Origin of the sequence: Streptomyces sp. NPDC086519 (genome assembly GCF_040686075.1) — a bacterium.
Lineage (GTDB): Bacteria > Actinomycetota > Actinomycetes > Streptomycetales > Streptomycetaceae > Streptomyces > Streptomyces shenzhenensis.
Genome location: NZ_JBFBJL010000024.1, coordinates 56,868 through 114,538, shown reverse-complemented (window position 1 = coordinate 114,538; position 57,671 = coordinate 56,868). Strand labels below are relative to the sequence as shown.

General features: G+C 70.5%; 46 protein-coding genes and 3 pseudogenes (2 of these 49 cut by a window edge). 18 read left to right on the top strand and 31 right to left on the bottom strand.

What is annotated here, in order from left to right; all coding sequences use genetic code 11:
- The 4 genes from AB0P24_RS23525 to AB0P24_RS23510 all read right to left on the bottom strand — a co-directional run.
- A protein-coding gene (locus tag AB0P24_RS23525; RefSeq protein ID WP_365797026.1) for a hypothetical protein crosses the window boundary here: on the bottom strand, positions 1-804 show its 5' portion. The gene continues 1,539 nt to the left of window position 1, outside the view; the window shows 804 of its 2,343 coding nt (coding positions 1-804); the start codon lies at positions 802-804; the stop codon falls past the left edge of the window.
- A gap of 156 nt (positions 805-960) precedes the next feature.
- Positions 961-1,377, bottom strand: coding sequence for a DUF6113 family protein (locus AB0P24_RS23520; protein ID WP_365797024.1), 417 nt, complete (start codon positions 1,375-1,377; stop codon positions 961-963).
- Positions 1,374-2,252 carry an N-acetyl-1-D-myo-inositol-2-amino-2-deoxy-alpha-D-glucopyranoside deacetylase gene (gene mshB / locus AB0P24_RS23515; RefSeq protein ID WP_365797022.1) on the bottom strand — a complete coding sequence of 293 codons (879 nt, stop codon included), beginning with the start codon at positions 2,250-2,252 and terminating at the stop codon, positions 1,374-1,376. The genes AB0P24_RS23520 and mshB overlap by 4 nt, the downstream gene beginning before the upstream one ends.
- 71 nt (positions 2,253-2,323) lie before the next feature.
- The gene (locus tag AB0P24_RS23510; protein WP_365797020.1) at positions 2,324-2,518 is read right to left on the bottom strand and encodes a hypothetical protein; all 195 of its coding nucleotides are present in this window, start codon (positions 2,516-2,518) and stop codon (positions 2,324-2,326) included.
- 190 nt (positions 2,519-2,708) lie between these two features.
- Here AB0P24_RS23510 and AB0P24_RS23505 point away from each other — a divergent pair, with 190 nt between their 5' ends.
- Positions 2,709-4,835 carry a prolyl oligopeptidase family serine peptidase gene (locus AB0P24_RS23505; protein WP_365797018.1) on the top strand — a complete coding sequence of 709 codons (2,127 nt, stop codon included), beginning with the start codon at positions 2,709-2,711 and terminating at the stop codon, positions 4,833-4,835.
- A gap of 217 nt (positions 4,836-5,052) precedes the next feature.
- Here AB0P24_RS23505 and AB0P24_RS23500 read toward each other — a convergent pair whose 3' ends face one another.
- Genes AB0P24_RS23500 through AB0P24_RS23480 form a run of 5 tightly spaced genes read right to left on the bottom strand, consistent with a single transcriptional unit; the run spans position 5,053 to position 10,649 of the window.
- Positions 5,053-6,138: a dipeptide ABC transporter ATP-binding protein gene (locus AB0P24_RS23500; protein ID WP_365797016.1), complete on the bottom strand. Its 1,086-nt coding sequence runs from the start codon at positions 6,136-6,138 to the stop codon at positions 5,053-5,055.
- Positions 6,131-7,105, bottom strand: coding sequence for an ABC transporter ATP-binding protein (locus AB0P24_RS23495; RefSeq protein ID WP_365797014.1), 975 nt, complete (start codon positions 7,103-7,105; stop codon positions 6,131-6,133). The genes AB0P24_RS23500 and AB0P24_RS23495 overlap by 8 nt, the downstream gene beginning before the upstream one ends.
- A gap of 9 nt (positions 7,106-7,114) precedes the next feature.
- Positions 7,115-8,095, bottom strand: coding sequence for an ABC transporter permease (locus tag AB0P24_RS23490; RefSeq protein WP_365797011.1), 981 nt, complete (start codon positions 8,093-8,095; stop codon positions 7,115-7,117).
- Complete coding sequence (locus AB0P24_RS23485) at positions 8,088-9,011, bottom strand: ABC transporter permease (protein ID WP_365797009.1); 924 nt, start codon at positions 9,009-9,011, stop codon at positions 8,088-8,090. The genes AB0P24_RS23490 and AB0P24_RS23485 overlap by 8 nt, the downstream gene beginning before the upstream one ends.
- A 6-nt stretch (positions 9,012-9,017) precedes the next feature.
- Entirely contained in the window at positions 9,018-10,649 is a 1,632-nt protein-coding gene (locus AB0P24_RS23480; RefSeq protein ID WP_365797007.1) for an ABC transporter substrate-binding protein, read from the bottom strand.
- 559 nt (positions 10,650-11,208) lie between these two features.
- On the opposite strand from AB0P24_RS23480, the gene AB0P24_RS23475 reads away from it, so the two are divergent.
- The 5 genes from AB0P24_RS23475 (at position 11,209) to AB0P24_RS23455 (ending at position 17,304) form a co-directional block, all read left to right on the top strand.
- Positions 11,209-12,198 carry an ABC transporter permease gene (locus AB0P24_RS23475; RefSeq protein WP_365797005.1) on the top strand — a complete coding sequence of 330 codons (990 nt, stop codon included), beginning with the start codon at positions 11,209-11,211 and terminating at the stop codon, positions 12,196-12,198.
- A gap of 78 nt (positions 12,199-12,276) precedes the next feature.
- Positions 12,277-14,043 carry an ABC transporter substrate-binding protein gene (locus AB0P24_RS23470; protein ID WP_365797003.1) on the top strand — a complete coding sequence of 589 codons (1,767 nt, stop codon included), beginning with the start codon at positions 12,277-12,279 and terminating at the stop codon, positions 14,041-14,043.
- A gap of 121 nt (positions 14,044-14,164) precedes the next feature.
- On the top strand, positions 14,165-15,145 hold the full coding sequence (locus AB0P24_RS23465; protein WP_365797001.1) for an ABC transporter permease: 981 nt from the start codon (positions 14,165-14,167) through the stop codon (positions 15,143-15,145).
- Positions 15,146-15,196: 51 nt separating this feature from the next.
- Positions 15,197-16,234 (top strand): ABC transporter ATP-binding protein, encoded by a 1,038-nt coding sequence (locus AB0P24_RS23460; protein ID WP_365796999.1) that lies wholly within the window; start codon positions 15,197-15,199, stop codon positions 16,232-16,234.
- A gap of 26 nt (positions 16,235-16,260) precedes the next feature.
- Entirely contained in the window at positions 16,261-17,304 is a 1,044-nt protein-coding gene (locus tag AB0P24_RS23455; protein ID WP_365796997.1) for a dipeptide ABC transporter ATP-binding protein, read from the top strand.
- 283 nt (positions 17,305-17,587) lie between these two features.
- Here AB0P24_RS23455 and AB0P24_RS23450 read toward each other — a convergent pair.
- Together AB0P24_RS23450 and AB0P24_RS23445 are read right to left on the bottom strand one after the other, a co-directional pair.
- A pseudogene (locus AB0P24_RS23450) lies at positions 17,588-18,092 on the bottom strand (hypothetical protein).
- Positions 18,092-18,490 carry an ATP-binding protein gene (locus AB0P24_RS23445; RefSeq protein ID WP_365796995.1) on the bottom strand — a complete coding sequence of 133 codons (399 nt, stop codon included), beginning with the start codon at positions 18,488-18,490 and terminating at the stop codon, positions 18,092-18,094. Before AB0P24_RS23445 ends, AB0P24_RS23450 begins: the two are co-directional and overlap by 1 nt.
- 197 nt (positions 18,491-18,687) lie before the next feature.
- Between AB0P24_RS23445 and AB0P24_RS23440 the strand changes: the two genes are divergently transcribed.
- The 3 genes from AB0P24_RS23440 to AB0P24_RS23430 all read left to right on the top strand — a co-directional run bounded on the left by AB0P24_RS23440 (position 18,688) and on the right by AB0P24_RS23430 (position 20,563).
- Complete coding sequence (locus tag AB0P24_RS23440) at positions 18,688-19,539, top strand: helix-turn-helix transcriptional regulator (protein ID WP_365796993.1); 852 nt, start codon at positions 18,688-18,690, stop codon at positions 19,537-19,539.
- Positions 19,540-19,546: 7 nt separating this feature from the next.
- Positions 19,547-19,747 (top strand): DUF397 domain-containing protein, encoded by a 201-nt coding sequence (locus AB0P24_RS23435; RefSeq protein WP_365796991.1) that lies wholly within the window; start codon positions 19,547-19,549, stop codon positions 19,745-19,747.
- 63 nt (positions 19,748-19,810) lie between these two features.
- Entirely contained in the window at positions 19,811-20,563 is a 753-nt protein-coding gene (locus AB0P24_RS23430) for a methyltransferase domain-containing protein (protein WP_365796989.1), read from the top strand.
- A 5-nt stretch (positions 20,564-20,568) separates the two neighbouring features.
- Here AB0P24_RS23430 and AB0P24_RS23425 read toward each other — a convergent pair whose 3' ends face one another.
- Complete coding sequence (locus AB0P24_RS23425) at positions 20,569-21,534, bottom strand: WYL domain-containing protein (protein WP_365796987.1); 966 nt, start codon at positions 21,532-21,534, stop codon at positions 20,569-20,571.
- 176 nt (positions 21,535-21,710) lie between these two features.
- On the opposite strand from AB0P24_RS23425, the gene AB0P24_RS23420 reads away from it, so the two are divergent.
- Both AB0P24_RS23420 and AB0P24_RS23415 read left to right on the top strand, forming a co-directional pair.
- Positions 21,711-22,409 (top strand): alpha/beta fold hydrolase, encoded by a 699-nt coding sequence (locus AB0P24_RS23420; protein WP_365796985.1) that lies wholly within the window; start codon positions 21,711-21,713, stop codon positions 22,407-22,409.
- A 268-nt stretch (positions 22,410-22,677) separates the two neighbouring features.
- Positions 22,678-23,325, top strand: coding sequence for a tetratricopeptide repeat protein (locus tag AB0P24_RS23415; RefSeq protein WP_365796983.1), 648 nt, complete (start codon positions 22,678-22,680; stop codon positions 23,323-23,325).
- A gap of 221 nt (positions 23,326-23,546) precedes the next feature.
- Here AB0P24_RS23415 and AB0P24_RS23410 read toward each other — a convergent pair.
- The 8 genes and pseudogenes from AB0P24_RS23410 to AB0P24_RS23375 all read right to left on the bottom strand — a co-directional run.
- A pseudogene (locus AB0P24_RS23410) lies at positions 23,547-23,645 on the bottom strand (IS5/IS1182 family transposase); the annotation flags it as partial.
- A 97-nt stretch (positions 23,646-23,742) separates the two neighbouring features.
- The gene (locus tag AB0P24_RS23405; RefSeq protein ID WP_365796981.1) at positions 23,743-24,852 is read right to left on the bottom strand and encodes a dipeptide ABC transporter ATP-binding protein; all 1,110 of its coding nucleotides are present in this window, start codon (positions 24,850-24,852) and stop codon (positions 23,743-23,745) included.
- Between the two features lie 13 nt (positions 24,853-24,865).
- Positions 24,866-25,927 (bottom strand): ABC transporter ATP-binding protein, encoded by a 1,062-nt coding sequence (locus AB0P24_RS23400; RefSeq protein ID WP_365796979.1) that lies wholly within the window; start codon positions 25,925-25,927, stop codon positions 24,866-24,868.
- 22 nt (positions 25,928-25,949) lie between these two features.
- Entirely contained in the window at positions 25,950-26,930 is a 981-nt protein-coding gene (locus AB0P24_RS23395) for an ABC transporter permease (protein WP_365796977.1), read from the bottom strand.
- Positions 26,931-27,023: 93 nt separating this feature from the next.
- Positions 27,024-28,835, bottom strand: a complete 1,812-nt coding sequence (locus tag AB0P24_RS23390; RefSeq protein ID WP_365796975.1) for an ABC transporter substrate-binding protein — start codon at positions 28,833-28,835, stop codon at positions 27,024-27,026.
- Positions 28,836-28,922: 87 nt separating this feature from the next.
- On the bottom strand, positions 28,923-29,957 hold the full coding sequence (locus tag AB0P24_RS23385; protein ID WP_365796973.1) for an ABC transporter permease: 1,035 nt from the start codon (positions 29,955-29,957) through the stop codon (positions 28,923-28,925).
- Positions 29,958-30,656: 699 nt separating this feature from the next.
- Positions 30,657-32,564 (bottom strand): translational GTPase TypA, encoded by a 1,908-nt coding sequence (gene typA / locus AB0P24_RS23380; protein WP_365796971.1) that lies wholly within the window; start codon positions 32,562-32,564, stop codon positions 30,657-30,659.
- A gap of 218 nt (positions 32,565-32,782) precedes the next feature.
- Positions 32,783-35,038, bottom strand: coding sequence for an ABC transporter family substrate-binding protein (locus AB0P24_RS23375; protein WP_365796969.1), 2,256 nt, complete (start codon positions 35,036-35,038; stop codon positions 32,783-32,785).
- 342 nt (positions 35,039-35,380) lie between these two features.
- Between AB0P24_RS23375 and AB0P24_RS23370 the strand changes: the two genes are divergently transcribed.
- From AB0P24_RS23370 to AB0P24_RS23355, 4 genes are read left to right on the top strand one after another with little or no spacing between them, the layout of a single operon-like run.
- The gene (locus AB0P24_RS23370) at positions 35,381-35,671 is read left to right on the top strand and encodes a hypothetical protein (protein WP_365796967.1); all 291 of its coding nucleotides are present in this window, start codon (positions 35,381-35,383) and stop codon (positions 35,669-35,671) included.
- Positions 35,672-35,719: 48 nt separating this feature from the next.
- A complete protein-coding gene (locus AB0P24_RS23365; RefSeq protein ID WP_365796965.1) occupies positions 35,720-36,541 on the top strand; it encodes a hypothetical protein in 822 nt (273 codons plus the stop codon).
- A gap of 15 nt (positions 36,542-36,556) precedes the next feature.
- The gene (locus AB0P24_RS23360; RefSeq protein ID WP_365796963.1) at positions 36,557-38,512 is read left to right on the top strand and encodes a fumarate reductase/succinate dehydrogenase flavoprotein subunit; all 1,956 of its coding nucleotides are present in this window, start codon (positions 36,557-36,559) and stop codon (positions 38,510-38,512) included.
- A complete protein-coding gene (locus AB0P24_RS23355) occupies positions 38,509-39,285 on the top strand; it encodes a succinate dehydrogenase/fumarate reductase iron-sulfur subunit (RefSeq protein ID WP_365796961.1) in 777 nt (258 codons plus the stop codon). Before AB0P24_RS23360 ends, AB0P24_RS23355 begins: the two co-directional genes overlap by 4 nt.
- On the opposite strand, the gene AB0P24_RS23350 is transcribed toward AB0P24_RS23355, so the two are convergent.
- Positions 39,260-40,249: a phosphotransferase gene (locus tag AB0P24_RS23350; protein ID WP_365796959.1), complete on the bottom strand. Its 990-nt coding sequence runs from the start codon at positions 40,247-40,249 to the stop codon at positions 39,260-39,262. The genes AB0P24_RS23355 and AB0P24_RS23350 overlap by 26 nt on opposite strands.
- The gene (locus AB0P24_RS23345; protein WP_365796957.1) at positions 40,246-41,352 is read right to left on the bottom strand and encodes a glycosyl hydrolase family 18 protein; all 1,107 of its coding nucleotides are present in this window, start codon (positions 41,350-41,352) and stop codon (positions 40,246-40,248) included. The genes AB0P24_RS23350 and AB0P24_RS23345 overlap by 4 nt, the downstream gene beginning before the upstream one ends.
- A gap of 82 nt (positions 41,353-41,434) precedes the next feature.
- Between AB0P24_RS23345 and AB0P24_RS23340 the strand changes: the two genes are divergently transcribed.
- Positions 41,435-42,916: a hypothetical protein gene (locus tag AB0P24_RS23340; protein ID WP_365796955.1), complete on the top strand. Its 1,482-nt coding sequence runs from the start codon at positions 41,435-41,437 to the stop codon at positions 42,914-42,916.
- 376 nt (positions 42,917-43,292) lie between these two features.
- On the opposite strand, the gene AB0P24_RS23335 is transcribed toward AB0P24_RS23340, so the two are convergent.
- From AB0P24_RS23335 to AB0P24_RS23310, 6 genes are all read right to left on the bottom strand, one after another.
- Complete coding sequence (locus AB0P24_RS23335) at positions 43,293-45,881, bottom strand: SpoIIE family protein phosphatase (protein ID WP_365796953.1); 2,589 nt, start codon at positions 45,879-45,881, stop codon at positions 43,293-43,295.
- Positions 45,882-46,140: 259 nt separating this feature from the next.
- Entirely contained in the window at positions 46,141-46,548 is a 408-nt protein-coding gene (locus tag AB0P24_RS23330; RefSeq protein WP_365796951.1) for an ATP-binding protein, read from the bottom strand.
- Between the two features lie 488 nt (positions 46,549-47,036).
- The gene (locus AB0P24_RS23325; protein WP_365796949.1) at positions 47,037-47,444 is read right to left on the bottom strand and encodes an NUDIX domain-containing protein; all 408 of its coding nucleotides are present in this window, start codon (positions 47,442-47,444) and stop codon (positions 47,037-47,039) included.
- Positions 47,445-47,465: 21 nt separating this feature from the next.
- Positions 47,466-47,663 carry an SPOR domain-containing protein gene (locus AB0P24_RS23320; RefSeq protein WP_365796947.1) on the bottom strand — a complete coding sequence of 66 codons (198 nt, stop codon included), beginning with the start codon at positions 47,661-47,663 and terminating at the stop codon, positions 47,466-47,468.
- Between the two features lie 328 nt (positions 47,664-47,991).
- Complete coding sequence (locus tag AB0P24_RS23315) at positions 47,992-48,744, bottom strand: GntR family transcriptional regulator (protein ID WP_365796945.1); 753 nt, start codon at positions 48,742-48,744, stop codon at positions 47,992-47,994.
- A 147-nt stretch (positions 48,745-48,891) separates the two neighbouring features.
- The gene (locus tag AB0P24_RS23310) at positions 48,892-50,115 is read right to left on the bottom strand and encodes a DUF4190 domain-containing protein (RefSeq protein ID WP_365796943.1); all 1,224 of its coding nucleotides are present in this window, start codon (positions 50,113-50,115) and stop codon (positions 48,892-48,894) included.
- A 100-nt stretch (positions 50,116-50,215) separates the two neighbouring features.
- Between AB0P24_RS23310 and AB0P24_RS23305 the strand changes: the two genes are divergently transcribed.
- Entirely contained in the window at positions 50,216-50,569 is a 354-nt protein-coding gene (locus tag AB0P24_RS23305) for a hypothetical protein (RefSeq protein WP_365796941.1), read from the top strand.
- Between the two features lie 43 nt (positions 50,570-50,612).
- Complete coding sequence (locus tag AB0P24_RS23300; protein ID WP_365796939.1) at positions 50,613-51,785, top strand: serpin family protein; 1,173 nt, start codon at positions 50,613-50,615, stop codon at positions 51,783-51,785.
- A 120-nt stretch (positions 51,786-51,905) separates the two neighbouring features.
- Here the strand turns inward: AB0P24_RS23300 and AB0P24_RS23295 are convergent.
- The 3 genes and pseudogenes from AB0P24_RS23295 to AB0P24_RS23285 form a co-directional block, all read right to left on the bottom strand.
- Positions 51,906-52,361: pseudogene (locus tag AB0P24_RS23295) on the bottom strand (SDR family NAD(P)-dependent oxidoreductase); the annotation flags it as partial.
- Between the two features lie 5 nt (positions 52,362-52,366).
- The gene (locus tag AB0P24_RS23290; protein WP_365796937.1) at positions 52,367-55,345 is read right to left on the bottom strand and encodes a glycoside hydrolase family 2 TIM barrel-domain containing protein; all 2,979 of its coding nucleotides are present in this window, start codon (positions 55,343-55,345) and stop codon (positions 52,367-52,369) included.
- 39 nt (positions 55,346-55,384) lie between these two features.
- Positions 55,385-57,671, bottom strand: partial view of an alpha-mannosidase gene (locus tag AB0P24_RS23285; protein ID WP_365797098.1) — the 3' portion only. Its footprint extends 440 nt past the window's final position; 2,287 of the gene's 2,727 nt are visible here — the last part of the coding sequence; its start codon lies off the right edge, out of view; it ends in the stop codon at positions 55,385-55,387.

Here is a 57,671-nt window from a genome sequence, read left to right as displayed (position 1 = left end):
GAAGTAGGGCAGGTCGTCGCGACGGTTGTCGCCGCCGCCCTTCGCGCCGCCCCGGGAGCCGCCGAGCGGGCCCGCGGCGAGCGCCTCGGTCACGTCGAAGGAGCCGGTGCCGCCACCGTGGCCGGGAGCCACCGGGCCGCCGGTCGCGCCCGCGGGCAGTCCCGCGCCGTTGGTCGCGCCGGGACGGGGCGCGCCGGGCACGCTCATGGAGCCGACCACACCGCCCGGTCGGCCGCCGCCCGCACGCGCACCGCCCTGGGCCGCCGGGCCGCCGGGCGCCTGGCTGGTCGGCGTCGGACCGTTCGGCGCCGCGCCGGGCGAACCGGCGGGCGCCGCCGCGCCGTTGGCGGCGCCGCCGCGGGGACCGCCCTTGGCCGGGCCGGACTTGCGTGGCGCGAACCAGTCGTTGCCCTTCCCCTCGGCGGCCGGCGCGGGCGCCGGCTCGGCGGCGGGCAGGTCGACGGTGCCGGTGGACATGGTGGTACCCGCCGGTCGCGCGTGCGCGCCCGTCTCCTCGCCCGAGCCGCCGACGCCGGCCGCGGCATTGGCCGCGGCGCCCTCGGCGTCCGCGACGGGGGTACGGACGACCACGGGCGGAATCGGCCGGGAGCCGGGGATGTTGATCCGGATCCGGGTGGTCAGCGTGGTCTCGGTCTTGCGTTCCTCCGGCTGCGCGGCCGAACGGGCCGCGTCCGTAGCGTCGTCGGAAGCCATGGGGGTCCCGTACGGCGGCGTGCCCGAGGGGTATGCGGATCCACCGCGCCCGTTGGGCCCGGAGGACGGAGTGTCAGTTTCACGACTCAAGGCAGGTTCTCCCGGTTGGCTCCACCGCCCGTGACGACCTTGCTCGGGCGGTTCGGCGGCGCGCACCACCATACTGGCCACTTCTGACGCTTATCCCATGACCGCTGGGGAAACCCACACCGGACTCGCACGGGCGCCCCACGGCGAAGTGGTACGTCACTTGCCAAGTCGGGCGTCGTCCGCCTGAGGTTGCCGCCCCAAACCCATTGTGGCGCAGATCACAGCCAGCGCCATGCCGCCGAGCAGGAAGAGGTACGAGCCGCCTCCCGCGCCGAACAGGAAGTCACCTTCCGCCCTGCTGGCGGTGAGGAAGATGACGGCGACGACCCAGCCGAACGCGGGTGCGACGGCCCCGGAGCGGCTCGCCACGGCCCGGGCCCCGCCGAGGAAGAGTCCGGCGGCGCCGGCCAGGGCGAGCAGCAGCCCGCCCGGGAACCAGCCGGCCTGGACGAGGGCACCGGCGAGGCCGACCACGGCCCCGAGCACGACCAGTCCGAGGAGGGCCGCGGCCCGTCCGGCCGAGGGCGCCTGCAACGGTTGCGCGAGCACAGACCCGCGGCCGTCGGAACTCATGACGCCTCCCCGAGGCCCGCGAAGAGATCGGTCTCGCGCGCGGCGCCGTGCTCGCCGCCCGCCAGGCCGCCCGCCAACTCGTAGTACTCCGTGGTGAACACGGGCTGCGCCAGCTCGTTGGAGAGCGCGAAGTAGCGGGCGCCGTGCGGTGCCACCTCGATCTGGGTGGCGTGGGCGGCCATCGCGGCGGTCTTCGCGTCGGCGTACGCGGCGCCGTCGATCTCGGTGGTGACCCGGCGGTCCTCGACCACGCCCGGCACGTCGTCGAGGGCGGCGGACTTGGCGAAGGGCAGCCCCGGCAGGTCGTCCTGGAGGCGGGCGAAAGCGGCCTCGGCGACCGTGCGCGGGACGCGGTTCCAGTAGACCTTGGGGACGCGGTGGCCGGCCTCGGCGGCGAGTTCGACGGCTCTCATGGCGACACGGTGGGCCTGGATGTGGTCCGGGTGGCCGTATCCGCCGTTGTCGTCGTAGGTGACGAGGACCTGGGGGCGCAGCTCCAGGATCACCTCGGCCAGATGCCCGGCCGCCTCGTCGACGTCGGCCTGCCAGAAGCAGCCGGGCACGCCGTTGTCGGGCAGGCCCATCATTCCGGAGTCGCGGTAGCGGCCGGGGCCGCCGAGCAGCCGGAAGTCATCGACGCCGAGCGCGCGCATGGCGGACGCGAGCTCGCCGAACCGGTACTCCCCCAGCGCTGGGCCGGTGAGATGCCGCAGCTCGGGCGGGATGACCTCGCCGCCCTCGCCGAGGGTGCACGTGACCAGCGTCACATGGGCACCCTGGGCCGCGTAGCGGGCCATGGTGGCGCCGTTGTTGATCGACTCGTCGTCCGGGTGCGCGTGCACGAGCAGGAGACGCCGGGAGGGCAGTTCCGTCATGTGCCCACCCTACGAAACGGCACCGGCAGTACCGCGCAGCCCGGGTCGACCGGTGTGAAGAGTGACCGGTGTCAGAACTTGATGCTGCCGATCATGCTGGCGACGTTGGTCGTCAGGTCGCTGATCGTCGGTGCGACGGTGGAGGAGGCGAGATAGAACCCGAGCAGCATGCACACCACGGCATGGCCGCCCTTCAGACCCGACTTCTTGATCAACAAGAAGACGACGATCGCCAGCAGCACCACCGCCGAAATCGAGAGTGCCACGGCGGCTCACCTCCAAAGATCCCAGGGACGCGGGGGGTTCGGACTATGGGGGTTGTAGATCGGTACGGCAATTCCCTGCGCAAGACAGCAGGTTCATACCCACCTAGCGGTAGTGATCATAACTATGCGTGCTCGCGCATCGCTCGGCGCACGGCCGCACAAGGGGGCGCATGGCCAATATGGTCGGGGCATGACGACCGAGGCTGTCTCATTCCCCCGCCGGCACGCCCGCACGCTGCGTTTCACGCTCGGCGCGCCGCGCGCGTTCACCGTGGCCCCCGATGGCTCCCGCGTGGCGTTTCTGCGCTCCGGCTCCGGCACCGACCGCGCCAACTCCCTGTGGGTTCTCGATCTGCCGAGCGGCGAGGAGCGCCTCGCGGCGGACCCGCGCACCCTGCTCGGCGGAGCCGAGGAGAACCTCTCGCCCGAGGAGCGGGCCCGTCGCGAACGCAGCCGTGAGGGCGGTGCCGGCATCGTCGGCTACGCCACCGACACGGCCCTGGAGCTGGCGTCTTTCGCCTTGTCAGGGCGGCTTTTCACGGCCGAGCTCAGGGCCGGCACGGCACGCGAACTCACCGTCCCCGGGCCGGTGATCGACCCTCGCCCGTCCCCCGACGGCCGCCATGTCGCGTACGTCGCGGAGGGCGCCCTGCGCGTGGTGGGCGCCGAGGGCGAGGGCGACCGGGCGCTCGCGGAGCCGGAGTCGGAACAGGTCACCTACGGATTGGCCGAGTTCATCGCGGCCGAGGAGATGGGGCGCACCCGCGGCTTCTGGTGGTCGCCGGACTCCGACCGGCTGCTCGTCGCGCGCGTGGACGACACGCCGGTACGGCGGTGGTGGATCGCCGACCCCGCCCACCCGGAGCGTGAGCCACATCATGTCGCCTACCCGGCGGCCGGCACCGAGAACGCGGACGTACGCCTGTTCGTCCACGGCCTCGACGGGGAGCGCACCGAGGTCTCCTGGGACCGGGAGCGCTATCCGTACCTGGCACATGTGCACTGGTCAGAGGCGGGTGCCCCGCTCCTGCTCGTCCAGGCGCGCGACCAGCGCAGCCAGCTGTTCCTGGCCGTGGACCCGGGGTCGGGGGCGACCCGGATGGTGCATGCCGACGAAGATCCAACATGGCTTGAACTGTTTGCTGGAGTGCCTTGCTGGAGCCCCTCCGGACAGCTGGTCCGGATCGCCGACGAGGGCGGCGCCCGGGTCCTCGCGGTGGGTGAACGACCGCTCACGGGACCCCAGTTGCACATCCGTGCGGTGCTCGACGTGACCGCCGATGACGTGCTGGTTTCCGCGTCCGCCGGCGAGGAGGCCGAGTCCCCCGAGATCGGCGAGGTGCACGTCTACCGGGTGAACGAGCTCGGCGTGGAGCGCGTGTCGCAGGAGCCCGGCGTGCACACGGCGGTGCGCGCCGGAGGCGTGACCGTACTGGTCTCCGCCACGCTGGACCGGCCCGGCACCCGCACCCAGGTACTGCGCGACGGGAAGCGCCTGGCGACTGTCACCTCGTACGCCGAAGACCCCGGTTTGTCCCCGCGCGTGACGCTCATCGAGGGGGGCGCACGCCGAATTCCGTGCGCCGTGCTTATGCCACGGGACTACCACGGGGACACTCTCCTTCCGGTTCTGCTCGACCCCTACGGTGGTCCGCACGGCCAGCGGGTGGTGTCCGCGCACAACGCCCACCTGACCTCGCAGTGGTTCGCCGACCAGGGCTTCGCGGTGATCGTCGCCGACGGCCGCGGCACCCCGGGCCGCTCCCCCGCCTGGGAGAAGTCCCTCAAGGACGACATCGCGGCGATCGTCCTCCAGGACCAGGTCGACGCCCTCCAGGCGCTCGCCGCCGACTTCCCCCTCGACCTGACCAAGGTGGCCGTCCGCGGCTGGTCCTTCGGCGGCTACCTCGCCGCCCTCGCGGCCCTGCGCCGCCCGGACGTCTTCCACGCGGCGGTGGTCGGCGCCCCGGTGACCGACCTGCGCCTGTACGACACCCACTACCAGGAGCGCTACCTCGGCCACCCCGGCGAGCAGCCGGAGGTCTACCGCCGCAACTCGGTGATCGACGACGCGGGCCTGGTCGACGCGCTCGAACCCCACCGCCCGATGATGATCATCCACGGCCTGGCGGACGACAACGTGGTGGTCGCCCACTCCCTGCGCCTGTCCAGCGCCCTCCTGGCCGCCGGCCGCCCCCACGAGGTCCTCCCGCTGTCGGGTGTGACCCACATGACCCCACAGGAACAGGTGGCGGAGAACCTGCTGCTGCTCCAGCTGGACTTCCTGAAGCGGACGCTGGGTCTGGCGCCCCTTTAGGGGCGCGGGGAACTGCGCGCCAAGCCCCCACCGGCCCGCAGATCCCTTCGGCCGCACCCAGCGGAGCGAACGGCAACGGGCCGGGGCGACATGGCGCGCCCCGGCCCGTTTACGGCACCCGCACGGCCGTACGCTGTTAAGCGTGCCGCGTCCGTATATCGGCGCCGGGTCGCCGAAGTTGCTTGCGTGTTAACGCGATTGGCCCCCGTATGCCCCGCTATGAACCCCCGTTGCCAAGATCGTCCACCGCTTCCCCGGCCGCCTCCTGCGGCGGAACCACCCGCTTCTCCTCCGCGAAGTGGCAGGCGGAGTCATGGGCGGCCGGCCCCCGCGCGGACCGGAAGACCGCGGGCACCGCGAGCAACGGCACCTCCAGCGCGCACCGCTCCTCGGCCTTCCAGCACCGCGTGCGGAACCGGCACCCCGACGGAATGTTCGTGGGCGACGGGACGTCCCCGCTCAGGATGATCCGCTCCCGGTGCTCCCGCGCCCGAGGGTCCGGTACCGGCACCGCGGAGAGCAGGGCCTGGGTGTAGGGGTGGGTGGCGTGTTCGTAGATCTCCTCGTCCCTGCCGGTCTCCACGATCCGCCCGAGGTACATCACCCCGACCCGGTCCGAGATGTGCCGCACGATCGACAGGTCGTGGGCGATGAAGACGTACGACAGGTCGAACTCGTTCTGGAGCCGGTCGAGCAGGTTGATCACCTGGGCCTGTACGGAGACGTCGAGCGCGGACACCGGCTCGTCGGCGACGATCACCTCGGGACGCAGCGCCAGCCCCCGTGCGATGCCGATGCGCTGCCGCTGACCGCCGGAGAACTGGTGCGGATAGCGGTTGATGTACTCCGGGTTGAGCCCCACGACGTCCAGCAGCTCCCGCACCCGCTTGCGCCGCTCCCCCTTGGGAGCCGCCTCGGGGTGGATCTCGTACGGCTCCCCGATGATGTCGCCGACGGTCATCCGGGGGTTGAGGGAGGTGTACGGGTCCTGGAAGACCATCTGGATGTTGCGGCGGACCGCCTTGAGCGCGCGGCCGCCCAGCTTGGTGATGTCCTCGCCCTTGTACTTGATCGACCCCGCGGTCGGCCGCTCAAGATTGACGAGCATCTTGGCAACGGTTGACTTCCCGCAGCCGGATTCCCCGACGATGCCGAGGGTCTCTCCCTTGTTGAGCACGAAGTCAACGCCGTCAACAGCCTTGACGGCACCGATCTGTTTCTTGATCAAGATCCCCCGGGTCAAGGGGTAGTACTTGACCAGTCCACTCACTTCCAGGATCGGCTCAACCACCCTGTCAACCATTGAGGCATTCCCTCCAGAAGTGACAGGCGCTGCCCCGGTGCCGGTCCACCTCGTACAGCGGCGGTTCGTCGGTACGGCACACGTCCTGGGCCATCGGGCAGCGCGGGTTGAAGGCGCAGCCCGGAGGGATGTTCATGAGGTTGGGCGGCAGGCCCTTGATGGCGTAGAGCTCCTGGCCCTTCTGGTCGAGGCGCGGGATGGAGTCGAGGAGCCCGCGCGTATAGGGGTGGGCCGGCGCCTTGTAGATGTCGTGCACGGGCGCGGACTCGACGATCCGCCCCGCGTACATCACGGCGATGCGGTCCGCCACGTCCGCGACCACGCCCAGGTCGTGGGTGATGAGGATCAGCCCCATGTGGTACTCGCGCTGCAACTCCGCGAGCAGGTCCATGACCTGGGCCTGCACGGTCACGTCCAGGGCGGTCGTCGGCTCGTCGGCGATGACGAGCGCCGGTTCCAGGGCCAGCGCCATGGCGATCATGATGCGCTGGCGCATGCCCCCGGAGAACTGGTGCGGATAGTCCCGCACCCGCTGGGCGGCGCCCGGGATCCGCACCCGGTCCATCAGCTCGACGGCCCTCGCCCGCGCGTCCTTCCTGGACATCCCCCGGTGCACGACGAACATCTCGCCGAGCTGGTCGCCCACGCTCAGCACCGGGTTGAGCGCCGACAGCGCGTCCTGGAAGATCATCGCCATCTCGGCGCCCCGGACCTTCCTGCGCTCCTCTTCTTTCAGTTTCAGCAGGTCGCGCCCCCTGAAGAGGATCTCGCCCCCGCTGATCCGCCCGGGCGGCGTGTCGAGGATCCCCATCACGGCCTGGGCGGTCACCGACTTCCCGGACCCCGACTCGCCCAGCACTGCCAGCGTCTCGCCGGCGTCGACGGCGTACGAGACGCCGTTGACCGCCTTCGCCACTCCGTCCCGGGTGCGGAACTCCACCCGCAGATCGCGTACTTCGAGCAGCATGGCGCCGGCTCACCTCAGCTTCGGGTCGAGGGCGTCGCGCACCGCGTCGCCGAGCATGATGAAGGCCAGGACGGTCAGCGCGAGCGCCCCGGAGGGCCACAGCAGCGCGTGCGGGGCGTTGCGGATGTAGGGCGAGGCGGCGGAGATGTCGATGCCCCAGGAGACGCTGGGCGGCTTCAGGCCGACGCCGAGGTACGACAGGGTCGCCTCCAGGGCGATGTAGGTGCCGAGCGCGATGGTCGCCACGACGATCACGGGGGCGACGGCGTTCGGCGCGATGTGCCGCAGCAGGATGCGGGAGTTGGAGGCGCCGAGGGCGCGGGCGGCCTGGACGTAGTCGTTCTGCCTGGCGGTGATCACCGAGCCGCGGGCGATCCGGGAGATCTGGGGCCAGCCGAGCAGCACCATGAACCCGATGACCGGCCAGACCGTATTGCTCGTCACCACCGAGAGGAGGACGAGACCGCCGAGGACGACCGGGATCGCGAAGAAGACGTCGGTGATCCGGGACAGCACCGAGTCCCAGAACCCGCCGAAGAACCCGGCGAGCCCGCCGAGCACCGACCCAAGCAGCGCGACCCCGAGCGTGGCGCAGACACCCACCGTGACGGACGTACGGGCGCCGTACACGGTCCGTGTGTAGACGTTGCAGCCCTGGCCGTCGTATCCGAACGGAGCGCCCGGCTGGGAGCCCTCCTGGGCCTTGGCGAGGTCGCATGCGAGGGGGCTGCCGGAGGCGATCAGGGACGGCCACAGGGAGATGACGACGAGGAAGAGGATGACGAGGGCGGAGACGATGAAGACCGGGTTGCGGCGCAGGTCCCGCCAGGCGTCGGACCACAGGGAGCGGGGCCTGGCCGCAGGGCCGGTGCCGAGCGGGCCGCCCGGTGTCCGCTCCAGCGTCTCGGCCTCGGTCGTCGCGAGGTCCATCGCCCCGCCCATGCCCGTCCCGGCGATGGCCCGGTCCTGGTCGAACGGCCGCTCAGGCATAGCGGATCCTCGGGTCGAGTACGGCGTAGAGCAGGTCCACCAGGAGGTTGGCCACCAGGAACACCAGGACCAGCACGGTCACGAACCCGACCACCGTCTGGGTGTTCTGCCGCAGGATCCCCTGGTAGAGCTGGTAGCCGACACCGTGGATGTTGAAGATCCGTTCGGTGACGATCGCGCCGCCCATGAGCGCGCCGATGTCGGTGCCGATGAAGGTGACGACGGGGATGAGGGAGTTGCGCAGCAGGTGCCGGGTGATGACCCGGCCGCGGGGCAGGCCCTTGGCGACGGCCGTACGGACGTAGTCGCTCCGTTTGTTCTCGGCGATGGAGGTGCGGGTCAGCCGCGTGACATAGGCGAGCGACACGGAGGCGAGCACCAGCCCGGGAACGATCAGCTCGCCGAAGGCGGCGTCCGGGGAGACGGAGGGTCTGATCCAGCCCCATTCCACTCCCAGGAGGAGCTGGAGCAGCAGGCCGGTGACGAAGGTCGGTACGGAGATGACGACCAGGGTGGCGAGCAGGACTCCCGTGTCGACGGGCCGCCCGCGCCGCAGTCCGGTCACCACGCCCAGCGTGATGCCGATGACGACCTCGAAGACGACGGCCACGACGGTCAGCCGGATGGTGACGGGGAACGCGGTGGACATCAGCTCGGTGACCGGCTGCCCGTTGAACGCCGTACCGAAGTCCCCGGTGAAGACGTTCCCCATGTAGGTGAGGTATTGCTGCCACACCGGCTTGTCGAGGCCGAACTCCTTCTTCAGCTGGGCGGCGGTCGCCGGGTCGCAGGCCCGCTCACCGCACAGGCCGGCGATCGGGTCGCCCATCACATTGACCATGAGGAAGATCAGCAGCGTGGCCCCGACGAACACCGGGATCATCTGGAGCAGCCGCCGGACGACGTAGCGCCCCATGCCGGGTCAGCTGACCTTGATCTCGTTGTAGACGGGGACGCTGAACGGGTTGAGGGCCACGTTCGACAGCCGCTCGGAGTAGCCGGCGCTGCCGTTCTGGTACCAGAGCGGAATGGCGGCCATGTTGTCGCGGACGACTTCCTCGGCCTGCTGGAAGGTGGAGACGGCCTTGGCGGTGTCGGTCTGGGCGTTCGCCTGGTCGACGAGTTTGTCGAAGTCCTGGTTGGACCACTTGCCGTCGTTGGAGGAGGCGTCCGTGTAGTAGAGCGGCTGGAGGAAGTTCTGGATGAGGGGGTAGTCCATCTGCCAGCCCGCGCGGAACGGCCCGGTCATCTTGTGCTGCCCGATCTGGTTGCGGAAGTCGGCGAACGTACCGACCGGGTTCCCCACGCACGCCTTGTCGTTGCCCAGTGCGTTGTTGATGGAGTTGCACACGGCGTCCACCCACATCCTGTGCGAGCCGGTGTCGGCGTTGTACGTGATCCTGAGCTGTCCGCCGGGCAGCCCGCCGCCCTCCTGGACCAGCCGTTTGGCCTCGGCGGGGTTGTAGTCACAGGCGCTCCCGCACAGCCCCTCCTTGAAGCCGCCGTCCGCGCCGAGCACCGGCGAGGTCCAGTCGGTGGCCGGGGTGCGGGTGTTCTGGAAGATGGTGTCGGTGATCTGCTTGCGGTTGATGGCCATGGACAGGCCGGTGCGGACCTTCTGCGCGCCGCTCTTGTTCCAGGCGCCGTCGTAGTAGGGGAAGGCGAGCGTCTGGATGATGCCGGCCGGGGTGTTGATGTAGCGGTCGCCGAGGTCGCTCTTGACGTTCTTGAGCTGGGACGCGGGAACGTCGTCGACCAGGTCGAGGTTGCCGGCGATGAGGTCGGTGTAGGCGGTGTCGCTGTCCGTGTAGACCTTGAGGGTCACTCCGGCGTTCTGCGCCTTGTCGCCGCCGGGATAGCCGCCCCACTTCTTCAGGGACATCTGCGAGCCCTTGGTGTAGGACGCGATGCGGTACGGCCCGTCGCCGACCGGTTGCGCCAGCCAGCCGGCGTGGTCGGTGAAGAACGACTGCGGGAGCGGGGCGAAGGCCGCGTAGCCGAGGGTGTCGGGGAAGCCGGAGAACTTCTGGTTCAGCTGGACGGTGAAGGTCCGGTCGTCGACCACCTTCAGACCGGAGAGCGTGTCGGCGCTCTGTGAGCCGCCGGCCGGGTGGACCTTGTCGTAGCCCTGGATGTAGCCGAAGAAGTAGGCGTTCTTCTGGTTGTTCTTGAGGCTCGCTCCGTAGTTCCAGGCGTCGACGAACGACTTGGCGGTCACCTTCTCGCCGTTGCTGAACGTCCACCCGTCCTTGACCGTGATCGTGAAGTTCTGCGAGTCGCTCGTGTCGATCTTCTGGGCGAGCATGTCCGTCGCCCTGCCGGTCTTCGGGTCGTACTTCTTCAGACCCCGGAAGATCATGTCGAGGACCTTGCCGCCCTGGACCTCGTTGGTGTTGGCCGGCTCCAGGGGGTTCTGCGGGTCGCCCCAGGACGAGCTGAGCACGCCGCTCTCACCTCCGCCGCCCCCGCTGCCGCCGCCACCCCCACAGGCCGTGGCGGCGAGCGCCACCACCACCGCGCAGACCGCCCCTCGGGCGTGCGTGGCTGAACGCATGGCGTGCCTCCTCCGTGAAGGTGATCGGTGCCGACGGATCCACAGATGATCCGCTATCGGTCAATATCGACCAAACAGGTCGATATTGCTCACCTACTGCCCCGAACGGAGGCCCTCCGAGGACCCCATGGGGACCTTTAGAGGGACACGTCACCCGATTGCGGGCGACCCTCCGGAGAGCTCTTGAGGATCTTGCAACGACCACGCAATGGATCTCCGCGCAACGATGCCGAAACGTTGGATTACGCCGCGCCGATGTACGCATTTCGGCACCCTCGCGTCCGCATAACGAACTCCTTGCCCGTTTTGCGCAATTAGTCCGAACTAAAGCACGATGCGATTACAACGCGCTACCCGCGTAGCTACGGAACGATCAAGCCCAGGCAAAGAAGGTAAAGAGAAAGCCAAGCCGCCCGAGAATTTATTGACCTTGAATGAATTGCGTTGAAAAAGTCCGGCGTAGCCCGTAGGGGAGTGTGCCCTGCGGAGTCATCAGACCCTCCCTTGGGCCAGGAGCACCATGACCCCCCCAACTCCATCCGCGGCTGCCCCGCTCGAGGTGACCGACGAGACCGAGAAGAAGTCGATCACTTCGGACGGCTCGAAAGGCAGCGAGAGCAGGTCCCCGGGACAGCTCGCGTGGCGCCGCTTCAAGCGGGACCGCACGGGCGTCATATCGGCGATCATCGTGATCTTCTTCTTCGTGATCGCGCTGGGCGCTCCGCTCATCGCCAAGCTGTACGGGAAGGATCCGTACACGACGTACGGGCTGAACACGCCCGGGCTGCTCGGGGACAACGGCTTCCCGGTCAAGCCCAACGGCGGCATCAGCCCGGACTTCTGGTTCGGCATCGACCCGCAGCTCGGCCGCGACGTCTTCACCTTCCTGCTCTACGCGATCCGCAACTCGCTGCTGATCTCCACCGGCATCACGCTCTTCGTGGTGGTACTCGGTGTGATCATCGGTGTGACCGCCGGCTACCTGGGCGGCAAGACGGACTGGTTCCTCGGCCGGGTCATCGACATCCTGCTCGCCTTCCCGCAGCAGCTGTTCTTCGTGGCCTTCACCCCCGTGGTGGTCTCCTTGTTCGTACCGGACAACGAGAACACCCCGACCTGGCTCACGGTCACCTGTCTCATCGGCCTGCTGACGGCCTTCGGCTGGGCCTCCATCGCCCGACTGCTGCGCGGCCAGGTGCTGGCCCTGCGCGAACGGGAGTTCGTCGAGGCGGCCAAGGTCACGGGAGCGTCTCCCGCGCGCATCATCTTCAAGGAACTGCTGCCCAACCTGTGGACACCGATCCTCATCCAGGGAACTCTCACGCTCCCGGCGATGGTCACCACGGAGGCGGGTCTCGCGTTCCTGGGTGTGGGCCTTCAGGACCCGACCCCCGACTGGGGTGTCATGATCGGATACGCCGCCAAGTTCTACCAGGACGACATCACCTTCCTGCTCTTCCCGGGCGTGGCCATGGTGGTCTTCGTGCTGGCGTTCAACCTTCTCGGTGACTCGATGCGTGACGCACTCGACCCGAAGACCAAGCGCTGATCTCCGGCTTCTTCAGGACCACGGCAAAGACGCCGGGTGCCGGATTTCTCTCATCAACTCACATCAAGGCAGGATGCGATGTCCTTCTCGCGCAGAAACTTCCTGATAGCCACCGGTGTCGCGGCCGCGGCGGGCTCCGTGCTGACCGCGTGCAGCAGCGGTGACTCCTCCAGCGGCGGCAGCAGCGGCGGCAAGCAGGAGGCCGCGAAGGCCCAGACCACCACGGTCAAGATCGGCACGGCGGAGGACTCCAAGGGCCCGGCTCCCGAGGTCTCCGGCGCGAAGAAGGGCGGCAAGGTCTACCTTCTGAACGACGACGACTTCTCGCACCTCGACCCGCAGCGCGTCTACTACGCCTGGAACTCGCTCGCGGTCATCGTCATCAACCGCACGCTGACCGGTTACAAGATCGCGGACGACGGCTCGATGACCCTCGTCGGTGACCTCGCCACCGACACGGGCACCATGAAGGACAAGGGCAAGACCTGGTCCTTCACCCTGAAGGACGGCGTCAAGTGGGAGGACGGCTCCGACGTCACCGTCGACGACGTCCGTCACGGTTTCGAGCGCGCCTTCGCCAGCTACATCACCGAGGGCGCCATGTACGTCCAGTCGTGGCTGACGGGCTCCCAGGACTACCGCAAGTCGTACTCGGGTCCCTACTCGGGCAAGCACCTGAAGTCGATCACGACGAGCGGGAAGACCATCACCTTCCACCTCTCCGAGCCCCGCCCGGACTTCAACTACGTCCTCGCGATGCAGTCGTACGCGCCGACCCCGGTGAAGCACGACACCAAGCAGAACTACGACAAGAAGCCGTTCTCGAACGGTCCCTACAAGGTCAAGTCGCACGACACGGACAAGTCGATGGTGCTCGTCCGCAACGAGCACTGGGACCCGAACACGGACCCGATCCGCAACGCCTACCCGGACGAGTTCGACTTCTCCTTCGGCATCGAGCAGCTCACGGCGATCGACCGGCTGCTGGCCGACTCCGGCAACGACCAGTACGCCGTGTCCTGGCGCACCATCCCGCAGGAGCGTGTCCAGAAGGCGCAGACCGACGCCAAGGACCGCATCTTCCAGGGTCTGAGCAGCGGCGTCAGCGTGTACTGGATCAACACCACGCGGATTGCCGACAAGGACGTCCGCGAGGCCATCATCAAGGCCTGGCCGACCGCCGCGATCCGCCAGTTGCAGGGTGGCTCGGTCCGCGGTGACTACGCGACCGGCATCATGAGCCCGCTCGTCGCCGGCTACAAGTCGCAGGACGTCTGGGGCAAGCTGAAGAACCCGGCGGGCGACACGGCGGCCGCGAAGAAGATCCTGGAGAAGGCCGGCAAGACCGGCACCAAGATCGTCTACGCGTACCAGCAGGACCCGACCCAGGCGAAGATCAAGGTCGTCGTGGAGAACGCCCTCAAGGCGGCCGGCTTCGAGGTCGTCTCCAAGGGCATCGACTCCACCACGTGGTACGACCAGACCGGCAAGGTCGCCAACCCGTTCGACATCTACTGGGGTGGCTGGTCCTCCGACTGGCCGACCGGTTACTCGGTCTTCCAGCCGCTGTTCGACAGCAAGGCGATCGCCGACGGCGGCTCGAACTACTCGCACCTGAAGGACCCGGCCGTCGACGCCGCCATCAAGGCCGCCACCGCCGAGACCGACAACGACAAGGCGAACGCCATGTGGGCCGCCCTGGACAAGCAGGTCACCGAGACCGGCGCGTTCATCCCGGACGTCTACATGCGCCGTCTGTACCTGCACGGCTCCAAGCTCGGCAACGTGAAGATGGACCCGAACTTCGACGGCTGCATGCTCTACAAGATGTACGTCAAGGCCTGATCCATCACCTGAGAGGTGGGGCGGCTACCGGCCGCCCCACCCTCGGCTCGTCCACCGGACCTCCGGTCACCCCGGCACGGCCCGATCCGCACGACGGCCCTCCCAGGAAAGCCACCTCCCCATGTTTCGCTTCCTCGTCCGCCGCATCCTCGGCGCCGTCATCACGCTGTTCATCATCAGCGCGATCACTTTCATGCTCTTCTACGCGGTGCCTCGCGACCCGGCGCGGATGGCCTGCGGCAAGCTCTGCACGCCGGAGACGCTCCAGCTGATCCGCCACAACATGGGAATCGACGAGTCGCTGCCGGTCCAGTACTGGCACTGGCTGACGGGCATCTTCCTGGGCCGCGACTACCCGGGCTTCGGCCACTGCAACGCCCCGTGCCTGGGCTACTCCTTCGTCAACCGCGAGCCCGTGCTCTCCACGATCGCGGACCGCTTCCCGACGACGGTCTCCCTCGCCCTCGGCTCCGCCGTGGTGTTCCTCATCTTCGGTATCGGCGCCGGCATGCTCGCCGCGGTCAAGCAGGGCAAGGCCCTCGACAAGATCGCCAGCAGCGCGTCCCTGGTCGCCTCGTCGATGCAGATCTACTTCGTCGGCCCGCTGGCGCTGTACTTCCTCGTGTACCAGTTCCACATCCTCGACCAGCCGTCGTACAACAGCTTCCTCGACGACCCGCTCTCCTGGGCCAATGGCCTTCTGGTGCCGTGGCTGGTGCTGGCCCTGATCTGGACCGCCAACTACACGCGTATGACGCGCTCCCAGCTGGTCGAGACGCTCACCGAGGACTACGTGCGCACGGCCCGGGCCAAGGGCATGTCGCGGCGCAACGTGTTCTTCCGCTTCGCCTGGCGTGGCGCGATGGCCCCCATCATCACGATCTTCGGTATCGACCTGGGGACCCTCCTCGGCGGCGCGATGATCACCGAGTTCACCTTCAGCCTCCAGGGCATCGGCCTGCTGTCCGTGAAGTCGGTGCAGACCAACGACCTGCCCATGCTGCTCGGCATCATGGTGATCACGTCATCGTTCGTGGTGATCGCCAACATCGTCGTCGACGCCGTCTACGGCCTCATCGACCCGCGTATCCGGCTCGCCTGACGCCGCCCGCCCCTACCAGCTACCCCGCATCACCCCCTCTGGAGCGTCCCCGTGACGAGCACCGATCAGCAGCCCTTCCTGTCCGTCAAGGACCTGAAGGTGCACTTCTCGACCGAGGACGGCGTCGTCAAGGCCGTCGACGGCCTCTCCTTCGACCTCATGCGCGGCAAGACGCTGGGCATCGTGGGTGAGTCGGGGTCCGGCAAGTCGGTCACCAACCTGACCATCCTGGGCCTGCACAACCCGGACAGCACCAAGGTCGAGGGCTCCATCGAGCTGGACGGCCAGGAGCTGAACGGCGCCCCGGAGAAGACGCTGGAGCACCTCCGCGGCAACAAGATGGCGATGATCTTCCAGGACGCCCTGGCCTCGCTGTCGCCGTACCACACCATCGGCGCGCAGATCGGCGAGGTGTACCGCAAGCACAAGGGTGTCTCCAAGAAGGAGGCCCGCGAGCGGGCGATCGAGATGCTCAAGCGGGTCGGGATCCCCCAGCCCGAGATGCGCGTCGACGACTACCCGCACCAGTTCTCCGGCGGTATGCGCCAGCGCGCGATGATCGCCATGGCCCTGGTCTGCGACCCCGAGCTGCTGATCGCCGACGAGCCGACCACCGCGCTCGACGTGACGGTCCAGGCCCAGATCATGGACCTGCTCAAGGACCTCCAGAAGGAGTTCGGCACCGCGATCATCTTCATCACCCACGACCTGGGGGTGATCGCCGACATCGCCGACGAGGTCCTGGTCATGTACGGCGGCCGGTGCGTGGAGCGCGGCACGAAGGAGGAGGTGCTGCGCAGCCCGCAGCACCCGTACACGTGGGGTCTGCTGGGCTCCATGCCGAGCCTGGACGGCCCGGTGGACGTCCCGCTGAACCCGATCCCGGGTTCCCCGCCGTCCCTGCTCAACCCGCCCTCCGGCTGCCGCTTCCACCCGCGCTGCGCCTTCGCCGAGAAGGTCGGCGGCAACCGGTGCGCCACGGAGAGCCCGGTCCTTCAGATCACGGACGGCCGGGGCAGTGCCTGTCACCTGACCGCCGAACAGCGGGCCGAGTACCTCGCCGACCTGACCGCGGCCAAGCACCACTGACGTACAAGAGACGGGATTTCACCACCATGAGCAGCACCACTCCCCTCCTGGACGTCTCCGGGCTGACCAAGCACTTCCCGATCAAGGGCGGCTTCCCGATCCGGCGCACGGTCGGCGCGGTCCAGGCCGTGGACGGCGTCGACTTCCAGGTCGCCGAGGGCGAGAGCCTGGGCCTGGTCGGTGAGTCCGGCTGCGGCAAGTCCACCACCGGCCGGCTGATCACCCGCCTGCTGGAGCCGACCGGCGGCAAGGTCAGCTACCGGGGCCAGGACATCACGCACGCCAGCCGCAAGGAACTGGCGCCGATCCGGTCCGAGATCCAGATGATCTTCCAGGACCCGTACGCCTCGCTGAACCCCCGCCAGACGGTCGGCAAGATCGTCGCGGGCCCCATGGAGATCAACGGCATCAACCCGGCGGGCGGCCGCGAGAACCGCGTACGGGAACTGCTGGAGATCGTCGGCCTGAACCCGGAGCACTACAACCGCTTCCCGCACGAGTTCTCCGGCGGCCAGCGCCAGCGCATCGGCGTGGCCCGCGCCCTGGCCCTGGAACCGAAGCTGATCGTCGCGGACGAGCCGGTCTCCGCCCTCGACGTCTCCATCCAGGCGCAGGTGGTCAACCTCCTTCAGAAGGTCCAGAAGGAACTGGGCATCGCGTTCGTCTTCATCGCCCACGACCTCGCGATCGTGCGGCACTTCTCACAGCGCGTCGCGGTGATGTACCTCGGTAAGATCGTGGAGATCGCCGACCGCGAGGACCTGTACGAGAACCCGCGCCACCCCTACACGCGGGCCCTGCTGTCCGCCGTGCCCGAGGCGACGGTCGAGGCGGAGCCGCGCGAGCGGATCCGCCTGGTCGGAGACGTCCCGTCGCCGATCAACCCGCCGTCCGGCTGCCGCTTCCGCACCCGTTGCTGGAAGGCGACGGAGAAGTGCGCGACGGAGGCGCCGCCGCTGGTCCAGGCCGACGGCAACAAGCCCGGCCACCTGACCGCCTGCCACTACCCTGAGGTGCGCGACACGGTTCCCGCCCCGCGCCTTACCAAGGACCCCGAGGCAGCGGCCTGACACACCCCTTTCCGTCAGCCGCCGCCTACGGACGGACTTTCACCGGCCCATTGACCCGAGCCCTGAACGTCCGCTCCAGGGGAGCAAGGGCCCGCGCCTCCCCAGGTGCGGGCCCTTCTCGTCGCCGTTCGGCGCCCTCAGGAAGCGGCACCGGCTTCGAGGAGCTCCCTGAAGCACAGCGAGAGCGCAGGTCGAAGGCCGCTGTCAGGTCGTACCGGAGACGCCTCCTGGCCTCCGGCCCGACCAGAGGCTCACCCACTCGGCCCCGTGCCGGGCCCGACGTTCACTCCTCGGCGAAGAGATCCACGGCGTCGGTGACGTGCACCGCCCGCTGCGCCCAGAGTTCAAGCTGATCCAGGTCCGTACAGGTCTTCACCCGCTCACGGACGGCGAAGCTCACCGGAATGCCGCGCCACTGCAAGATCTGGAGAACCGTCTCGGCCTTGGCCTCGGCCCAACCTTGCTCACGCCCTTCCTGACGGCCCTCCTCGCGGCCCTCCTCGCGGCCTTCCTCGCGCACCTGCTCGGCCAGCTCGTGCCGCCAGAAGTACTGGATATCCGTCATCAGGTCCCTCCACATCTGTTTCGCCCGGGAGTCAGCCAGGCACGAGTCGACGAACTGCACGAGGACCGCGGCACTGTCACGGTCGATGGTTTTCAAGGCGGCTGCCGGCGAAACTCCGAGGCTCCGGAAACGGCAGAGACAAGACCTGCCGTAAGGCCTTGGTCAGCAACCCCGGCTCCTTCTGGAAGATCCGGTGCAACGCCTCATGCGTCGACCCCACCATCACGCCACCCCCAAGGTGCACCACACGTACTTGCCGCGCTCCCCGAACCGGGACGACGGCTGCCAGCCCCAGCAGTCCGCACACGCGACCACCAGCCCCAGCCCCCGCCCCGCCTCGTCGAGCTCGGTGCCCGTCCCCGGCGGCCTGGGCGGCACGGGATCCGCGTCCCACGCCCCGATCCACACGACGCCCTCCGGGGAACGCCGCACCCGCAGCGCGGCCGGCCCCTTCGTGTGCCGCACGGCATTGGAGACCAGCTCAGCGGCGAGAAGCTCCGCGGTGTCGGCGAGGCCGATCAACCCGTGCATCGTCAGGATCAGACGCAGGGTGCGACGGCAGATCGTCACCGCTCTCAGATCGTTGGGAATGGAGAGCGTGTAGTCCCAGGCTTCGGACATGCGTCATCAACTCCGGTCGGATGAAGGGGTTTTACGCAGGGTGGCATCGCCGCACGGCAATCGTGCGGTGCACTTCCGCAGCGTGCGCGTTACGTCACCGACAGTAGGGGTCAATTTTGGCACCACGCAAGTCGTTGCCATAATCTGACGCTCGAACGAGTCACTGCCTCTGGGCAGTTGGGGTGGAGGAGGAAGCCATGCCACGCAGGCAGCAGGCCACCGCACGTCAGCAGCGGCTGGGCGCTGAACTGCGGAAACTACGTGAGGCAGCGGGGCTCAAAGGACGCGCCGCCGCCGAACTACTGGGAACCGACTCCGCCCAGGTGAGCCAGTTCGAGGCCGGCCTGGCGGGCGTAAGCGAGGCGCGCGTGCGCAGGATCGCGGCCCACTACGCCTGCACGGACCAGGAACTGGTCGACGCCCTGGCAGCGATGGCCGCCGACCGGACACGCGGGTGGTGGGAGGAATACCGCGGGCGCCTGCCCTCGTCGTTCCTCGACCTGTCGGAACTGGAGTACCACGCCACCTACCAGTGGGACGTGGAGTTCCTGTTCGTTCCCGGGCTTCTCCAGACCGAGGACTACGCGCGGGCGCTCTTCTCGTCACGGGTTCCCGAACTACCCGAAGAGGAGAGGGAGCTGCGCGTCCGGCACCGTATGCAGCGGCGCGTCATCCTGGAGAAGGCACCGCCCGTGCCGTACGAGGCCGTGATCCACGAGGCGGCGCTCCGGATGATGGTGGGCAGCCGCGCCGCCGCACGGGCTCAACTCGCCCGAGTACTGGAGCTTTCCGAGGCAGAGGGCACCTCGGTCCGCGTGATCCCCTTCGACCTGGAGCACTTCATCGATGTGGGTGCCGCCATGGTGTACGCAGGAGGCGCCGTCCCCAAGTTGGACACCGTCGTACGCGACGGCCCTCATGGCACGGGCTTCGTCGACTCCGAGGCGCAGTTGAGTGTGTTCCGAACGCACTTCCGTAGATTGGAGTCGGCATCACTCGACCCACGCCGGTCGCGTGACTTCATCCACAGGCTGACGAAGGAGCTATGAGTCGCCCATGACCGACCTCGACAACTGGCGCAAGTCGTCCTACTCCGGCGGCGGTGACGGCAACGCCTGCGTCGAGGTAGCCCCCCACCCCACCCACATATCCGTCCGCGACTCCAAAGCCCCCACCAGAGCCGTCCTCACCTTTCCCGCCGCCGCCTTCGCCGGCTTTCTCTCCGGGATGAAATCCCCGGCCTGGACACGAAGTTGATAGAAGCTCAAGAAGAAAGCCGTTCCTGACCCTCCGTTCAACGTCGTGTGGCACACTGCCGCGGTGGTCGATCATTCGTACGGGGATCTTTCGCTCGCCGCGCTCTACGAGAGCCTCAACCCGTGGGGACCGGGTGACGACTTCTACCTGGACCTGGTGATGTCCGCCGGGTCCGTGCTCGATGTCGGCTGCGGGACCGGGCGGTTGCTGCGCGGGGCGCGGGCCGCCGGCCACGGCGGGCGGCTGACGGGGCTTGAGCCGGCCGCGGCGATGCTCGTGCAGGCGCGTCGAGCCGAACCCGGTGTCGAGTGGGTGCTCGGCGATCTGCGTACCCGCCGCTGGGAGGACCACGGCTTCGATCTCGTCGTGATGACCGGTCACGCCTTCCAGGAGCTGCTCGGCGACGAGGAGGTGCGCGCCGCGCTGGCCGCCGTACGCACCGCCCTGTGCCCCACCGGTCGGTTCGTGTTCGAAACCCGGAACCCCGCCGCCCGCGCCTGGGAGAGCTGGACGCCGGACCGGGTGCGCCTGCTCGCCGACGCGGACGGGCGTCAGGTCCGGGTCTGGCACGAGGTCGAGGGATCACCGGTGGGAGACCGGGTGACCTTCACGGAGACGTACGAGGGCGAGGCCTGGGCGCGGCCTCAGGTGTGCCGCTCCACCCTGCGCTTTCTCGGCCCCGACGGCCTGTCCCGATTCCTGGGCGGTGCCGGCCTGGAGGTCGCCGAGCAGTACGGTGACTGGGCGCGCGAGCCGGTCACCTCGGGCAGCCCAGAGATCATCACCGTCGCGCGGCAGGTCCAGCGGCACGTCTAGGGCCGTTACGGCACTCCCGCCACCGCGGCGGTGAACCGCGCCCCGAGCGCCGCCACCGCGGCACGCAGTTCCTCCCCGCCCTCGACGCGGAAGGCGAACGGGACCCTCGCCAGCCATTCCTGCGCGTACATGTCGGGGTTGCGGGTGCTGCCGACCAGCACGCACCGGTTCTCCCCGAGGGGCTCGACCCGTCCCATGGGCGGCCGGATCCACGGGGCCACCTCGGCCAGGGGGGCGTCGAACGTGACGCGGGTGGCGAACTGCCAGCCGAGGCCCAGGTTGTCCTCCAGCACGGCGACCGGGTCGAGGCCCTGGGGCGGATCGAACCCGTGGCCGGTCGGCCGGACCTCGCGGACCCGGTCGACCCGGTAGGTGCGGATCGCGTCCGCGCGATGGGAATGGCACAGCAGGTACCAGCGGCCGTAGCGGACGACGAGGGACCAGGGGTCCACCTCCCCCTCCCACTCGTCGCCGGCCTCGCTGCGGTAGCTGACCGAGACCCGGCGCCGGGCCGCGACGGCGTCGACGAGTTCGCTGGTGACCGCCGGATCCGGGCGCGTCGAGTACGGGTCGGGCGCCGCCGACGCGTGCTCCCGCAGCATGGCCGCCTGGCGGCCGACGCTCTCCGGCAGTGCCTTGACGACCTTGTCCAGGGCGGTGCCGACCAGGTCGTCGGCGTCGGTCGCGGCCGGCCGGCGGCCGAGCACCGCCATCACCAGGCCGAGCGCCTCGGCCTGCGTGAAGTGCACCGGCGGCAGCCGGGTCCCGCGTCCCAGCCGGTACCCGCCGTGCGGCCCACGGGCCGACTCCACCGGGATGCCGGCCTCGCGCAGGATCCCGACGTACCGGCGTGCGGCCCGCTCGGTGACGCCCAGCCGCTCGGCGAGTTCACCGGCTGTCGTACCGGGGCGGGCCTGGAGGATCTCCAGGGTGCGTATCGCGCGCGCGGTGGGGCTGAGGTCGTTCGGCACGGAGGCAGGCCAATCCGCTAGCAGGCTGATCCGAGAGCAGGCTAGTGGGCTCCGCCGGGTATCCGGCCAGTCGGCTCCGCCGATTTCCCGTGGCCGGACGCCGGACAATCCGGCAGTGGATCGTCCGGATCTCCTTCTACGGTGAGGCCCTCGAAGACGGAGAAGGGAAACTGACCATGGACATTCTGCTCATCGGCGGCCTGTGGCTGGACGGATCCGTGTGGCGTGACGTCACGTCAGCGCTGGAGTCGCTGGGTCATCGCCCCGTGGCGATCACCCTCCCCGGTCAGGGGGACGGCTCCGCGTCCGCCACGCTCGACGACCAGGTGACGGCGGTGCTCGCCGCGCTCGACGCGGCGCCCGGCGAGGCTGTGGTGGTGGGGCACTCCGCCGCCTGCACGCTGGCCTGGCTGGCCGCCGACCGGCGGCCGGAACGGGTGGCCAAGGTCGTCCTCGTCGGCGGCTTCCCGACCGCCGACGGTCAGCCTTATGCCGACTTCTTCGAGGTACGGGACGGGGTCATGCCCTTCCCTGGCTGGGAACCGTTCGAGGGGCCGGACGCCGCGGACCTCGACGAGGGCGCCCGGCAGGCACTGGCTTCTGCCGCGATCCCGGTGCCCGCGGGCGTGGCCAAGGGCGTGGTGCGGCTGGCCGACGAGCGGCGGTTCGACGTCCCGGTGGTCGTCGTGTGCCCCGAGTTCACCCCCGCACAGGCCCAGGAGTGGATCAAGGGCGGCGACGTCCCGGAGCTCGCACGGGCCAAGCACGTCGGCTTCGCCGACATCGACTCCGGCCACTGGCCCATGGTGACCCGGCCCGCCGAGCTGGCCCGGATCCTGGCCGCGGTGGCGGTCACGGCGACGGGCACGGCCTGACCGGCCCGCCACCGTCCGGCAGGAGGGGGCTGGCTGGGGCCTCGTTCGGATCTTGGATGGCCCTGAGGCCTACGGAGCAGGTGTGCGATGCGGGCCGGTCCCCACCGGCGCAGGACGCGGAGCTTGCTGATCCGGCGCACTCCCCGGTCGCAGGCGGCTGAGGTGTTCGGAGCCGCCGTCCCAGAATTCCCGCGTTCCGCCGGGAGTGCGGAGATAGCCTCGGCGCTGTCATCGTCCGACGGGGAGGGGCAGGGGTATGGGCAGGGGTATGCAAGGGCAGGACTGGATCGAACGTGCGGGAGAGCTGTTCGAAGCGGCGATGTTCCGCGGGGACGCGTCCGCGCTGAACCAGTCGGATGAGGTGCTGGACTCGGTCGAGGCGCCGCTTGCCATGGCGCGGGGCAAGGTGCTGCACGTCCGCTTCCTGAACAACCGCGAGGAGAACACCCAGGAACTGGCGCTGTTCGAGCGTGCGGCCGAGTTGTACGAGCGTCTGGGGGATGCGTCGGGCGAGGCGGACGCGTTGTTCTGGGTCGGCTGCTGGCACCAGGTGGTCAAGGGCGACGGCGTTGCCGGCAGGCCGTACTTCGAGCGGTCGTACGCGCTGGCGAAATCCGTCGACGACCGGATGACGATGTCCTATGCGATTCGGCATCTGGGTTTCACCGACAAGGATGCAGGCCGCTTCGATCAGGCCCGCGAGCGGTTGACCGAGTCGGTGACACTGCGCCGTGAGATCGGTTTCAGGCCCGGGGAAGCGGCCGGCCTGGTGGCACTGGCCTACCTCGCGGCTGAAACCGGCGCCCCAGCGGCGGCGTTCCACCACCTTGAGGAGGCGCAGTCGGTCGCCGAGAGCTGCGGTGCCAAGGCCGTGCTGGGGTGGATCGAGCAAGCCCGCACGCACATCGGCTCCTAGGTGCTGACTGAGAAGTGCTGGTCGCAGCCATTCATTGAGGACTGCGACCAGCACGGTCGCCCCGTAGCGGACGGCGAGCTTCTCGTACCTCGTGGGCCCGGCAGACGGTGGAGTCGACGTTCACGTCCCAGGCGATCAGGCCCTTGGCGTCGGCCTGGGCCCGGAGCTGGGAGACGAGCCTGGCCCAGGTGCCGTCACGCTGCCGACGCCGGAACACAGGGTCCGTGGCGTTCCGGCACATCACGCCGGGGAGCGCCGGTCCGGGTCCGCCACCGTATGCCGTCCGTCAACTGCCGCCGAGTCCACACCGGCGGACGACCTGGCTTGATCCCCTGCAAAAGCACCGGCTCCAGCCAGGCCCACCGGCCGTTCGTCAGATCCCCACGCCCCACGGAGCGCGATCATCCGCGACAGCCCCTAGCCCTCCTCCTCCAGCGCCGCCAGCGCCGGGTCCAGCACGATGTCCTCGTCGCGGGCCTCCGTCGTCGGGTCCTCCGGGAAGTGGCAGGCCGTGAGGTGGCCCTCGTGGTTGCCGGAGAGCTGGATCAGCGGGGGTTCCTCCGTCGCGCACTTGTCCTGGGCCTTCCAGCAGCGCGTGCGGAAGCGGCAGCCGGAGGGCGGGGAGATGGGGGACGGGACGTCGCCGGCCAGGCGGATGCGTTCGCGGCCGGCCGCGTCCGGCTCGTCCGTGAGGCTGACCTCGGGGACGGCCGACAGCAGGGCGTGGGTGTAGGGGTGGCGGGGGCGGGTGTAGATCGCCTCGCGGTCGCCGACCTCGATGATCTTGCCGAGGTACATGACCGCGACGCGCTGCGAGAAGTGCCGTACCACCGCGAGGTCGTGGGCGATGAAGAGGAACGCGATGCCCAGTTCCTTCTGGACCTTCTGAAGGAGGTTGACCACCTGGGCCTGGATGGAGACGTCGAGGGCGGAGACCGGCTCGTCGGCGACGATCAGCTTCGGTTCCAGGGCCAGGGCGCGGGCCACGCCGATGCGCTGCCGCTGGCCGCCGGAGAACTCGTGCGGGAAGCGGTTGTAGTGCTCCGGGTTCAGGCCGACGATCTCCAGCAGTTCCCGTACGCGCTTCTCGCGGCCGCCCTCCGGTTCGATCCCGTTGATCTCCATCGGACCCGAGATGATCTTGCCGACCGTCTGCCGCGGGTTCAGCGACGAGTACGGGTCCTGGAAGATCATCTGGATCTCGGAGCGGATCGGGGCCAGCTCCCGACGCGACGCGTGGGTGATGTCCTGGCCTCGGTAGCTGATCGTGCCGGCCGTCGGTTCCAGCAGGCGGGTGATCAGCCGGCCGGTGGTGGACTTGCCGCAGCCCGACTCGCCGACCAGGCCGAAGCTCTCTCCCACCCGTACCGTCAGGTCGATGCCGTCCACGGCCTGGACCGCGCCGATCGTCCGCCGGATCGGGAAGCCGCCCTTGACCGGGAAGTACTTGGTCAGGCCGGATACCTCCAGCAGCGGTTCGCCGGCAGTCGCCTCGCGCGGGGCGGGAAGGACCATGTCCTGGGTCATGACGTGTCGTCTCCTAGCCCAGACGGGGCTTGATCTCTTCGATGAAGATGGTGTGCTTCTGGTCCGCCGTGAGGTGGCAGGCCGAGGCCCGGTCGGGGCCGAGCAGCGGGCGTTCGGTGACACAGCGGTTGCCGCCGACCCGGTCCTGGAAGGTGCAGCGGGGGTGGAAGCGGCAGCCGGAGGGCGGGGTCAGCAGGGAGGGCGGGGCGCCGGGGATCGGGGTCAGCGGCGTGGCCAGGTCCGAGTCCAGGCGTGGCATCGAGTTCAGCAGGCCCCAGGTGTACGGGTGCTGGGGCGCGCGCAGGACCTCGTCCGTCGTGCCGCGCTCCACCGCGCCGCCCGCGTACATCACCATGATGTCGTCGGCCATGTCGGCGATCACCCCCAGGTCGTGGGTGATGAAGATGATGCCCGATCCGAACTCCTGTTGCAGGTCCTTGAGCAGGTCCAGGATCTGCGCCTGGACGGTCACGTCCAGGGCGGTGGTCGGCTCGTCGGCGATGAGCAGGTCGGGGTCGCAGACCAGGGCCATGGCGATCATCGCGCGCTGGCGCATACCGCCGGAGAACTGGTGCGGGTAGTCCTTCGCCCGTTCCTTCGGGTTGGGGATGCCGACCTTGGCGAGCATCTCGACCGCCCGGTCCCAGGCCGCCCGCTTGGAGGCGCCCCGGTGTTTCATGAACGGCTCGGCGATCTGCCGGCCCACCGTGTAGTACGGCGACAGCGCGGTGAGCGGGTCCTGGAAGATCATGGCGGCCTTGTTGCCGCGCACCTTCTCCAGCTCGGACTCGCGGGCGGTGATCAACTCCTGGCCGTCCAGCAGGATCTCGCCCTCGACCGTGGTGAACTGGGGATTGTGCAGGCCGAGGATGGTCAGGTTGGTGACCGACTTCCCGGACCCCGACTCGCCGACGATCCCGAGGGTCTTGCCCCGCTCCACGTCGAACGACAACCCGTCCACGGCGCGGACCACGCCGTCCTCGGTCTTGAAGCTGACATGCAGGTCCCGCACCGAGAGGAGGGCACCCGCGTCGGCCGGTGCCGGGGTGCCGGCGTCCTTGGTCAGAGTGGTCACGACAGTTCTCCTCCTGCCCGGCCTAGGCCAGCCGAACGCGCGGGTCGATGAACGCGTAGGCCGCGTCGACGATGATGTTGAACAGCAGGATCATGGAGGCGGAGAACAGCATGACGCCCAGCAGCAGCGGCAGATCACTGAACTGCACGGATTCCACCGCGAGTCGCCCGAGGCCGGGCAGTGAGAAGGTGTACTCCGTGATGATGGCGCCGCCGAGCAGCGAGCCGAGGTCGATGCCGAAGATGGTGACGATCGGGATGAGCGAGCCGCGCCAGGCGTAGCGGAAGAAGACGTATCTGCGGGACATGCCCTTGGCGCGGGCGGTGCGCACGTGTTCCTCCTGGAGCTGTTCGATCATCGAGGAGCGCGCCATACGGGTGTACTGCGAGGCGAAGATCGTGGACAGCACCACCCAGGGGATGATCAGTCCGGTGAACCAGGTGATCGGGTCCGCGGTGAAGTTGTGGTAGCCGGGCTTGTCGAAGATGTGGGACTGGTAGACCAGCGCGGCGAGCGCCAGCGGGCCCAGGAAGTAGATCTGCATCGAACTGATCACCATGGAGCCGGCGGTGACCGTCTTGTCGAGCAGGGTGCCCCGCCGCCACGCGGCGAGCATCCCGGTGCCCAGACCCACGATCAGGAACACCACCGCGGCGCCCAGGGTGAGCGAGATGGTGGTGGGCAGCCGGTCCATCATGGTCGCCCAGACCAGGTCGTTGGTGTGGTACGAGTACCCGAAGCAGGGGGCGGGGCACGGGCCCTGGGCGAACTTGTCGCTGCCCAGGATCAGGTTGTGCAGGAAGATCCAGTACTGCTCGGGGATCGGTTTGTCGAGGCCGAGCACATGGTGGATGTTGGCGAGACTCGTCGGGTTGCACGTCTTGCCGCACATCAGCAGCGCCGGGTCGCGTGGCATCCCGAAGAACAGCAAGAACGTCACGATGCTCAACAAGAAGAGGATGACGACGGCACCGAGGATCCGGCGGACGAGGAAGCGCAGCATGCGAGGGGCTTTCTGACGTCGGCGGGCCGGGCGGTACCCGGTGCGGTGTCGCCCCGAGGGGCTCACGCACCGGGCACCGGCGGGCGGATGGGATTACTTGATGTACAGGCGACGCGGGTCGATGCCGCCGATCACGTCGTCGTAGACCAGGCCGCCGACCTTGGAACCGGCGATCTGCACCTGCTTGTAGTCGATGGTCGGGACGGCGTTGATGACGTCCTTGACCAGGTACTGGTCGAGCTTCTCCCACGCGGCGGCCGACTTGACCGGGTCGCTGATCTTGTTCGCCGCGTCGATGTCGGCGTTGACCTTGGCGTCGTTGACGTGCGAGTAGTTCGGCGAGCCGTCGGCGATCGCGCGGCCGTCGAACAGCGGCGGGATCACGGTCGAGGCGGACGGCCAGTCGGCGCCCCAGGCGGAGGCGTAGATGTCGTAGTTGTTGTCGACCTTGCCGACCTGGTCGTAGTACGTCTCGGCGGGGATGTCCTGGCGCTGCACGTTGAAGCCGGCCTTCTCCAGGGCCGCGGCGATGGCGGTGGAGTACTGCTGGCCCTCGGGCGTGTTCTGGTAGCCGTAGGTCAGCTTCAGACCGAGCTTGCCGGCCTTCTTCAGCAGCGCCTTGGCCTTGGCCGCGTCACCGCCCGGGTTCTTCTTCTTGCCCCACGGGTCGAAGGAGGCGTCGTAGCCGCTGACGGTCGGGCTGATGTAGCCGCCGGCGACCTCCGCGGCCGAACTGCCGCCGAAGGCGCGGATGATCGGGGTGATCGGCAGGGCGTAGGCGATGGCCTCGCGGACCGTCTTGTCCTGTAGCGCCGCGTGCTTCATGTTGATGTTGATCTGGCCGACGTAGGGCTGGTAGCCGGAGACCGTACGGGCCTTGACGGCCGCGTCGCCGCCGAGGACCTGGGAGATGTTGCCCGCGTCCACCGAGTTGTTGAAGCTGATGCCGGCCTGGTCGGCGCCGCTGTTGGCGAGCAGTTGCTTCGTGGAGTCCTCGTACTGGACGTTGAACGTGAAGTCCATCTGGTCCACGTACTGGTTGCGGATCGGGTCCGTCTTCGGGTCCCAGTTGGTGTTCTTCACCAGCACCATCGACTTGCCGGACTTGAACGACTGGATCTTGTACGGGCCGGTCGTCACCGGGACCTTGTCGTACTTCTCCTTCGTGTCGCCCTTCTTGGAGACGACGGCGTAGCCCGCCATGGCGAGCGCGTACGGCAGGTCCGGGTGCGGGGTCTTGAAGTGGAAGACGATGGTCTTGCTGTCGGGCGTCTCCAGGACGCTGTCCGGCAGGTGCTTGCCCTTGTAGGGGCCGTCCGGGAGCAGCTTGCGGTAGTCGGCGCCGTTGGTGTCGGCCATCCACTGCTGGAGGTACGTCGGGCCCTGGTTGATGAAGGACGCGAAGAGCCGCTCGAAGGTCTGGCGGAAGTCCGCGGACGTGATCGGCGTCCCGTCCGAGAACTTGATGCCGTCCTTCAGCGTGTACTTCCAGGTCTTGCCGCCGTCCGTGGTGGTACCGGAGTCGGTGGCCAGGTCGCCGACGACCTCGTGCTTGCTGCCGTCGTTGCTGGTGGACTTGTAGCCCGTGAGGCCTCGGTGGATCAGCGTGGCGAGCGAGCCCTCGTCGGAGACGTAGATCTGCCCCGGGTCGAGGTGCGCGTAGGAGTCGCGCTGCAACACTTCCAGGGTGCCGCCGGTCTTCGCGCCAGGAACGGCGGCAGCCGGACCCTGCGAGTCAGCCGCGTTACCGAACTTGATCGACGCCTGCTGCCGTTTGGCGTTCTGCTGGTCCTTCTTCTCGTTGTCGCTGGCGTTGCTGCCGCCTTTGCTGCAGCCGGTGAGCACGAGTGCTCCCGCCGCGAACACTGACAAAGCGGCGTATGCATGGCGTCCGCCCCTACTCATCACTGAAGTCTCCACCCATCTGTGTGTACGCCGGTGCGAAGGAAATGGCCGTGCGGTATCCGGGCGAGGACGCCCACAAACTGTCGGTCAGCGCGCCGTCTTGGGATCGAAGGCGTCCCGGACCGAGTCCCCGAGCAGGTTGAAGGCGACGATGAAGACGACCATCGAGACGCCGGGGAAGAACATGTACGTGATGTCGTTCTGCAGGACGAGCTCGGTCGAGGCCTTGGAGAACATCTGACCCCAGTCGGGGGTGGGCTCGACGATGCCGACGCCGAGGAACGACAGGCCCGCCTCGCTGGTGACGAGGTAGGGAAGCGTGTACGTGGTCTGCACCAGCAGCGGTGTCACCACGTTCGGCAGGATCTCCCTGCGGATGATCCGCCAGGGCGAGGCGCCGCTCACCTTGGCCGCTTCGATGAACTCCCGTTCACGCAGGGCGAGTGTCGTGCCGCGCAGGATGCGGGCGAGGCTCATCCAGCCGAGCACCCACTGGACGGCGATCAGCGCGACGACGCGCACATAGGTCGGCGTCTGGTCGCGCGGGCTGACGAACAGCGAGACCACGACCGGCATGCTGGCGATGAAGAACAGTTGCGCGGGGAAGGCGAGCAGGAAGTCGGTGAGCCGCCCGATGAAGAAGTCGGTCTTGCCGCCGAGGTAGCCGGCCGTGACACCGAGGAGGATTCCGGTGAGGACGACCGCGACGGTGACCGCCACAGAGATCATCAACGAGGTCCGGATGCCGTAGATCAGCTTGGTGAACACGTCGTAGCCGTTGCCGGGTTCCAGCCCGAACCAGAACTCGCTGCTGATGCCGCCGTTGGGCTGCACCGGCACACCCGCGCTGTCGAAGAGTTCCGGGCGTTCGTCGGCGTAGATGGTGTACGGGTTCTTGCCGTACAGCTTCGAGATCAGCGGCGCCGCCGCCGCGACCACGAAGAAGAAGAGCACGACGAACGCCGAGATGACGCCGGTGCGGTCGCGCTTGAAGCGTATCCACATCAGCCGGCCGGGTGAGCGGCCTTCGAGTTTCACCGTCCCGGCGTTCGGGTCGGGCTCCGGTCCGCCGTCCACGACGACCGACGGGCCGCCACCCTCAATGTCCGTAGGACTTGTCACAGTTCGTCCAATTCACAGGTGTGGGTGTGCCGAACCGGCGGCCGGCACGGGTGCGCGACCGCTGTGGCATGATCCAATGAGGCGTGATCCGATGAAGCGTCAGGGCGTCCCCGCGGTGAGCGGGAATGCCGCAGCCGGACGCGCGTAGGCGGGCGACGACGCTACGCGGCCGGCCGCCGCTTCAGGACCAACCGCCGGACGAACAAGGGCAGTCGGACGCGACGGACGGCGTGGCCGACGATGGAACCCACCTAGTGCCTGTGACACTGCACATGGGACTTCTCCTCATGACTTCACGTGTTCACCAACAGGAGGTTTCCGTCCATACCCTCCGACACCCCTGACGGAGGGTCAGACACCCCCTGGTGCTCGTGAGTCGAGCGCTGTCCCCACAGCGCGAGACCCATTGACCCGAGCGCTACGCGGCTAACTATCTGCCATGAGCCAGGTGCCGACCACTGTCTTTAAATCTCAATTCAGTCACAGCTAGCGCGTAGTTCTTCCGAAAAATGGACAAAGCGTTCGACGGGAGAAGGCCGCGAAACGGACTTGTTACATAGGTATCGGGCGCGGATCTCCGCATGTCGGACACCGGCCCCAGGATGGCCGACTCTCGCCCACCCGAAAACGGGTTGCAAAAAGCCCGGGCACCCCCATCATGGGGGCACCCGGGCTCGGCTGTCCTGCGGTCAGGCCCGATCAGCCGTGCTTGGCACGGCTGGCGGCGCGCGCCCGCTCGCGGGCGTCCAGGTTCACCTTGCGGATGCGAACGGCCTCCGGGGTCACCTCGACGCACTCGTCGTCACGGCAGAACTCCAGCGACTGCTCCAGCGAGAGCTTGCGCGGCGGCACGATCGCCTCGAACGAGTCGGCCGAGGACGACCGCATGTTCGTGAGCTTCTTCTCCTTGGTGATGTTGACGTCCATGTCGTCGGAGCGGGAGTTCTCCCCGACGATCATGCCCTCGTACACCTCGGTGCCCGGCTCGGTGAAGAGCACGCCGCGCTCCTGGAGGTTCGTCATCGCGAACGCGGTGACGGCACCGGCGCGGTCGGCGACCAGCGAGCCGTTGTTACGGGTCTGAAGGGGGCCGAACCAGGGCTCGTGGCCCTCGTGGATGGAGTGCCCGATGCCCGTGCCGCGCGTCTGCGTCAGGAACTCGGTACGGAAGCCGATGAGACCGCGGGAGGGCACCACGAACTCCATGCGCACCCAGCCGGAGCCGTGGTTGGACATGTTGTCCATCCGGCCCTTGCGGACGCCCATGAGCTGCGTGACCGCGCCCATGTGCTCCTCGGGCACGTCGATCGTCATGCGCTCGACCGGCTCGTAGACCTTGCCGTCGACGACCTTGGTGACGACCTGCGGCTTGCCGATGGTCAGCTCGAAGCCCTCGCGGCGCATCTGCTCGACCAGGATGGCGAGCGCCAGCTCACCACGGCCCTGGACCTCCCACGCGTCCGGACGCTCGGTGTCGAGCACCCGGAGGGAGACGTTACCGATCAGCTCGCGGTCGAGGCGGTCCTTGACCTGGCGGGCGGTGACCTTGCGGTCCTTGACGGCGGCCTTGTTGTCGGCGCCCTTGCCGGTACCGCCACGGCCGACCAGCGGCGAGGTGTTGGTGCCGATGGTCATCGAGATGGCCGGCTCGTCGACCGTGATCAGCGGCAGCGGGATCGGGTTCTCGGTGTCGGCGAGGGTCTCACCGATCATGATGTCCGAGATGCCGGCGACGGCGCAGATGTCACCCGGGCCGGCCACCTCGGCGGGCTTGCGGGTGAGCGCCTCGGTCATCAGGAGCTCGGTGATGCGCACGTTGGACATCGTGCCGTCACGCCTGATCCACGTGACGGTCTGGCCCTTGCGCAGCTCGCCCTGCTCGACGCGGAGCAGCGCGATACGGCCGAGGAAGTTGTCGGCGTCCAGGTTGGTGACGTGCGCCTGGAGCGGGGCCTCCTCGTCGTATTCCGGAGCCGGGACGTGGGAGAGGATCGTGGAGAAGAACGGCTCCAGGTTGTCGCTGTCGGCCGGAACCGTGCCGTCCTCCGGCTTGGTCAGCGAGGCCACACCGTCACGCGCACACGCGTAGACGATCGGGAACTCGATCTGGTCCTCGTCCGCGTCCAGGTCGAGGAAGAGGTCGTAGGTCTCGTTGACGACCTCGTCGATCCGGGAGTCCGGGCGGTCCGTCTTGTTGATGCACAGGATGACGGGCAGGCGCTGCTGGAGGGCCTTGCGCAGCACGAAGCGGGTCTGCGGCAGCGGGCCCTCGGAGGCGTCGACCAGCAGGACCACCGCGTCCACCATCGACAGACCGCGCTCGACCTCGCCGCCGAAGTCGGCGTGGCCCGGGGTGTCGATGATGTTGATGGTGATGACGTCGCCGCCATCCTTCGGGTGGTACTTCACGGCCGTGTTCTTGGCCAGGATCGTGATGCCCTTCTCACGCTCCAGATCGTTCGAGTCCATCATTCGGTCGTCGAGCGACTCGGCGGCGTGCGCCGCGAAGGCACCGGCCTGCTTCAGCATGGCGTCGACGAGGGTCGTCTTGCCGTGGTCGACGTGGGCGACGATGGCGACGTTGCGGATGTCGTGGCGCGTGGCCATAGTGCGGCGTACTCCCGGGGTGTTGAGAAGGCCCTCTGCGTACGTCCGTGACGCGGGCCTGCCGGGCTGAACACGCCACGGCCTCACCCCATGGTACGGGGCCGCTGCCACTAGGGCGCGCCGGGATACGTCAGTGCACTTCAGCTTGGCTTCTGCGTACCCGGCGCTGCGGGCCGCGCCCACCCTCCATCGCCTTGCGGAACGCCTGCCCACGGCGGTCATTTACCGGGGCTCGGCGACGCCTTCGCCCCCTTCTTCAGGAACCCCATGTCCTGGTAGACCGGCGTCTGGAAGCCGAAGGCGCCGACGTTCACCAGTCCCTTCCGGGCGCCCACGATCTGCGGCCGCTGGTACAGCGGCAGCGACCCCGCCGACGCCCAGATCCTGGAGTCCGCCTTGCGCAGCAGCCCGTCCGCCTCGTCCTCGTCCAGCGTGCTCAGCGCCTGGTCGAAGAGCTGGTCCACCTGGTCGGTGCCGACCCGCGTGTAGTTCTGCTCGATGTTCAGCGACCCGTCGGCCGCCACCGCCGGCTTCGCGTAGATCGGCCGCGCGTCCGTCGCCGGGAACGCGGACGACGGCCACGAGTACAGCGCGAGGTCGTACTGCCCGGACGCGATGTGGTCCTTGAAGTAGCTGTCGTCCGACACCTTGTGGATCTCGGTCGCGATCCCCACCCGGTCCAGCATCTTCGAGATCTGGCCGGCGACCGACTGGAGCGTCTCCGAGCCCGGCCCCGAGGGCAGCACGAACCGCAGCGAGAGCGCCTTCCCGTCCTTGGCCAGCGGCCCGGCCGGCGCCCCGGCGCCCCTGGGCGCCGCCGTGCCCTTCGGCGCGTACGCCCCCGGCGCCCCGTGCGCGTGGTCCTTCTGGTGGTCGCGGGTGTCCTTGTCGTACGAGTCCTTGTCGTCCTCCCCGACGATGAACTGCCCGTCGTGCCCGCCGTCCGACTCGTCGCCCTGCTCGCCGTCGTCCTTCTTCTTGTCGCCCTTCTTCTCGTCCTCCGCGCCGGCCGCCTTGCCCGGGTTCCTGACCGGCCCGCCGGCCACCCAGCCCGCGTCGGCGAGCAGCGCCTGCGCCTCGTGGGTGTCGAGGCCGCCGATCGCCCCGCTGCCGTCGGTGTAGGCGGCCTGCCCGGACAGGGCGACGTGGCTGCCGACCGGGACGGCGGGCAGCCCGAGCGGGGTGAGGACCAGTCTGGCGAGCTCCTGGCGGTCGAGGGCGCGGGCGACGGCCCGGCGCACCCGCTCGTCGGCGAGCGGGCCCTCGGAGCCGTTGAGGGCCAGCTGGGTGTAGGCGGGCTCCAGCGACTTGCGGACATCGAAGTCGCGCAGCTCGTGCTGCTGCTCCAGCCACTTCGCGATGCTCCTGCGGAGCTTCTTCGGCCCCTCGGGCAGCTTCTCCTGGTCCATGCCGAGGGTCAGCGCCCAGGACCGCAGCTTCCTGGCGGAGGTCTTTCCGGCGCCCTGCAACGGCAGCTCGGTGCCCTTCTCACGGCCTGCGACGGTGATCCGCTCGGCCTCGGCGGCGTCGATGTCGGCGACGTCGACCGTGCCGGCGGCGAGCGCGGACGCCCGCTTCGCGCGGTCCACGGCGTGCAGGTCGATCTCGTCGAGCTTGGCCGGGCGGCCCCACCAGCGCGGGTTGCGGGTGAGGATCACGTCCTTCTTGGCGGTGTCGACCTTGTCGACCCGGAAGGGACCGGCGGTGACGGTGAGCTTGCGGCGGGCGCCGTCGTTGAAGGTGTCCGGGGTGCCCATGACGTCCTTCGGGTACAGCGGCGAGAACAGCGACTTCCAGTCGGCGTACGGCCTCTCGAAGGTGACCCGGACCTCCAGGTCGTTGGCGCCGCGCTCGATCTGGGCGATGCGGTCGTAGCCGGCGTTGCGGGCGGTCCAGTAGGCGGAGTCCTTGCCGGACAGGGCGCGCCACTGGGCGGCGAAGTCGGCGGCGCCGATCTCCCGGCCGTCGCTCCAGACGGCCTGCTGGTTGAGCTTGTAGAGGACGACCTGGCGGGGCTCGGTCTCGATGACCTTCGCGGACTCCAGGTAGTCCGGGTTGCGGACCGGCCTCCCGCCGGCGTCGATGGTGAACATCGACGGCAGGACGGCCTGCGCGACCCGGGTGGTGCCCGCGTCGGCGTCGGCCTGGAACGTGTTCAGGGTCTCCGGTACCGCGTCCACGGCCATCTTCAGGGTGCCGCCCTCGGCGACCGCGTCCCGGGCGACCGGCACGATGTCCTGGCCGGCCAGCGGCTTGCTGCCCTCGTCGTCGGAGCCGCAGCCGGCGAGGAGGGGGACGGCGAGGGCGCCCGCGGCGAGAAGGGCGACGGCGCTTCGCTGGTGGCGCCGCGACGGGCCGCCCTTCGGCTGCGGCTCCGACGTGGTTGCTCGCGCCCGCGCGGCGGCAGCCGCAGATCCGAGGGCGCCCCGCGCCCCTGCGGGGCGCTGCCCCGCGCCGACGCCGTGGTGAGACATCTCTGCTTACCTCCGGAGGCCCCGTGACACGGGTGCGGTCTGTTCACGTTTGGGGGTATTTTGGAGTTGATCACATGTACGTCAGAAGTACGGACCCCACTGAAATGGACGAGGTCCGTCGGCCCGGGACGACACGGCGGCGGGGGCTCCCAAACGCCACCCGTGCGGCGCAAAGTCGTGCTCTTCCCGGCGCACACAGAGCGCGTGCGGGCGTGCGGCGGAGGCATGCAATCCGCCAATCGCTGCACATGCCTTCACATCAGTAGGTGTGACGCGCAACACTCGCAGGCGCATGAACGTTGCCGCCTTGGACCGCCAAGTCCGCGGAAGTGAGGTCACGTCATGTCCGTGCACGACGACCTGACGTCAGTCCAGCGTTGCCTAGAAGATCTGAACCGGTCCGTCAGCCGCCTGGAGCAGCAGCTCGGGGGCGGTGGACTGGAGATGCGCCGCGTCCGTGCCGACGCCGATCACCTGCGCGAGAGCGTGGCCCTGCTGCGGGAGGCGGCCAGCACCGGCGCCCCGAGCAAGCGCCCCGAGCTCGTGACCATCTCCGACGATCCGTACGACATCAACCTGTGGACGGACACGGACGACGAGGGCCTCGGCGCCCGCGACCGGCACGCCCCCTAGGAGCGCTGACCGCAGGCCCCCCACCCCGACCCCGACCGGAGTCATCCATTGGCCACTGGTACGGAACCACATCAGAACAGCGGCGGCGTACGCACCCGTACGCGCGCCGCGATCTCCGCCCCGCACCTGCGGACCGACCGCTGGTGGCTGGCGCCCGCCGTCACCGCGGCCGGTCTGTTCGCCTTCGTCGTCTACTCGACCTGGCGGGCCTTCGCGAACGCGCACTACTACTCGGCGCCGTACGTCTCGCCGTTCTACTCGCCGTGTCTGGCCGAGAACTGCAAGGCCATGCCGTCCGGCCCGAACGCCGACGTCTTCGGCAGCTGGTGGGCGATCTCCCCGGCGATCATCATCCTGGTCTTCCCGCTGGGCTTCCGCCTGACCTGCTACTACTACCGCAAGGCGTACTACCGCAGCTTCTGGGCCTCCCCGCCCGCCTGCGCGGTGGCCGAACCGCACGCGAAGTACACCGGTGAGACCCGCTTCCCGCTGATCCTCCAGAACGTCCACCGGTACTTCTTCTACTTCGCCCTGCTGGTCGCCTGCGTGCTGACCTACGACACGGTGCTCTCCTTCCGGGACCCGCACGAGCACTGGGGCCACATGGGCCTCGGCACCCTGGTCTTCCTGGTCAACATCGTGCTGATCTGGACGTACACGCTGTCCTGCCACTCCTGCCGGCACATCGTCGGCGGCAAGCTCAAGCACTTCTCCAAACACCCCGTGCGCTACAAGGCATGGCAGTTCGTCGGCCGGCTCAATGCCCGGCACATGCTGCTCGCCTGGGCATCGTTGGTGAGCGTGGCGCTCGCCGACTTCTACGTCTATCTGCTCGCGTCCGGTGTCTTCGCCGATCCGCGATTCTTTTGAGGACAGGGGCTTCTGATGTCAGCGGTGGAGCGGCAGCAGTGGGACGTCGTGGTCGTCGGCGCCGGCGGGGCGGGCCTGCGCGCCGCGATCGAGGCGCGCGAGCGGGGCGCCCGTACGGCGGTGATCTGCAAGTCGCTGTTCGGCAAGGCGCACACGGTGATGGCCGAGGGCGGCATCGCGGCGGCGATGGCCAATGTCAACGAGCACGACAACTGGCAGGTGCACTTCCGCGACACCCTGCGCGGCGGCAAGTTCCTCAACCAGTGGCGGATGGCCGAGCTGCACGCCAAGGAGGCCCCGGACCGCGTCTGGGAGCTGGAGACCTGGGGCGCCCTCTTCGACCGCACGAAGGACGGGAAGATCTCGCAGCGCAACTTCGGCGGCCACGAGTACCCGCGCCTCGCCCACGTCGGCGACCGCACCGGTCTTGAGCTGATCCGGACCCTGCAACAGAAGATCGTCTCGCTCCAGCAGGAGGACGAGAAGGAGACCGGCGACTACGAGTCCCGGCTCAAGGTCTTCCAGGAGTGCACGGTCACACGGATCCTCAAGACTGTGTCCGACAGCGGCTCCGCCGCGGGCTCACGGGTGAGCGGCGTCTTCGCCTACGAGCGGGAGACCGGCCGGTTCCTCGTCCTCGAGGCGCCCGCCGTGGTCGTCGCGACCGGGGGCATCGGCAAGTCCTTCAAGGTGACGTCGAACTCGTGGGAGTACACCGGTGACGGGCACGCGCTCGCGCTGCTGGCCGGGGCGCCGCTGCTCAACATGGAGTTCGTGCAGTTCCACCCGACCGGCATGGTCTGGCCGCCGTCGGTGAAGGGGATCCTGGTCACCGAGTCGGTGCGCGGCGACGGCGGGGTGCTCCGCAACTCCGAGGGCAAGCGGTTCATGTTCGACTACGTCCCGGACGTCTTCAAGGAGAAGTACGCCGAGTCCGAGGAGGAGGGCGACCGCTGGTACGAGGACCCGGACCACAACCGGCGTCCCCCCGAGCTGCTCCCCCGCGACGAGGTCGCCCGCGCGATCAACTCCGAGGTGAAGGCGGGCCGCGGCTCGCCGCACGGCGGGGTCTTCCTGGACGTGTCGACGCGGATGCCGGCCGAGGTGATCCGGCGCCGGCTGCCCTCCATGTACCACCAGTTCAAGGAGCTGGCCGACGTCGACATCACGGCCGAGGCGATGGAGGTCGGGCCGACCTGCCACTACGTGATGGGCGGGGTCGCGGTGGACTCCGACACCGCCGCCGCCCGCGGGGTGCCGGGGCTGTTCGCGGCCGGTGAGGTGGCCGGCGGCATGCACGGCTCCAACCGGCTCGGCGGCAACTCGCTCTCCGACCTGCTGGTGTTCGGGCGCCGGGCGGGCTGGCACGCGGCCGACTACGCGGCGGACCTGGACGCCCGGCCGGCAGTGGACGACCAGCAGATCGACGCGGCGGCGGCCGAGGCGCTGCGGCCCTTCTCCGCGGAGAGCCAGGAACCGGACTCCGGCCCGCCGGAGAACCCGTACACCCTCCACCAGGAGCTCCAGCAGTCCATGAACGACCTGGTCGGCATCATCCGCCGGGAGGGCGAGATGGAGCAGGCCCTCCAGCGGCTCGCCGAGCTGCGGGTGCGGGCCCGCCGGGCCGGGGTGGAGGGGCACCGGCAGTTCAACCCCGGCTGGCACCTCGCCCTGGACCTCAGGAACATGCTGCTGGTCAGCGAGTGCGTGGCCCGGGCGGCACTGGAGCGCACCGAGTCGCGCGGCGGGCACACCCGCGAGGACCACCCGACGATGGACCGCCGGTGGCGCCCCGTGAACCTGCTCTGCCGGCTGGCCGACCCCACCGGCGGGCTCGCGGCCACCGACCCGGTGAGCGGCCAGATCACCCTCACCCGCGAGACCACCGACCCCATCCGAGCCGACCTGCTCGCCCTCTTCGAGAAGGAGGAGCTGGTCAAGTACCTCGCCGAAGAGGAGCTGTACGAATGAGCGGCTACACGGCCCACTTCCGGGTGTGGCGGGGCGACGTCGAGGGCGGCGGCCTGGAGGACTTCAAGGTCGAGGTGAACGACGGCGAGGTGGTCCTGGACATCATCCACCGCATCCAGGCCACCCAGGCCGCCGATCTGGCCGTCCGCTGGAACTGCAAGGCGGGCAAGTGCGGTTCGTGCTCGGCGGAGATCAACGGCCGCCCGCGCCTGATGTGCATGACCCGCATGTCCGTCTTCGAACAGGGCGAGACCGTCACGGTCACCCCGCTGCGCGCCTTCCCGGTGATCCGCGACCTGGTCACGGATGTCGGCTTCAACTACCAGAAGGCCAGGGAGGTCCCGGCGTTCGTACCGCCGGCCGGTCTCGGCCCCGGCGAGTACCGGATGTTCCAGGAGGACGTGGACCGCTCGCAGGAGTTCCGCAAGTGCATCGAGTGCTTCCTGTGCCAGGACGTCTGCCATGTCGTGCGCGACCACGAGGAGAACAAGGCGGCGTACGCGGGCCCCCGTTTCCTCATGCGGGTCGCGGAGCTGGACATGCACCCGCTGGACGCGGCCGAGTCGGCCGGCCTGGACCGCAAGCGCACGGCCCAGGACGAACACGGCCTCGGCTACTGCAACATCACCAAGTGCTGCACGGAGGTGTGCCCGGAGGGCATCCACATCACGGACAACGCCCTGATCCCCCTGAAGGAACGGGCGGTCGACCGCAAGTACGACCCCCTCGTCTGGCTCGGCTCGAAGATCAGGAGGCGCCCGGCAGGAGGCTGAGCACCTGCCGGAGGTTGAACTCGGCTATGTCCCGCATCGGTTCGCGCTCCGGGAAGTCGCCGTCGAGCAGCCTGAGCGGCCCGGCGACGAGGTTGAGGTGCATCGCCAGCCGGTACAGCTCCGTCCGGTCCTCGTCGAGGCCGGCGGTGCGCAGCACGTCGTAGGCGGGTCCGAAGCGCAGCTGGAGGAAGACGTGCTCCCATTCGGCGTCGAAGTACATCAGGCCTTCGATGTCGATGAGCGCGGGGTCGCCCTCCTCGGTCACCAGGACGTGGTCCGGGCCGAGTTCGCCGTGCACGAGGGAGGCGTGGTCGCGCGGTTCGACCGCGTCGTAGAGCTGGTGCACCCGCTCGGCCAGCGCCTGGCGCACCTCGCGCAGGCGGGGGTCACGCTCGGCCACCTCCGCGATGTCGCGCATCGCGCGGTCCGCGACGACCTGCTCGCAGGAGCTGCCGAGCGGTTTGCCGCCCTCCTCCACCAGGGCGGCCTTGCCGTATCCGGAGGAGACGCGCTCGCGGAGCACGCCGAGCGTGGCCGCCAGCCGGGCCAGCGGCACCCGTGCGGCGCCCGGGTCACTGCGCAGCAGCACCTCCAGGCTGCCGCCGCGGACGTCCTCGACGACCGCGGCGTAGGCGGGCAGGTGTTCGGCGTCCTCGTCGGCGAACAGCAGGCGCGGGGTGCGCACGCCGAGTTCGGTCAGCAGGTCGTGGGCGGACAGGAAGAGGCCGAGACCGGACGCGTGCGCGAAGGGGTCGCGGATGTCGGCGTCGACGGGCCCCCAGTAGTCCTCCTCCGGGGACCAGACGTACGCGATCGCGCTCCGGCCGTTGTCGAGGGCGAGCCGGTAGACGCCCTTCTTGCTCCCGCCGCGCAGGCGGGTGACGGCGGCGGGAGCACGGCCGAGGGCCTCGCGGGAGAGCGACGCGAGGTCGTCACGGGTGAGGTGGGCGCGAGCGGTTGTCATGACGTACGAACCCAGTCCTTCCGATAGGAGGTCCAGTCGGCCTCGGTGGCGGCGAAGTCGACGTACAGGGCGACGCCGAAGGTAGCGCGATCCGGGTCCGTCCGTGACAGTCCCAGCCGAACCCCGCGCACGGCCGCCGGCACGGTCTCGGCGTGCGCCCAGTGCCCGAACCGGTTCTCACGGTAGAAGGGCAGCCCCATGAGGAGATCGGTGTTTGCCGGTGTGACCTCCAGCGCAAGACTCGTCTGCTGCGCGACGTACCCGCCGTACAGGCTCTGCAAGGGCTGCATGGTGTCGTACGACATCACCGCGATCTGATCCACCCGGCGAGCGACTTGCCCGAAATACTGCTGCGACCACCATTTGGGATGGCCGGCGACGGTACCCCAGAAGGAGTGAAAGGCCGGCAGCGGATCGATCTGGTGTGCGGCTACGGACAGCAGCGGGGTCGCGGGGCGCAGGGCGTCGAGGAGGGCGAGGTAGTTCCGGTCACCGGAGTGCAGGGGCTCCAGGTCGAAGTGGACCCCGTCGAACCCGAGGCCGACGACCTGCCGGGCCGACGCGACGACGGCCTCCCGCGTCCTCCTCTTCTCCAGATGCATGGCGTACGGCTTCTCGGGCGCGACCTCGTCCCCGAGCCAGGCCTGCACCCGGACCCCGGGGAGTTTTCGATGCACGGCTGTTATCAGCCAACGGGCCTTGGGACAGGCCGATTTGGGCAGCGTGCCGTTGTGTTCCAGTGGTCCGGCATGGACGTAGAGGTCACGGATGCCGGTGTCCGCGAGCCGGGTGGCGAGGGCGGTGACGTCGGCGTCGGTCCGCCGGCCGTCGACCCACGCGTGCCCGAGCCAGAGGGCGTCCCGGTGGCGGCTGTACGTACCGGCCTTCGGGTCGCCGGCGTAGTTGATGCGGAGGGCGGTCTCGGCGATGAGGAGGGGGAGCAGCAGCACGAGGACGACGCACAGCGTCCGTGTGCCGATTTTCTTCCCGGCCGCCCGACCCGTGCGGCTCTCGCCGTCGGGTGCGGGTGACCCCTCGGGGGGCTCGGACGCGTCGGCGACCGCGGGTGGCGGGTTGCTCTCCGGGTTCGGGCTCCGTTTCATGTTCTGTCCCCCGTTTCTCGTCGTCCCCCGGCTGTCTCCGCCCCGGTCGCGAAGCCGACCAACTGCCCATACGCTCCGAAATGTGACGTCATCGTTGATCCGGGGCCGGCCGAGGCGTGCCACCGGGCACATAGGTGTGCGGGTGGGGCATGCCGTGCTGGGCGGGGTGACCGGGGTGGTCTGGCTGGTGCTGCCGGTGATGACGAGCACCGTCCAAGATCCGGTTCCCGTGGCGAAGGGCGGCCCGGCCGCCGCGGCCGGGGTGGCGGACGGGGCGGCGGCCACCGATTACGTGCTGCCGCTCGCGGTCGTGGCCGCGGCCGGCGCGCTGGGCGGCTACGGATACGTACGGCGGATACGGCGGGCCCGCTCGCGCACCACACCGGGGATCGTCTCCCCCGCGCCGCCGGCGCCGTCGGCCCTCGACGTCGAGCGGCAGGCCGGGTCCGCCCTGGTCCTCGCCGACGACTGCGTGCGCGCAAGCCGGGAGGCCCTCGGGTACGTGGACGGGGGCGAGCCCGTCGTACGGGCCCTGCGGGCGGCCGAGACCGAGCTGGCGGCCGCGTTCGCGATATGGCGCCGGTACGAGGAGGGGGTACCCGGGGACGACGCCGGCCGGCGGCAGGCACTGGTGGGGGTGGTCGGGCGGTGCGCGGAGGCGGGACGGCAACTGGACGCGGGGGCGGCGGAGTTCGACGCCGCGTGGGAGGCGGGGGATGCGCTGGCGGTGGCCGAGGAGCGGTTCCGGACGCTGGCGGGACGGACCGGCAGGGTGGCGGGCGCGCTGGCCGAGGCGGGTGCGCGGTACGGGCCGGCCGGCCTCGCTCCCGTCGTCGGATACGTCGAACAGGCCAAGGACCGGCTGGTGTTCGCGACGTCACGGCTCAACCAGGCCCGCCAGGCCGGGGACTCAGGTGACCGTGAGGGGTCCCGGCGGGGGGTGCGGGCCGCCGAGGGGGCCGTGGCGCAGGCCGGGGTGCTGCTGGGCGGGGTGGAGCGGCTGGCGCGGGAGCTGCGGACCGCGGCGGAGCTGGTGCCGGCCGCCCTGACGGGCGCGGAGGCGGAGCTCGCGGGGCTGCGGGGGACGACCCCGCCGCCGCGGCTGACGCATGCCGACGCCGTGCTGGCCGCCGTACGGGAGGAGGTGACCGGCGGGCCGTACGACCCGTTGGACGCCCTGCGCCGGGTCGTGCGCGCGGTGGAGGGGGCGGGGGGCGGGCGGTCCGGGGTGATCGCGGCGGGGGCGGAGCTGGTGGCACGCAGCGCGCTGGAGGCGGCGGACGACTTCGTGGGGACGCACCGGGGGGCGGTGGGGGTACACGCCCGGGCGTTGCTGGCGGGCGCGCGGGGCGCGGCGCCGGCGGACGCGGACCGGCTCGCCCGGAAGGCGCGGGAACTGGCGGAGCGGGACGTACGGGTGCACGGGAACCCGTTCGCGGGGGAGGCCGCCCATGGGAGCGGGGTGGCGGGGGCGGTGCTCGGGGGTGTGCTGCTGGGCGAGGAGGGGGACGGGGGGCCGGTGGTGGCCTTCGGGGGGCCGGAGAGCAGGGGGAGGCTGGGGTAGCGCGTCAGGGGGTGCCGCGGGGGGTTGCCAGGCGGCTACGGGTGGGTGGGGGCTGGTCGCGCAGTTCCCCGCGCCCCTTACGGGGCACTTCACTGGTCGCGCCCACGCGGCGGAGCCGCACATCAAACACAGCCCCGCGCCCCTTACAGGGCACTTCACTGGTCGCGCCCAGGCGGCGGAGCCGCACATCAGACACAGCCCCGCGCCCCTTACAGGGCGCTTCACTGGTCGCGCCCACGCGGCGGAGCCGCACATCAGACACAGCCTCGCGCCGCCAAAAGACAGGGGGCCGCATGAGCGCCCCTTCAGGGGCGCGGGGAACTGCGCGACCAGCCCCCGCGGCGCCGCGCCGAACCACCGGCCGGAGGGCCCCTCCTCAGAACAGGCTGAGCAGAGCCTCCGCGGGGTCGGTCAGCCCGGTCTCCCCGTCCGGCAGCGGGAGTTCGAACCACACCGTCTTGCCCCGCGGCGTCCGGCGTGAGCCCCACGCCGCGCTGAGCAGCCCGACCAGTTGCAGCCCACGCCCGCCCTCGTCGGTGTCCCGCGCCCTGCGGCGCCTCGGCTGGACCAGACCGGAGTCCCAGACCTCGCACACCAGGGTGCGGTCGAGCAGGAGGCGCAGCCGTATCTCGCCCTCGCCGTACCGCAGCGCGTTGGTGACCAGCTCACTGACCAGGAGTTCCGTCGTGTCGACCAGCGGCTCCAGGTCCCATGTGAGCAGCTGGCCGCGGGCGTACTCGCGGGCGCGGCCCACACTGCGCGGCTCGCGCGGCAGCGTCCAGTCGCCGACCGAATCGGCCGGCAGCCCCTGGACCCGTGCCATCAGCAGCGCGATGTCGTCCTCGCCGTGATGCGTGTCGAGGGTGTTGAGGACGTGGTCGCAGACGTCCTCAAGGGGCTGGGACGGGTCGGTGAGGGCCCCGACGAAAGCCTGGAGGCCCTCGTCGAGGGGGTGGTCGCGGGATTCGACCAGGCCGTCGGTGTAGAGAGCGAGAAGGGAGCCCTCGGGGAGGTCCACCTCGACCTCCTCGAAGGGCTCGCCGCCGACGCCGAGCGGCATGCCGGGCGGCACGTCGAGCATCAGGGCGGCCTCGCCGGGTTCCACGAGGACGGGGGGCAGATGGCCGGCGTTGGCGAACGTACAGCGCCTGGTGACGGAGTCGTAGACGGCGTACACGCAGGTCGCGAGGTAGACCTCGGAGAGGTCGGCGTCACGGGGCTGGCGGGCGGTGCGGGTGGCCTGCTGGACCCCGCCGGGGGTACCGAGGCCGCGGGCGATCTCGTCCAGCGCGGAGAGCACTTCGGCCGGTTCGAGGTCGAGCAGGGCCAGCGTGCGCACGGCCGTGCGGAGTTCACCCATCGCGACCGCCGCGCGAAGACCCCGTCCCATCACGTCGCCCACCACCAACGCCGTGCGGTGGCCGGGGAGTTCGATGACGTCGAACCAGTCGCCGCCGACCTCGGTGGCCGCGTTGCCGGGCAGATAGCGGCAGGCGATGTCCAGGCCGGAGGCCTCCGGGTCGCCGGGCGGGAGCAGGGACCGTTGCAGTATCAACGCGCGTTCGTGCTCGCGCCGGTAGAGGCGGGCGTTGTCGATGCACACGGCGGCGCGGGCGGCCAGTTCGACGGCGAGGTCCCGGTCGCGGTCGCCGAACGGCTCGCTGCCCTTGGTGCGGGCGAACTGGGCGAGGCCGACGACCGTGTCGTGGGCGACCATGGGCACGGCCAGCGTGGACTGGACCAGGCCGCCCTCCGCCGCCGGCACGTGCTGCGGGCGGGCGGTGCGCAGGGCGTCCGCGCAGGGGGAGTTGAAGGGGTAGTGGTGGACCGCGCCGACGGCGACGGGGGCACCGCCGCCCACGAAGGGGGCGTCGGAGACCGCGCTGGCGAAGGCGACCCGGCGCAACTCGGCGCTGCCGTCGGCGAAACCGGGCGGGGTCTCGTCGCCGGCCAGCAGGCCCTGGTAGAGGTCGACGGTGGCGAGGTCGCAGAAGCCGGGGACGACCACGTCGAGGAGTTCGCGGGCGGTGGTCTCCAGGTCGAGGGAGTTGCCTATGCGGGCGCCGGCCTCGTTGAGGAGGGCGAGATTGCGCCGGGCGGCGGCGGCCTCGCGGGCGGCGGCACGGCGGGCGGTGATGTCGATGCCGAGCCAGGCGACGCCGATGGGGCGGCCGGTGCCGCTGTGCACCCGGTAGAGGTTGATGGACCAGTGCCGGCGCTCGTCTGACCCCGGCACGAAGCCCGTGACGTGCATGTCCGTGATGGAGTTGCCGGTCTCCAGGACCCGTCGCAGGGTGGCCGCGACCCGCTCGGCCTCGGAGCGCGGCAGATAGTCGTGGACGCCCTTGCCGCGGTGGTCCTCGGGGGTGCCGCCGAAGACGGAGGAGAACCGCACGTTGGCGCGGCGGATCCGCAGGTCGGTGTCGATCAGCAGGAAGCCGAAAGGAGATTGACCGAATATCGACTGCGAGGCCGCGAGGTCGGTCTCGATGCTGCGTAGGGTACGGACGTCGACGACGATGCACACGGCCGCGTTCTCGCCCTCGGCGGTGCGGGTGGGCATGACGTAGACCTCGGCGATGCCCTCCTCGCCGCGCTTGCCGTCCGCCGTGTCGGGCATCCGGAACGGGACCACGCCGGTCCACTCCCGCCCGTCCAGGATCTCGGCCATCTTCCGCTGGCCGCGCTCGCGCTGGTCGGGGTCGACGAACGCCTCGATGGGATCCATGCCGACGGCGCGCTCGGCGGGGATACCGAAGATCTGCTCGGCGCGCAGGCTCCACTGGTCGACCAGGCCGCCGACGCCGATGGAGAACGAGGCGACCTTGATGTAGTCGTAGATCGAGCCGGGCGGGCTGGTCTGCCACATGGCGTCGCCGGGGGCCGCGGCTGTCTCCGCCGTCCCCGCCCTCACGCCGTCCGACGGGTCCTCGGACTCCGTGGCCTTAGCTGGTATCTCGCTCACGCGAACCGTCCCCTCCAGCTCACCGCGCCCGGCACCGGTCACCGGGTGCGGCTGCCCGCAGTATCCAGCACTACGGCGCCGCCTGACACGGTGTTCACGATCACAGCACGGTCCCGACGATTTCCGGACCGGACCGTGACAACACTTCCAGTCTTCTAACCAGGGAACACGGCGTCGAACCACGTACCCGGGCACGCGTTGATCAGCCACTCTCACGGGTGGACCGCATCGCACCGGGTGTACACCCCGTTCACCCGGTTCAGCCGGGTACGGCCAACTCGAACCAGACCGTCTTTCCCTTGGCGCCGGGCCGGGTACCCCAACTGCGCGAGGAGCCCGCCACCAGTTGCAGACCGCGGCCGCTCTCGTCGTCGGGGCTGGCGGCGCGTTCGCGTGGTGGGTCCGGGAGCGGGTCGGAGACCTCGACCCGCAGGGTGTCGCCGAGCTGTGGGGGGCGGACGAGGCGGACGCCGATGGGGCCGGTGGCGTGTCGTAGCGCGTTGGTGACGAGTTCGCTGACCAGCAGGGCGGTGACGTCGGCGAGGGTGTCGAGGCCCCAGCCGCGCAGTTGGTCACGGACCGCGGTCCGGGCGGTGCGCACGGCGCCCGGTTCCGCGGGAAAGGTCCACTCGACGGCGTCACCTTCGGTGCCGATCACACCGATCACTTCCCAGTCGCTTCCGTGGCTGCGAGCCCTGCCATGTCCGGTTTCTTGGGGTTAATGGGCACATACCCGATTACCGGGGGGCAGTACCGCAAGCGAGGGCGCACTGTGGTGCGAACGGCTTACGCCGGGGGCCGTGCGCCTGGGAGCTCGGGGGTGCGCGTATGGCGGCGGGTACGGGTGCGTCGTGGCTTGTCGCGCCCGCGCGGCGGCAGCCGCATATTCGGGTACGGCCCCGCGCCCCTGTCGTCGGGGCTTCGCCCCTGACTCCAGCGGCTTGTCGCGCCCGCGCGGCGCCGGCCGCGTACTCGGTGCGGGCATGCACCCCTGCCCGTCGACGCTTCACCCCCGGCTCAAGCCGCGTGTCCAGTACGGAGCGCGCGCCCCTGTCCGTCGGCGCTTCACCCCGACTCAAGCCGCTTGTCGCGCACGCGCGGCGTCAGCCGCGTGTTCAGTAGGGGCGGGGGCCCTGGAGGGGCGGGGTTTCGTCCCTACCCCCACCGATCCGCCGTCGCGGCCACCTCGCGGACCGCCTGGACGTCCTGGTCCAGCCAGTTCACGTCCCAGATCTCCTCCGGGGCCAGCCAGCGCAGTTCGTCGTGGTCCTGGAGGGGCTTGGGGGCGGGGGAGGCGGGGTGGAGGCGGGCCGTCCACACCTGGAGGACGTACGGGGGGCGCAGCGGCCACTCCCCCGGCACCCGCGTCAGCGTCTCCGCCGCCACGCCCAGTTCCTCGCGCAGTTCGCGCAGCAGGGCGCGCTCGGGGGTCTCGTCCGGCTCGACCTTGCCGCCGGGAAGTTCCCAGCGGCCGGCCAGGTCGGGGGGTGCGCTGCGGCGGGCCGCGAGGAGGCGGCCGGCGTCGAGCAGGGCGGCTCCGACCACCACGATCCGTTCGCTCATGGGCCGGAGCCTACGGGAGGCTCAGGTACGGGCGGCGCTCTCCCCGTTGCTGTGGCCGACGCGCTCGACCCAGTAGAGCTGCTTGTGCCCGCGGTCGTCGAGACTGTCGGCGATCTTCTGCGCCTCGGCCCGGGTCGCGTACCGGCCGACGCGGTAGCGATTGCCGTTGTCGTCCTGCCGTATGACCAGCCAGGGGAGAGAGACCGTGCCTTCCGTCATCGCGCCCCTCCGCATCTCCCGGCTCCCGCCCATCCCCGCCCCGCTAAGGAAACCGCACTCCGCATATGCCCGAGCGTACGCCTAACCTTTACGCAGCGAATACGCCTTTTCACAAAGAGGTACGCAACCAGCCAGAACGGTGGGGGCGCACGGCAACGAATGCGCCGTGCGCACGCCTGCCGTTTCGGGTCGCGGGCATGCCGCGGAGAGCCGGGCCACCTGGGAGAACGGCCGGATCGCAGCGGTGGGGCACAGGTCCGGACCTGGGTGGTGAAAGCGTCAACCACCGCAAGGGTGTGCGCTACTTCACTCAGAGGTGGTACGGACGCTACTTCACCGGCAGATGGTAGGACGCCCGGTAGCGGTCGGCCGGAATGACGACGTCCGCGGTCTCCACCGGGCGGCCCGAGGCGTAGTACGTCCGCTGGATCACGAGGACGACATGGCCCGGGACCCCGCCCAGGACGAGCAGTTCCTCGGCGAGGCCGGGGCGGGCGCCGACCTCCTCGGTGACGTTGTCCACGACGACGTCGATGGCGCGCATCCGCTCGACCACGCCCATCCCGCCGAGCGGGCCCTCCTCGGGCAGCATCACGGGGGTGCGGCCGGTGACGGCGAGGGGCTCCCAGGAGGTGGAGAGCATCATCGGTTCGCCCGCGTCCCGGAACAGGTACCGGGTGCACATCACGCGGTCGCCGAGGCGGATGCCGAGCCGGTCGGCGATCGCGGCGCCGGCCTCGGTCTGCTCGCTGCTGGACTCCCAGGTGCCGCGCGCGGTCGCGTCGGACTGCTCCTGCCGGAACGGGGTGGCGCCGCCGGCCGGGCGGAACCCGGAGCGGGCCACCCGCCGGGGCACGGGCCGCTCGCGCACGTAGGTCCCGGAGCCGGAGCGGCCCTCGACCAGCCCCTCGGCCATCAGCACCTTGCGGGCCTCCAGGGCGACCGTGTCCGAGACGCCGTACTCCTCGCGGATACGGGCCTGGGAGGGCAGCCGGGTGTGAGGCGGCAACGAGCCGTCGACGATCTTCTTACGGAGATCACCCGCGACACGCAGATACGCCGGCTGCTCACCGAAAGTCACTGGCCGCTCCCATCAGGTTGTACAGACAGCAACAGCGTGGCAACCGTGGGTTGAGCCGTGCAAGCAAAGGCCAGAGAATCACTCGATGTGATGACATGTGGCCCGGGGAGGCTTTACGCAGGCACTTTCTCCCCGCTATGGCCGCGATCACACCTCCAGGCCGGAGCCGGTTCCTCCGCTGCCGGAGCCGCCGCCCCCGCCGTCGTCCGAGGGCGGGGTGGTGGCAAGGCCCAGAGCCTTGCGCGCGGTGACGGTCCGCTTGGGGTCGAGCAGCGTCGACCCCTTGTCGTAGTGGGCGTAGTAGGTGTCCGCGTCCGTGGCCCGCGCGGCCTTCGCCCACTGCGCCTTCGCCTGGTCGAGGTCCGCGATCAGGTCCTTCACCGGCTGCTTCGCGTCCGGGCCCCAGCCGTGCGCGCGCAGCATCGCGGTCTGCTTGCCGAGGGCGGTGGTCACCCTGCCCGCCCACCGCCGGTAGCCGGGCAGGTCGTCCTCGACGTACTGCGCCTCGGGCGCGGTGGCGAGGGCGGAGTTGAGGACGTGCGCGGCATCGAGGTAGGCGACCTGGTCCGCGTCCAGCACGCTCTCGTCGTTGCGCAGCGAACCGGAGAGGGTCCTGCCCTCGGTCGTGTTGCCGAAGACGCAGGCGACCTCCCGGTCGCCGTACTTCCAGCTGTCCTCGCTGGGCGTGAAGTAGTACACGTCGACGTCGTCGGGGATCGCCCAGCCGTCCATCGCGTAGCCGTCCTCCAGGGCGTAGCAGCGCTCGTCGGCGGAGTCGCCGACGCCGTCGTCGCCCGGGTAGGACGAGCCCTTGAGCCGGTAGGTGGCGAAGACCTCGCCGTCGTGCGCCTTCGCGCAGTCCACGACGTCGACGTCGGAGACCAGGTCGCCGGTGAGCGTGCCGTCGGGGGTGTCGAAGCAGTCGCCGGTGGCCAGCGAGAGGCTGGAGCTGTCGTTCACGCCCTGCTTGAGGCCGTACCAGAACTCGCCGGCCCCGCCGGAGGCCAGCAGCAGCACCCACAGGGCCAGCCCGACCGACGAGAACACCGACCCGATGACCGCCATCGCCTTGCCGCGCTCACCGCGCCGGCGGATCTGGCTCAGGCCGATCAGCCCCAGCACCAGCCCGACCCCCGGCAGGCAGCACAGCAGCCCGAGCACGAGGGAGGCGATGGCGAGCCCGTTGACGGGCGGCTGGGGGACGTGGGGGCCGTAGCCCTGACCCCAGGGCTGGTACGGCCCCGGGTACGGCTGGGGCGGCTGCTGCCCGTACGGTCCCTGCGGGTACTGCGGGTACTGCGGGTGGCCCGACTGAGGCGGTTCGTAGGGCCCTTGTGGCTGGTGGGGGCCGGGGGGCGGAGGTATGGACACCGGTACCGTGCTCCTGAGGGGGCGTCGGGCCGCGTGGAAACGCACGGCTGAACTGACGTACGACTGCGCGCATCGTAAGCGCGCCGTGAACGGGGGCGTCATGAGGGTGGGGAAGGCGGCCGCTCGCGCGGTGACCGGCCTGACCGCGCGCCGGGCCGCGTCGGCGGACGGCACGGTGTTCTCGGCGGCCGGGGTCTGGCCGCTGCCGGCCTTCCCCGCCTACGGCGCCGGCGGCAGGGCGCGCGGCGAGCCGGCGGACGCGCCGGGCTTCGAGGCGGCCGCGGTGACGGCGTCCGGGACGGCGGGAGCGGGGCCCCCGTCAGGGACGGCGGGAGCGGGCCCCTGCCCGAGCGGCGTCACGTCTCCGCCCGGAGCGGCGCCGCCTTCGACCGCCCCTTCGGCTCCCTCGCCCCGCACCGCCGCTCCCGGCTCGTCCTGGCGGCGGGCCGGGTGACGGATCCAGCGCCCTTCCCCGACCACTCCTGGGAGCACGACCGATGAACGACACCGTCCGCGCCGTCAACGCGCTCACCGCACGCTGGGGCCTGAAGACCAGACAGGGCACGGTCTTCTCGGCGGCCGGGGTCTGGCCGCTGCTGGCCTTCCTCGCCGACGGCGCCACGGGCCCGGCCCGGGACGAGCTGACCCGGGCCGTGGGGCTACAGGCGGACCAAGCCGCCGCAGGAGCGCGGGAGTTACTGGCCGGACTCGACTCGATGCCGGGCGTCGGGTCGGCACTGGGGCTGTGGACCGACCGGGCGCTGGAGCTGCGCGAACAGTGGGCGGCGGGGCTGCCGGCCGACGCGCACGGGGTGCTCGGCGCCGATCCGGCGGCCTCCCGGGAGGCGCTGGACGCCTGGGCGGCGAAGCGCACCGAGGGGCTGGTCGAGCGGCTGCCGGTCCGGCTCGCCGAGGACGCCCGGATGGTGCTGGCGACCGCGCTGGCGCTGCGCACGGACTGGCAGCAGCCGTTCCGGGAGACCCTGCTGCGGCCCGGCTCCGGGCCCTGGCAGGGCCGCATGCTGGCCGGTCTGCACCGCAGCAGCGTCCGGCCGGACCGGATCGGCGTGAGCGCGGGCCCGGACGGGCACGTCACCACGCTGAAGGTCCTCGGCGACAACGGCCTCGACGTGCACCTGGTGCTCGGCGCGGAGGGGATGGCCCCGGGGCAGGTGCTGCACACCGGCATCGGCGTCCTGGAGCGGGCCCTGCCGGTGACGACCGGCGGACAGCTCCCCTACGGGCCCGCGGGGCCGGGTGTGGTCGTGGAGCGGCAGCCGTCCGTCGCCCCGGATCCGGTCCGGCTCGACGTGACCACCCCCGGCTTCACGGTCCGCGCCGACCACGATCTCCTCCAGCACCACGGGCTGTTCGGGCTCTCCACGGCCGCGGACGCCCGCGAGGGGCACTTCCCCGGCATCAGCACCGCGCCGCTCGCCATCGGGGCGGCGGGGCAGTCCGCGGTCGCGGAGTTCGGGCCCCTGGGCTTCCGGGCCGCCGCGGTGACGGCGGTGGTGGCGGCGCCGGGCGGCGGCCCGCCCCGGTACCGGCACGAGTCCACGGTGGTGCGGGCCGTCTTCGACCGGCCGTTCGGCTTCCTCGCCGTGCACCGCGGGACGCGGCTGGTCCTGGCGGCGGGCTGGGTGGCGGAGCCTACGGAGGCGGGCTGAGCGCTCGGCCGGCCGGGCCGCGATGCGCCGTCGTTCGGCCGCGGCACCGTCGTCGCCGGTCACGCCCGCCCGGCGCGGCCGCACATGCCCTACGGCGCCGCCTCTGCGGGGCGCCGGTGCTCACGCGAAGTCCGTGGCCCGCGTGCGCGTCTCCCAGGCGGCGATGTCCCGGCGTACGCCGTCCAGTCGCGTCAGTACGGCGGTCACCGCGTCGTCGCCCAGCGGCAGGTGCGGCGGGGTCTCCTCGGCGTCCAGGGCGGCCAGGATCAGCGCGGCCGCCCTGGCCGGGTCGCCGGGCCGGCCGCCGTGGCCGCCCTGGACGGCGGCACGGGTCGCGGCGACCTTGGCATACACCCCGGTGTCGGAGCTGACCCCGGCCCGGCTGCTCTCGAAGGGCGAGGTGCGGAAGGCGCCCGGCTCCACGATCAGCACCCTGATCCCGAACTCCCGCACCTCGTCGGCGAGGGCCTCGGACCTGCCCTCCAGCGCGAACTTCGTGCCGCTGTAGGCCGAGAAGCCGGCGAAGGGCATCTGCCCGCCCATGCCGCTCATCTGGACGATCGCCCCCGAGCGCTGCCCGCTCAGGCGCCGGCCCTGATGCGCAGTCTGAGGGTGCGGGCTTCGGGGCGCAGCGCGAACTCGGGCCACACGTCCGGCCCGCAGGCCCGGGAGCCGAGGCCGTGCTGGGCCGCGTCGATGATGAGGTGGCTGGTGGTGGACTCCGGGAGTTCGTAGGGGTGGGCGGCGCGGGCGAGCTGCTGCGGGGTGTGGCGGGCGAGGGTGAAGCCGGGGCGGCGTCCGCGCATGTCGGGGAGGGCCTCGATACGCAGGGCCCCGGTGCCGCCGCTGGTCAGCGTCAGCCGGCGGACCTGGGAGCGGTGGCCGGTCTCCTGGGGGCGCGCGTACCCGACCGACAGGTCGGGGACGGTGGCCGAGAAGCGGCCGGTGCGGGCCGCCCGCATGCTGTCCGGGTAGGACTCCAGCGGGCCCGTGCCGAACCACTCGGCGCCGTCCACCGGGGCTGCCCCGTCGGGCAGTTCGAAGCGGACCCCGATCCGCGGCCACACCGTCGCCCAGCCGCGCGAGGGCTCGATCTCGACGCGCAGTTCCAGCTCGCCGTCCTCGACCGACCACACCGACTCCACCGTCACGAAGAGCGCGGAGTCCGCGGCGGCGACCCGGTCGACGGTCCGCAGGGCGTCGGTGGCCTGTGCCACGCTGACCCGCCGCGTGGTGAGGCGGTCGAGTCCGTCCCGGCGCCACAGGTCGGCGCTGGACACCCCGGCGGCACTGGCGTCGCTGCCCTCCAGCCGGTCGGCCGTGCCCTCGTCGTTGTCGGTCGGCGCGCGGAACAGCTCCAGCCGCGGCCCGGTCACGGCCCGCCCGGCGAGGCGGGTGAGGGACCCGCCGGCGAACTCGGCGATGCCGAGCGAGCACGTCCCCTGGCCCGGCCGCCAGCCGGTCCGGGGCCGGACGGCGGGCACCGGCCGCCGTACCGAGCGGTCCAGCTGGGCGGTGGCGACCTGGTGTCCCGCGGGGGCCCAGGCCGTGTCGGCCGCCAGCACCGCCTCGACCGTCAGCCAGGTCTCGGCGTCCGCGGCCACCGCGATCGGGGGCAGCGGGACCCGTCCCGACTCGCCCGCCGCGAGGAGGGGTGCGGGCAGCTCCCCCGCCGCCGCGGGGACGCCGTCGAACTCGACACGCCAGCGGAAGCTCAGGTCGGAGGTGTCGGCCGAGTGCCGCAGGTTGGTGATCACGAGCTTGTCGCCGTCGAAGGCGAACCGGATGGGCTGGACGACCGCCTTGAACTCGTGGAGGCCGGGCGTCGGCACGTCGTCGCTGAGCACCATCCCGTCCATCACGAAGTTGCCGTCGTGCACGACCTCGCCGAAGTCGCCGCCGTAGGCGTAGTACGGCCTCCCGTCGGGGGCGGTGGCCAGGATGCCGTGGTCGCGCCACTCCCAGACGAATCCGCCGTGCAGCCGCGGGTACCGGTGGACGAGGGCCTCGTACTGGTCGAGGGCGCCCGGGCCGTTGCCCATCGCGTGGGCGTACTCGCAGAGCAGGAACGGCTTGGTGCGCTGCCGGGCGCCCTGGGCCGGGGTGCAGCCGAGCAGCGGCGCCCGCGAGCCGTCGGTGCCGATCTGCTCGGTCTCGGGCACGGTCGCGTACATCCGGGAGTAGACGTCGGTGTAGTCGCCCGTGTAGTCGCCCTCGTAGTGCACGGGACGCTCGGGGTCGCGGGCGTGCACCCAGGCGGACATGGCGGCGAGGTTGGCTCCGGTGCCGGCCTCGTTGCCGAGCGACCACATCACGACGCCGGGGTGGTTCTTGTCCCGTTCCACGGTGCGCTCGACGCGGTCCAGGCAGGCCGCGCGCCAGGCGGGGTCGTCGGTCGGGTTGCCGGTCCAGCCGACCTTGTCGAAGCCGTGGGTCTCCAGGTCGCATTCGAGGACGACCCAGAAGCCGAGCTCGTCGGCGAGGTCGAGCAGCCGGGGGTGCGGCGGGTAGTGGCTGGTGCGGATGGCGTTCACGTTGAACCGCTTCATCCGGGCCAGGTCCGCGCGGGCGTGCGCCTCGTCGAAGACCCGGCCGCGCTCGGGGTGGGCCTCGTGCCGGTTCATGCCGTGGAAGACGACCCGGCGGCCGTTGACCAGGAACTGGTCGCCGCGGATCTCGACCGTGCGGAAGCCGACCCTGAGGGCGATGCTCTCGGCGGCCGAGGAGACGGTGGCGTCGTACAGCCGGGGCCGCTCGGCCGACCACGGCTCCACCTCCGCGACGTCGACGGGCGCCACGTCGGCCGCCGTCTCCCAGACCTGTTCCACACCCAGTTCGGGGATGCGCAGGGTGACCGGGAACGCCTCGGCGCCGGCGGTGACCTCCGTCTCGACACGCCCGCGCCCGCCGTCGTAACCGGTGCGCAGCCAGACGTCCTCGATGCCCCCGGCCGGGCGGGCGAGCAGGGTGACGTCCCGGAAGATGCCGGGCAGCCACCACTGGTCCTGGTCCTCCAGGTAACTGGCCGCCGACCACTGGTGCACGCGGACGGCGACGACGTTGTCGCCGGGGCGCACGGCGGAGGTCACGTCGAACTCGTGGGCCAGCCGGCTGCCGCTCGCGACGCCGATCCCGACGCCGTTCACCCACACCTTGAACAGCGACTCGACGCCGTCGAACCGCAGGACGACCCGCTCGGCGTCCCGCCAGCCGGCGGGCAGGTCGAAGTGGCGGCGGTAGTCGCCGGTGGGGTTCTCGTCGGGGACGTGCGGCGGGTCGATGGGGAACGGGAACTGGATGTTGGTGTAGATCGGCCGGCCATGGGCGCCGTCGCCCTCCAGCACCCAGTGCGCGGGCACCGGGATGCCGTCCCAGCCCTGGTCGTCGAAGTCCTCGGCCGCGAACTCCTCGGCCACGGCGGCCGTGGGCGACAGCCGGAAGCGCCAGGGGCCGTTCAGCGAGAGGGACGGGGCGTCGGAATGGAGCCAGGAGCGGGCCGGGCGCAGGGCGCCGTGCCAGGGGGTGGGGTCCGATACGTACGCGGAGTGCTCGGAGGGCAAGACGTCACAACTTTCTTTGTCACAGGGGGGTGTTGCCGGTCAGCGGAGGACGACTGTGCGGATCTCCCAGGGGCCGAGGACGAGTTCGAGGCCGTCCCGGACCGGTTCGGGGGCGAGCGGCCGGCCGAGCAGGTCGACCGTGGTCGCCTCGGTGAAGGCGCCGGTCACGCGGACGGCTGTCGCGGTGCCGCGCATCGCGGTCAGCCGGACCTCGGTGCCGGGCCCGTGCTCGGGGTCGCTGACGCGGCGGATGCCCGACACGTGCACGTCCCGGCCGTCGACCCGCACCCCGGCCGCGTCCGGGGGCAGCGGGCCGCCGCCGGGCGCGGTGCCGCGGGTGACCAGCACGTCGTTGCGGAACTCCTCGGCGAGGGCGACCGCGCCGGCGCCCTGCCAGCCCGCCGCACAGGGCAGCACGGCGAACCGGTTCTCGATGCGCATGCCCAGGTCCTGGGCGCCCGGGGCGGGGATCTCGCTCGCGGCGGGTTCGTCCCGCAGGGGGTGGATGTTGACGCTGATGGAGCCGATGGCGCGCAGCAGGGTGAGGGCGAGTGCGCGGCCGTCGTCGACGAGTTCGTACTCGGTGGAGTGGTCGAGCAGGACGGTGGCCGGGCCCGCCGACACGAAGGTGCTCGCCGGGAAGGTCGGCAGGGGGTACTCGCCCCAGCCGCCCTCGGCGGTCAGGCCGCGCTCGGTGACGGCGAACTGCCCGGCCGACGCGGAAGCGGTGACGGGCAGGGGCAGCGGGACGTGCAGGCGCAGCCGGTGGTCGGCGGACCGGTTCAGGAACGTCGTGGAGACACGGACGAAGGGTTCGCCCGCCCGGACTTCCACCAGCGTGTCCACGGAGGTCGGGACGGTACGGCCGCCGCGCCGGTCCCGGTCACCGGGGGCGAGCGCCTCCGGCCACTCGTAGCGGCGGGTGACGCGCAGCCGGGCCCGCAGCGGACCGCTCTCGAGGAGTTCGACGCCGACCCGGACCGGCTCCGACACGAGGACGTCGTGGGCGGGAGGGGCGTAGTTGTAGCTGTCGCCGCGGTCACCGCCGTCGACCAGGCGGCCGACGCCCGACAGCACCGTGCCGTCGGCCCCGGTCACCTCCAGGGTGCCGTCGGCGGCCACGGCGACCGCGACCAGGCCGTTGGAGAGCGTGTCCGCCGTCGCCGTCGCGGCCGGCGGCGCCGGGGCGGCGGGCCCGGCGCCGCCGGCCTCGACCCGGAAGGCGGCCAGTCCGGCGGCGGGGACGGGTACGGCCGCCAGCGCGGTGGCCCGGGCCTGGGCCAGGGTCCGTACCCGCCACTCCCCCGGATGCGCCGCGGCCGCGGCGGCGACCTCGCCGCGCAGGGCCATCAGGTCGAAGGGGCCGTCCGGGGCCTCGGCGAGGTGGAAGACCAGGGAGTGCGGGGTGAGTTCGTAGCCGTCGATCAGCAGGCCGAACAGCTCCCGGCGGTGGATACGGCGCAGGACGCGTTCGAGCCGGGAGGCGTCCAGCCGCTCGTCGCTGAGGACGGTCGGGGCCTGGGAGACCGGCTGTACGGGGTGCGCCGCGCCGTCGGCGGTGATCGCGACCAGTGTGCCCCCCTCCGGCACGGCCACGACGTCCACCTCGACCAGCGCGGTCCGCGCCGCCGGCAGCGGGTTGGCGGCCAGGTAGGCGTCGCCGGGCACCCCGGCGGCGGGCTCGGCGAGGGCCGCGTCCCGCACGGCGCGGGCGGCCTGCGCGGCCTCGGCGAGGCGGGCCGCGACCTGGTCGCAGGTCTCGTCGGTACCGGAGCCGACCACCGAGTCGTGCGCCGTCGACTCGATGATCTTGTGCCAGGCGAGGGCGAGGAAGGCGGACTCGTCGCGGCCGGACCACAGGGCGTTCATCCGCTCGGCGTGGTCGACGGTCCGCTCGGCGGCGGCCATCCGCTGCTTGAGCCCGAGCCGCACCGACAGCACGCCCGGCAGGATGTTGCCCCGCACATGGCTGCGGAGTTCACCGGTGACGACGGCGGTCACCTCGTCCCGCGCGTGCTCACGGATGTACTCGTCGAGCGTCGCGATCGTGATCGGCCGGTCCGCCCCGGAGGCCTCGCGCAGCCAGTCGGCCAGCCGCGGGTCGGGTGCGTTGTGGTCGGTGCCGGCCATGGCGAGCACCGGGTCGCCGCCCCACCGCTGGGCCGTCATCTCGGCGTACTCGCCGAGCGCGCGGCGGATCCGGTCCGGTACCAGCAGGACGTCGAGACCGTTGTCGTACCCGTCGAAGAGGAACTCGGTGCGCACCTCGGAGCCGTCGGGCGCCCGCCAGCGGAAGGCGTGCCCGTCGACCGTGCCGGGCACCCCC

Bases quoted from the DNA above. Each gene is read 5' to 3' on its own strand.
- AB0P24_RS23520 (WP_365797024.1), bottom strand. From the start codon at position 1,377: ATGAGTTCCGACGGCCGCGGGTCTGTGCTCGCGCAACCGTTGCAGGCG.
- mshB (WP_365797022.1), bottom strand. From the start codon at position 2,252: ATGACGGAACTGCCCTCCCGGCGTCTCCTGCTCGTGCACGCGCACCCG.
- AB0P24_RS23505 (WP_365797018.1), top strand. From the start codon at position 2,709: ATGACGACCGAGGCTGTCTCATTCCCCCGCCGGCACGCCCGCACGCTG.
- AB0P24_RS23500 (WP_365797016.1), bottom strand. From the start codon at position 6,138: ATGGTTGACAGGGTGGTTGAGCCGATCCTGGAAGTGAGTGGACTGGTC.
- AB0P24_RS23495 (WP_365797014.1), bottom strand. From the start codon at position 7,105: ATGCTGCTCGAAGTACGCGATCTGCGGGTGGAGTTCCGCACCCGGGAC.
- AB0P24_RS23490 (WP_365797011.1), bottom strand. From the start codon at position 8,095: ATGCCTGAGCGGCCGTTCGACCAGGACCGGGCCATCGCCGGGACGGGC.
- AB0P24_RS23485 (WP_365797009.1), bottom strand. From the start codon at position 9,011: ATGGGGCGCTACGTCGTCCGGCGGCTGCTCCAGATGATCCCGGTGTTC.
- AB0P24_RS23480 (WP_365797007.1), bottom strand. From the start codon at position 10,649: ATGCGTTCAGCCACGCACGCCCGAGGGGCGGTCTGCGCGGTGGTGGTG.
- AB0P24_RS23470 (WP_365797003.1), top strand. From the start codon at position 12,277: ATGTCCTTCTCGCGCAGAAACTTCCTGATAGCCACCGGTGTCGCGGCC.
- AB0P24_RS23465 (WP_365797001.1), top strand. From the start codon at position 14,165: ATGTTTCGCTTCCTCGTCCGCCGCATCCTCGGCGCCGTCATCACGCTG.
- AB0P24_RS23455 (WP_365796997.1), top strand. From the start codon at position 16,261: ATGAGCAGCACCACTCCCCTCCTGGACGTCTCCGGGCTGACCAAGCAC.
- AB0P24_RS23445 (WP_365796995.1), bottom strand. From the start codon at position 18,490: ATGTCCGAAGCCTGGGACTACACGCTCTCCATTCCCAACGATCTGAGA.
- AB0P24_RS23440 (WP_365796993.1), top strand. From the start codon at position 18,688: ATGCCACGCAGGCAGCAGGCCACCGCACGTCAGCAGCGGCTGGGCGCT.
- AB0P24_RS23435 (WP_365796991.1), top strand. From the start codon at position 19,547: ATGACCGACCTCGACAACTGGCGCAAGTCGTCCTACTCCGGCGGCGGT.
- AB0P24_RS23420 (WP_365796985.1), top strand. From the start codon at position 21,711: ATGGACATTCTGCTCATCGGCGGCCTGTGGCTGGACGGATCCGTGTGG.
- AB0P24_RS23415 (WP_365796983.1), top strand. From the start codon at position 22,678: ATGCAAGGGCAGGACTGGATCGAACGTGCGGGAGAGCTGTTCGAAGCG.
- AB0P24_RS23405 (WP_365796981.1), bottom strand. From the start codon at position 24,852: ATGACCCAGGACATGGTCCTTCCCGCCCCGCGCGAGGCGACTGCCGGC.
- AB0P24_RS23395 (WP_365796977.1), bottom strand. From the start codon at position 26,930: ATGCTGCGCTTCCTCGTCCGCCGGATCCTCGGTGCCGTCGTCATCCTC.
- AB0P24_RS23390 (WP_365796975.1), bottom strand. From the start codon at position 28,835: ATGAGTAGGGGCGGACGCCATGCATACGCCGCTTTGTCAGTGTTCGCG.
- typA (WP_365796971.1), bottom strand. From the start codon at position 32,564: ATGGCCACGCGCCACGACATCCGCAACGTCGCCATCGTCGCCCACGTC.
- AB0P24_RS23375 (WP_365796969.1), bottom strand. From the start codon at position 35,038: ATGTCTCACCACGGCGTCGGCGCGGGGCAGCGCCCCGCAGGGGCGCGG.
- AB0P24_RS23370 (WP_365796967.1), top strand. From the start codon at position 35,381: ATGTCCGTGCACGACGACCTGACGTCAGTCCAGCGTTGCCTAGAAGAT.
- AB0P24_RS23360 (WP_365796963.1), top strand. From the start codon at position 36,557: ATGTCAGCGGTGGAGCGGCAGCAGTGGGACGTCGTGGTCGTCGGCGCC.
- AB0P24_RS23355 (WP_365796961.1), top strand. From the start codon at position 38,509: ATGAGCGGCTACACGGCCCACTTCCGGGTGTGGCGGGGCGACGTCGAG.
- AB0P24_RS23350 (WP_365796959.1), bottom strand. From the start codon at position 40,249: ATGACAACCGCTCGCGCCCACCTCACCCGTGACGACCTCGCGTCGCTC.
- AB0P24_RS23345 (WP_365796957.1), bottom strand. From the start codon at position 41,352: ATGAAACGGAGCCCGAACCCGGAGAGCAACCCGCCACCCGCGGTCGCC.
- AB0P24_RS23325 (WP_365796949.1), bottom strand. From the start codon at position 47,444: ATGAGCGAACGGATCGTGGTGGTCGGAGCCGCCCTGCTCGACGCCGGC.
- AB0P24_RS23320 (WP_365796947.1), bottom strand. From the start codon at position 47,663: ATGACGGAAGGCACGGTCTCTCTCCCCTGGCTGGTCATACGGCAGGAC.
- AB0P24_RS23305 (WP_365796941.1), top strand. From the start codon at position 50,216: ATGAGGGTGGGGAAGGCGGCCGCTCGCGCGGTGACCGGCCTGACCGCG.
- AB0P24_RS23300 (WP_365796939.1), top strand. From the start codon at position 50,613: ATGAACGACACCGTCCGCGCCGTCAACGCGCTCACCGCACGCTGGGGC.